The 55,847-nt window shown below is 54.6% G+C and carries 60 protein-coding genes (2 of these 60 running past the window's edge); 31 read left to right on the forward strand and 29 right to left on the reverse strand.

Features of this window, described 5'->3' with window-relative positions:
- Both IB226_RS11185 and IB226_RS11190 read left to right on the forward strand, forming a co-directional pair.
- On the forward strand, positions 1-94 hold the end of the coding sequence (locus IB226_RS11185; RefSeq protein WP_110867038.1) for an AzlC family ABC transporter permease. Its footprint begins 581 nt before the window's first position; only the last 94 of its 675 coding nucleotides appear in the window; the start codon falls outside the window, past its left edge; the stop codon is at positions 92-94.
- Positions 84-404 carry an AzlD domain-containing protein gene (locus tag IB226_RS11190; RefSeq protein ID WP_008109204.1) on the forward strand — a complete coding sequence of 107 codons (321 nt, stop codon included), beginning with the start codon at positions 84-86 and terminating at the stop codon, positions 402-404. Before IB226_RS11185 ends, IB226_RS11190 begins: the two co-directional genes overlap by 11 nt.
- Here IB226_RS11190 and IB226_RS11195 read toward each other — a convergent pair.
- Positions 386-928, reverse strand: a complete 543-nt coding sequence (locus tag IB226_RS11195; protein WP_192235428.1) for a GNAT family N-acetyltransferase — start codon at positions 926-928, stop codon at positions 386-388. The genes IB226_RS11190 and IB226_RS11195 overlap by 19 nt on opposite strands.
- Positions 929-1,021: 93 nt before the next feature.
- Here IB226_RS11195 and IB226_RS11200 point away from each other — a divergent pair, with 93 nt between their 5' ends.
- The 3 genes from IB226_RS11200 to IB226_RS11210 are packed head-to-tail and all read left to right on the forward strand — an operon-like array spanning position 1,022 to position 3,243.
- Entirely contained in the window at positions 1,022-1,492 is a 471-nt protein-coding gene (locus IB226_RS11200) for a GNAT family N-acetyltransferase (RefSeq protein ID WP_192235429.1), read from the forward strand.
- A gap of 43 nt (positions 1,493-1,535) precedes the next feature.
- Positions 1,536-2,504, forward strand: coding sequence for a magnesium/cobalt transporter CorA (gene corA, locus IB226_RS11205; protein ID WP_101761767.1), 969 nt, complete (start codon positions 1,536-1,538; stop codon positions 2,502-2,504).
- A 49-nt stretch (positions 2,505-2,553) separates the two neighbouring features.
- Positions 2,554-3,243, forward strand: a complete 690-nt coding sequence (locus IB226_RS11210; protein ID WP_192235430.1) for a DJ-1/PfpI family protein — start codon at positions 2,554-2,556, stop codon at positions 3,241-3,243.
- 42 nt (positions 3,244-3,285) lie between these two features.
- On the opposite strand, the gene IB226_RS11215 is transcribed toward IB226_RS11210, so the two are convergent.
- The gene (locus IB226_RS11215; protein WP_192235431.1) at positions 3,286-4,017 is read right to left on the reverse strand and encodes an SDR family oxidoreductase; all 732 of its coding nucleotides are present in this window, start codon (positions 4,015-4,017) and stop codon (positions 3,286-3,288) included.
- Between the two features lie 159 nt (positions 4,018-4,176).
- Here IB226_RS11215 and IB226_RS11220 point away from each other — a divergent pair, with 159 nt between their 5' ends.
- The gene (locus IB226_RS11220) at positions 4,177-5,109 is read left to right on the forward strand and encodes an AraC family transcriptional regulator (RefSeq protein WP_192235433.1); all 933 of its coding nucleotides are present in this window, start codon (positions 4,177-4,179) and stop codon (positions 5,107-5,109) included.
- 1 nt (position 5,110) lies between these two features.
- Here IB226_RS11220 and IB226_RS23340 read toward each other — a convergent pair whose 3' ends face one another.
- A complete protein-coding gene (locus IB226_RS23340) occupies positions 5,111-5,242 on the reverse strand; it encodes a hypothetical protein (protein WP_255421535.1) in 132 nt (43 codons plus the stop codon).
- Between the two features lie 204 nt (positions 5,243-5,446).
- Positions 5,447-6,151, reverse strand: coding sequence for an SDR family oxidoreductase (locus tag IB226_RS11225; protein WP_110867237.1), 705 nt, complete (start codon positions 6,149-6,151; stop codon positions 5,447-5,449).
- A 105-nt stretch (positions 6,152-6,256) separates the two neighbouring features.
- Between IB226_RS11225 and IB226_RS11230 the strand changes: the two genes are divergently transcribed.
- From IB226_RS11230 to IB226_RS11270, 9 genes are all read left to right on the forward strand, one after another.
- Positions 6,257-7,147 (forward strand): LysR substrate-binding domain-containing protein, encoded by an 891-nt coding sequence (locus IB226_RS11230; RefSeq protein WP_192235435.1) that lies wholly within the window; start codon positions 6,257-6,259, stop codon positions 7,145-7,147.
- A gap of 249 nt (positions 7,148-7,396) precedes the next feature.
- Positions 7,397-8,587: a M20 family metallopeptidase gene (locus tag IB226_RS11235; RefSeq protein ID WP_192235437.1), complete on the forward strand. Its 1,191-nt coding sequence runs from the start codon at positions 7,397-7,399 to the stop codon at positions 8,585-8,587.
- A gap of 16 nt (positions 8,588-8,603) precedes the next feature.
- A complete protein-coding gene (locus IB226_RS11240; protein WP_176970607.1) occupies positions 8,604-9,452 on the forward strand; it encodes a transporter substrate-binding domain-containing protein in 849 nt (282 codons plus the stop codon).
- Between the two features lie 12 nt (positions 9,453-9,464).
- Positions 9,465-10,184, forward strand: a complete 720-nt coding sequence (locus IB226_RS11245) for an ABC transporter permease (protein ID WP_192235439.1) — start codon at positions 9,465-9,467, stop codon at positions 10,182-10,184.
- A gap of 9 nt (positions 10,185-10,193) precedes the next feature.
- Positions 10,194-10,880, forward strand: coding sequence for an ABC transporter permease (locus IB226_RS11250; protein WP_061719022.1), 687 nt, complete (start codon positions 10,194-10,196; stop codon positions 10,878-10,880).
- Positions 10,877-11,653 carry an ABC transporter ATP-binding protein gene (locus tag IB226_RS11255; RefSeq protein ID WP_192235441.1) on the forward strand — a complete coding sequence of 259 codons (777 nt, stop codon included), beginning with the start codon at positions 10,877-10,879 and terminating at the stop codon, positions 11,651-11,653. The genes IB226_RS11250 and IB226_RS11255 overlap by 4 nt, the downstream gene beginning before the upstream one ends.
- A 295-nt stretch (positions 11,654-11,948) precedes the next feature.
- Positions 11,949-13,256: a sensor histidine kinase gene (locus IB226_RS11260; protein ID WP_225608261.1), complete on the forward strand. Its 1,308-nt coding sequence runs from the start codon at positions 11,949-11,951 to the stop codon at positions 13,254-13,256.
- A 4-nt stretch (positions 13,257-13,260) separates the two neighbouring features.
- A complete protein-coding gene (locus IB226_RS11265) occupies positions 13,261-13,872 on the forward strand; it encodes a response regulator transcription factor (protein ID WP_101761139.1) in 612 nt (203 codons plus the stop codon).
- 86 nt (positions 13,873-13,958) lie between these two features.
- The gene (locus IB226_RS11270) at positions 13,959-14,432 is read left to right on the forward strand and encodes a heme-binding protein (protein WP_101761138.1); all 474 of its coding nucleotides are present in this window, start codon (positions 13,959-13,961) and stop codon (positions 14,430-14,432) included.
- Between the two features lie 231 nt (positions 14,433-14,663).
- Here IB226_RS11270 and IB226_RS11275 read toward each other — a convergent pair whose 3' ends face one another.
- Positions 14,664-15,224, reverse strand: coding sequence for a thioredoxin (locus IB226_RS11275; protein ID WP_192235446.1), 561 nt, complete (start codon positions 15,222-15,224; stop codon positions 14,664-14,666).
- A gap of 280 nt (positions 15,225-15,504) precedes the next feature.
- Between IB226_RS11275 and IB226_RS11280 the strand changes: the two genes are divergently transcribed.
- The gene (locus tag IB226_RS11280) at positions 15,505-15,774 is read left to right on the forward strand and encodes a hypothetical protein (protein WP_192235448.1); all 270 of its coding nucleotides are present in this window, start codon (positions 15,505-15,507) and stop codon (positions 15,772-15,774) included.
- A 122-nt stretch (positions 15,775-15,896) separates the two neighbouring features.
- Positions 15,897-16,913 (forward strand): NAD(P)-dependent alcohol dehydrogenase, encoded by a 1,017-nt coding sequence (locus tag IB226_RS11285; RefSeq protein ID WP_008108001.1) that lies wholly within the window; start codon positions 15,897-15,899, stop codon positions 16,911-16,913.
- Positions 16,914-16,993: 80 nt separating this feature from the next.
- On the opposite strand, the gene IB226_RS11290 is transcribed toward IB226_RS11285, so the two are convergent.
- From IB226_RS11290 to glsB, 3 genes are all read right to left on the reverse strand, one after another.
- A complete protein-coding gene (locus IB226_RS11290; RefSeq protein ID WP_192235450.1) occupies positions 16,994-18,730 on the reverse strand; it encodes a DUF2534 family protein in 1,737 nt (578 codons plus the stop codon).
- A 72-nt stretch (positions 18,731-18,802) separates the two neighbouring features.
- The gene (locus IB226_RS11295) at positions 18,803-19,219 is read right to left on the reverse strand and encodes a DUF2946 domain-containing protein (RefSeq protein WP_192235452.1); all 417 of its coding nucleotides are present in this window, start codon (positions 19,217-19,219) and stop codon (positions 18,803-18,805) included.
- A gap of 366 nt (positions 19,220-19,585) precedes the next feature.
- Positions 19,586-20,509, reverse strand: coding sequence for a glutaminase B (gene glsB / locus IB226_RS11300; protein WP_192235454.1), 924 nt, complete (start codon positions 20,507-20,509; stop codon positions 19,586-19,588).
- 145 nt (positions 20,510-20,654) lie between these two features.
- On the opposite strand from glsB, the gene IB226_RS11305 reads away from it, so the two are divergent.
- Entirely contained in the window at positions 20,655-21,005 is a 351-nt protein-coding gene (locus IB226_RS11305; RefSeq protein WP_192235456.1) for a cupin domain-containing protein, read from the forward strand.
- 82 nt (positions 21,006-21,087) lie between these two features.
- Positions 21,088-21,552, forward strand: coding sequence for a heme-degrading domain-containing protein (locus IB226_RS11310; protein WP_192235458.1), 465 nt, complete (start codon positions 21,088-21,090; stop codon positions 21,550-21,552).
- A gap of 56 nt (positions 21,553-21,608) precedes the next feature.
- Here the strand turns inward: IB226_RS11310 and IB226_RS11315 are convergent, their stop codons facing one another.
- From IB226_RS11315 to IB226_RS11345, 7 genes are all read right to left on the reverse strand, one after another.
- Positions 21,609-21,887, reverse strand: a complete 279-nt coding sequence (locus IB226_RS11315) for a helix-turn-helix transcriptional regulator (protein ID WP_176972028.1) — start codon at positions 21,885-21,887, stop codon at positions 21,609-21,611.
- Entirely contained in the window at positions 21,877-22,197 is a 321-nt protein-coding gene (locus tag IB226_RS11320) for a type II toxin-antitoxin system RelE/ParE family toxin (RefSeq protein ID WP_192235460.1), read from the reverse strand. Before IB226_RS11320 ends, IB226_RS11315 begins: the two co-directional genes overlap by 11 nt.
- A gap of 170 nt (positions 22,198-22,367) precedes the next feature.
- A complete protein-coding gene (locus tag IB226_RS11325) occupies positions 22,368-23,681 on the reverse strand; it encodes a cytochrome c (protein ID WP_192235462.1) in 1,314 nt (437 codons plus the stop codon).
- Positions 23,682-23,683: 2 nt separating this feature from the next.
- Positions 23,684-25,453, reverse strand: a complete 1,770-nt coding sequence (locus tag IB226_RS11330) for a GMC family oxidoreductase (RefSeq protein WP_192235464.1) — start codon at positions 25,451-25,453, stop codon at positions 23,684-23,686.
- A gap of 18 nt (positions 25,454-25,471) precedes the next feature.
- A complete protein-coding gene (locus IB226_RS11335; protein WP_137387185.1) occupies positions 25,472-26,200 on the reverse strand; it encodes a gluconate 2-dehydrogenase subunit 3 family protein in 729 nt (242 codons plus the stop codon).
- Positions 26,201-26,408: 208 nt separating this feature from the next.
- On the reverse strand, positions 26,409-27,233 hold the full coding sequence (locus IB226_RS11340; RefSeq protein WP_192235466.1) for a sugar phosphate isomerase/epimerase: 825 nt from the start codon (positions 27,231-27,233) through the stop codon (positions 26,409-26,411).
- Between the two features lie 17 nt (positions 27,234-27,250).
- The gene (locus IB226_RS11345; protein WP_110867234.1) at positions 27,251-28,264 is read right to left on the reverse strand and encodes a LacI family DNA-binding transcriptional regulator; all 1,014 of its coding nucleotides are present in this window, start codon (positions 28,262-28,264) and stop codon (positions 27,251-27,253) included.
- A gap of 405 nt (positions 28,265-28,669) precedes the next feature.
- Between IB226_RS11345 and IB226_RS11350 the strand changes: the two genes are divergently transcribed.
- The 3 genes from IB226_RS11350 (at position 28,670) to IB226_RS11360 (ending at position 31,239) form a co-directional block, all read left to right on the forward strand.
- Positions 28,670-29,848 (forward strand): Gfo/Idh/MocA family protein, encoded by a 1,179-nt coding sequence (locus tag IB226_RS11350; RefSeq protein ID WP_110867019.1) that lies wholly within the window; start codon positions 28,670-28,672, stop codon positions 29,846-29,848.
- Positions 29,849-29,856: 8 nt separating this feature from the next.
- Positions 29,857-30,798, forward strand: coding sequence for a sugar phosphate isomerase/epimerase (locus IB226_RS11355; RefSeq protein WP_101761122.1), 942 nt, complete (start codon positions 29,857-29,859; stop codon positions 30,796-30,798).
- 96 nt (positions 30,799-30,894) lie between these two features.
- Positions 30,895-31,239 (forward strand): helix-turn-helix transcriptional regulator, encoded by a 345-nt coding sequence (locus IB226_RS11360; RefSeq protein ID WP_101761121.1) that lies wholly within the window; start codon positions 30,895-30,897, stop codon positions 31,237-31,239.
- Here the strand turns inward: IB226_RS11360 and IB226_RS11365 are convergent.
- The 3 genes from IB226_RS11365 to IB226_RS11375 form a co-directional block, all read right to left on the reverse strand.
- A complete protein-coding gene (locus IB226_RS11365) occupies positions 31,232-32,422 on the reverse strand; it encodes an MFS transporter (protein WP_192235468.1) in 1,191 nt (396 codons plus the stop codon). The genes IB226_RS11360 and IB226_RS11365 overlap by 8 nt on opposite strands.
- 131 nt (positions 32,423-32,553) lie before the next feature.
- Positions 32,554-32,862 (reverse strand): CcdB family protein, encoded by a 309-nt coding sequence (locus IB226_RS11370; RefSeq protein WP_192235470.1) that lies wholly within the window; start codon positions 32,860-32,862, stop codon positions 32,554-32,556.
- Between the two features lie 2 nt (positions 32,863-32,864).
- Positions 32,865-33,104 (reverse strand): type II toxin-antitoxin system CcdA family antitoxin, encoded by a 240-nt coding sequence (locus tag IB226_RS11375; RefSeq protein ID WP_137387190.1) that lies wholly within the window; start codon positions 33,102-33,104, stop codon positions 32,865-32,867.
- 184 nt (positions 33,105-33,288) lie between these two features.
- Between IB226_RS11375 and IB226_RS11380 the strand changes: the two genes are divergently transcribed.
- Positions 33,289-33,822: a sterol desaturase family protein gene (locus IB226_RS11380; RefSeq protein WP_101761117.1), complete on the forward strand. Its 534-nt coding sequence runs from the start codon at positions 33,289-33,291 to the stop codon at positions 33,820-33,822.
- Here IB226_RS11380 and crtB read toward each other — a convergent pair.
- From crtB to IB226_RS11405, 5 genes are read right to left on the reverse strand one after another with little or no spacing between them, the layout of a single operon-like run.
- A complete protein-coding gene (crtB, locus tag IB226_RS11385; protein WP_192235472.1) occupies positions 33,761-34,690 on the reverse strand; it encodes a 15-cis-phytoene synthase CrtB in 930 nt (309 codons plus the stop codon). The two genes, IB226_RS11380 and crtB, sit on opposite strands and share 62 nt — an antisense overlap.
- Positions 34,687-36,168: a phytoene desaturase gene (locus tag IB226_RS11390; RefSeq protein ID WP_137387192.1), complete on the reverse strand. Its 1,482-nt coding sequence runs from the start codon at positions 36,166-36,168 to the stop codon at positions 34,687-34,689. Before IB226_RS11390 ends, crtB begins: the two co-directional genes overlap by 4 nt.
- The gene (crtY, locus tag IB226_RS11395; protein ID WP_192235474.1) at positions 36,165-37,331 is read right to left on the reverse strand and encodes a lycopene beta-cyclase CrtY; all 1,167 of its coding nucleotides are present in this window, start codon (positions 37,329-37,331) and stop codon (positions 36,165-36,167) included. Before crtY ends, IB226_RS11390 begins: the two co-directional genes overlap by 4 nt.
- Positions 37,331-38,608, reverse strand: coding sequence for a glycosyltransferase (locus IB226_RS11400; protein ID WP_192235476.1), 1,278 nt, complete (start codon positions 38,606-38,608; stop codon positions 37,331-37,333). Before IB226_RS11400 ends, crtY begins: the two co-directional genes overlap by 1 nt.
- 14 nt (positions 38,609-38,622) lie before the next feature.
- Positions 38,623-39,528 carry a polyprenyl synthetase family protein gene (locus IB226_RS11405; protein WP_192235478.1) on the reverse strand — a complete coding sequence of 302 codons (906 nt, stop codon included), beginning with the start codon at positions 39,526-39,528 and terminating at the stop codon, positions 38,623-38,625.
- Positions 39,529-39,784: 256 nt separating this feature from the next.
- Between IB226_RS11405 and IB226_RS11410 the strand changes: the two genes are divergently transcribed.
- From IB226_RS11410 to IB226_RS11425, 4 genes are all read left to right on the forward strand, one after another.
- The gene (locus IB226_RS11410) at positions 39,785-40,246 is read left to right on the forward strand and encodes a helix-turn-helix domain-containing protein (RefSeq protein ID WP_192235480.1); all 462 of its coding nucleotides are present in this window, start codon (positions 39,785-39,787) and stop codon (positions 40,244-40,246) included.
- 106 nt (positions 40,247-40,352) lie between these two features.
- Positions 40,353-40,820 carry a PIN domain-containing protein gene (locus IB226_RS11415; RefSeq protein WP_225608263.1) on the forward strand — a complete coding sequence of 156 codons (468 nt, stop codon included), beginning with the start codon at positions 40,353-40,355 and terminating at the stop codon, positions 40,818-40,820.
- A gap of 141 nt (positions 40,821-40,961) precedes the next feature.
- The gene (locus tag IB226_RS11420) at positions 40,962-41,903 is read left to right on the forward strand and encodes a 2-hydroxyacid dehydrogenase (protein WP_192235483.1); all 942 of its coding nucleotides are present in this window, start codon (positions 40,962-40,964) and stop codon (positions 41,901-41,903) included.
- 118 nt (positions 41,904-42,021) lie between these two features.
- Entirely contained in the window at positions 42,022-43,203 is a 1,182-nt protein-coding gene (locus tag IB226_RS11425; RefSeq protein WP_192235485.1) for an FAD-binding oxidoreductase, read from the forward strand.
- A gap of 40 nt (positions 43,204-43,243) precedes the next feature.
- Here IB226_RS11425 and IB226_RS11430 read toward each other — a convergent pair whose 3' ends face one another.
- Positions 43,244-44,671, reverse strand: coding sequence for a trehalose-6-phosphate synthase (locus tag IB226_RS11430; RefSeq protein WP_225608264.1), 1,428 nt, complete (start codon positions 44,669-44,671; stop codon positions 43,244-43,246).
- A gap of 441 nt (positions 44,672-45,112) precedes the next feature.
- Here IB226_RS11430 and IB226_RS11435 point away from each other — a divergent pair, with 441 nt between their 5' ends.
- Positions 45,113-45,604, forward strand: a complete 492-nt coding sequence (locus IB226_RS11435; RefSeq protein WP_192235487.1) for a GNAT family N-acetyltransferase — start codon at positions 45,113-45,115, stop codon at positions 45,602-45,604.
- A gap of 102 nt (positions 45,605-45,706) precedes the next feature.
- Here the strand turns inward: IB226_RS11435 and IB226_RS11440 are convergent, their stop codons facing one another.
- On the reverse strand, positions 45,707-46,414 hold the full coding sequence (locus IB226_RS11440) for a phage antirepressor KilAC domain-containing protein (protein ID WP_192235489.1): 708 nt from the start codon (positions 46,412-46,414) through the stop codon (positions 45,707-45,709).
- A 337-nt stretch (positions 46,415-46,751) separates the two neighbouring features.
- On the opposite strand from IB226_RS11440, the gene IB226_RS11445 reads away from it, so the two are divergent.
- Positions 46,752-47,744, forward strand: a complete 993-nt coding sequence (locus IB226_RS11445) for a glycosyltransferase family 32 protein (RefSeq protein ID WP_192235491.1) — start codon at positions 46,752-46,754, stop codon at positions 47,742-47,744.
- A gap of 4 nt (positions 47,745-47,748) precedes the next feature.
- Here the strand turns inward: IB226_RS11445 and IB226_RS11450 are convergent, their stop codons facing one another.
- Positions 47,749-48,603, reverse strand: coding sequence for a helix-turn-helix transcriptional regulator (locus tag IB226_RS11450; protein ID WP_110867004.1), 855 nt, complete (start codon positions 48,601-48,603; stop codon positions 47,749-47,751).
- A 115-nt stretch (positions 48,604-48,718) separates the two neighbouring features.
- Here IB226_RS11450 and IB226_RS11455 point away from each other — a divergent pair, with 115 nt between their 5' ends.
- Both IB226_RS11455 and bamA read left to right on the forward strand, forming a co-directional pair.
- A complete protein-coding gene (locus IB226_RS11455) occupies positions 48,719-50,128 on the forward strand; it encodes an MFS transporter (RefSeq protein ID WP_192235493.1) in 1,410 nt (469 codons plus the stop codon).
- 214 nt (positions 50,129-50,342) lie between these two features.
- The gene (bamA, locus tag IB226_RS11460) at positions 50,343-52,775 is read left to right on the forward strand and encodes an outer membrane protein assembly factor BamA (RefSeq protein ID WP_192235495.1); all 2,433 of its coding nucleotides are present in this window, start codon (positions 50,343-50,345) and stop codon (positions 52,773-52,775) included.
- A 205-nt stretch (positions 52,776-52,980) separates the two neighbouring features.
- Here the strand turns inward: bamA and IB226_RS11465 are convergent, their stop codons facing one another.
- From IB226_RS11465 to IB226_RS11475, 3 genes are all read right to left on the reverse strand, one after another.
- Entirely contained in the window at positions 52,981-54,057 is a 1,077-nt protein-coding gene (locus tag IB226_RS11465) for a glycosyltransferase family 9 protein (RefSeq protein WP_192235497.1), read from the reverse strand.
- 255 nt (positions 54,058-54,312) lie between these two features.
- Positions 54,313-55,398 (reverse strand): ABC transporter ATP-binding protein, encoded by a 1,086-nt coding sequence (locus IB226_RS11470; protein WP_192235499.1) that lies wholly within the window; start codon positions 55,396-55,398, stop codon positions 54,313-54,315.
- A gap of 3 nt (positions 55,399-55,401) precedes the next feature.
- Positions 55,402-55,847: the 3' end of a carbohydrate kinase family protein gene (locus IB226_RS11475; protein WP_101761764.1), read on the reverse strand. Its footprint extends 499 nt past the window's final position; 446 of the gene's 945 nt are visible here — the last part of the coding sequence; the start codon falls outside the window, past its right edge; it ends in the stop codon at positions 55,402-55,404.

The raw sequence follows: 55,847 nt of genomic DNA on the forward strand, positions 1-55,847 counted from the left end.
TGTGCTGGCGACACCGTTTGTGCCAGCGGGCATGCCGGTGCTGTTTTCACTGCTGGGATTACTGAGCTGGCGGGAGCGTAAAAATGCAAAATAATCTGATCATTGGCGGCATCGCGCTGCTGGCGGTAGGCACTTATGCGATTCGTTTCGCCGGTTATCGTCTGGGCAGCCGCATGCAGATGTCGGATCGCGCACGCAATATGCTATCCGATGCTGCCACCGTTTTGCTGCTGGCGGTGGCCGTTACCACCGCGCTGTTTGAAGGCACGCATTTTGCCGGCGTGGCGCGCATCGCCGGCGTGCTGTTTGCGGTGTTTTTGGCCTGGCGCCGCACACCGCTAATACTGGTGATTATCGGTGCCGCGCTAATGACCGCGTTGCTACGTTACTTCGGCGTGCCCTGATCGCGCCAGGTTTGCGCACGTAATTCATATACCAAACTGGCGGGCGCGCCCGGAACATCGTGAACCTGGCCGTAACAGCGCAGTCCCGCCTTTTCCAGTACCTGCTGTGATGCTATATGATCCTGACGCACCGCCGCATCAATAACCGGAAGCTGGCATTCATCGAAGCCATAAGCGATAACCCTTCGTGCAAACTCGGTGGCGAAACCTTTTCCCCACGCCTCTTTCGCCAGACGATAGCCAAGATTGTTTACCGGCTTGCCAGCAAACTCGCGCACCGATAAACCACCAAATCCGATAACCTCATCCGGCTGTTCCCGCAGGCAAATTGCCCAGTTACCAAAGGAAAAGGATTGCCAGTGCGCCAGCCAGCGATTTAACACCTCCTCTGCAAAGGCTAAATCGGGAAACGGACCCGCCGGATTGAACATATTGGTAGCGGGATCGCCATAGATGGCAAACAGGCGCTGAACATCGGTGGGTTCAACCGGACGAAGAAACAAACGTGATGAAGTGAGTTGCATTGTCGTAACCTTTTGTAGCCGGAACCGGCGTTATCTTCCTGATGAGTTTTGTTACTGTGATACTCCACGGATTACTAGCATAGAGGAAAACGTATGAAACCGCGTTTAGCCCGCTGTGATGAAACGGCCACGTTGTGGCGCATCCGCAACCTTGCCATTCGCCACGGTTGCCGAGGTGTTTATCCCGCTGATGTTATCAGCGCATGGACACCCGATGCGTTACCGTCCGGCTATTTCGAGGCGGTCAGAAGCCATCCGTTTTATGTGGTTGAGGATGCTGAATATGGCGTGGCCGCGACCGGATTTCTTGACTTGCACAACGGCAGCGTTGAAGCGATCTTCACGCTGCCCGCCTGCAACGGCAAAGGTTATGCCAGCGTCATCATGCAGGCAATCATCGATGAAGCGCGGCAGCGGGGTTTTGATAAACTGACGCTCGCCGCCACGCCCAACGCGAGCGGCTTTTATCTGCGCCACGGTTTTCGTGTGGTGCGTGAGACGCTTTATCCCTCGGCGCTGGCACAAGCCAATCTTCCCTGCGTCGAAATGGTACGCGAGCTTTAAGGCTAAAATGAAAAAAAGTGAAAACAACAAGGACGGCGCGAATATGGTCATTAATTGCGTAGCGTATCGCCACGGTAAGCGTGAAGAGCATGTCGACATCGCTGATATTAGTGAAGTATTAAAAGAAGAGAAATCCTTCGTCTGGATGGGTTTGTACCAACCAGAACCGGCTTTTATGCAGACGCTGCAGCAGGAGTTCAGCCTGCACGAACTGGCGATTGAAGATGCGCTGGTGGCGCATCAGCGACCAAAGATTGAGCAGTACGGCGATTCGGTATTTATTGTGGTAAAAACCGCGCACATGGACGATTTGCAGCGCATCACTTTCGGCGAAACCCACTTCTTCCTTGGCAAAAACTTCCTGATCACCGTGCGTCACGGTTCATCGGAAGGTTATGCTGACATCCGCACCAAAGCCGAAAAGAACCACGCATTACTGTGTGAAGGTCCGGGTTATGCGCTCTATTGCATCCTCGATTTCATCGTCGATAACTACAGCAAAATCACCGAATCACTTAACGATCGCATTGGCGGGCTGGAACAGGGCATGTTTACTACGCGTTTTGACAGCGACGCGTTGCAAAACGTTTATCACCTGCGCCGTGAACTGCTGGCGCTACGCAATGCGGCGCTGCCGGTGACGGAAATCTGCCAGCAGCTGGTGCGCTTCCACGAAGATATCATCCCGAAAAATCTGCGCGCCTATCTGCGTGACGTACAGGACCACGCGCATCACGTGATGATCGATGCGGAAGACATGCGCGAAATGCTCACCAGCGCGATGCAGGTGAATCTGGCGCTGGTGTCGGTGCAGCAAAGCGAAGTAAACAAAAAGCTCGCCGGTTGGGGGGCGATCCTGATTGTACCCACCATCATTTTCAGTATGTACGGTATGAACTTCCCCGATATGCCGGAGTTGCACACGCACTTTGGCTATCCCGCCGTGGTGGGCATTACTGTTGTTATCTGCTGCGTGATGTGGTGGCGGCTGAAAAAGGCCGGTTGGCTTTAACCGCTGAATGCCTGCATTTTTTACAACTTCCTGCGATCTGGAGCGAAAGATGTCCTTTAATATTGGTCTGCTGCTGTTCCCCAACCTCACGCAGCTCGATCTCACCGGTCCGTGGGAAGTGTTTGCCCGCATGCCCAACGCTAACAATTATCTGATTTGGAAAGATCGCCAGCCGGTGATGTCAGATCGAGGTCTGGCGATCGTACCCACCGTGACCTTTACCGATTGCCCGCAACTCGACTTGATCTGCATTCCCGGCGGTCCCGGACAAATTGCGCTGATGGACGATGACGAAACGCTGGATTTTGTCCGTCGTATGGCGGAGAACGCCAAGTGGGTAACTTCGGTGTGTACTGGTTCGTTGGTGTTAGGTGCTGCGGGATTGTTGCAGGGATATCGCGCGACGTCGCATTGGGGTTCGCTTGATCAGCTTAGCCTGCTCGGTGCCACGCCGGTAGCCGAACGCGTTGTGCGCGATCGCAACCGCATCACTGGCGCGGGCGTCACCTCGGGTATTGATTTTGCGTTAACCGTAGCGGAAGAGCTGCTTGGACGTGAAATCGCAGAAAATATCCAGCTGCAGATGGAGTACGATCCGGCGCCGCCATTCCATTCAGGTTCACCGCGCAGCGCCTCGCCGCAACGTTTGGCCGAGGCAAAAAGCCAGATGCAGGATTTTATTGCTCGTCGACGTGCGGCGACAGAAAGTGCCGCTGCGCGGCTCTACCACGAGGAGTGAAAGCTGGCGATTTCAGCCTGAAATCGCCACGGTTGTTACTGCTTAATGTGCGCTGGCAGTAGGGCGCACGGTGATTTCACTGATATCCACCTCGCCAGGCTGTTCAATGGCCCAACTCACCGCTTTGGCAATCGCTGCTGGCTTGAGCGCGATCTGGCGATAGCTTTTCATCGCTTCACGCGCGGTGCTATCGGTGATGCTATCCGCCAGTTCAGATTCAACTACGCCGGGATTGATCACTGTAACCCGCAGATGTTGCGACTCCTGACGCAGGCCATCGGAAATCGCGCGTACGGCGAATTTAGTCGCGCAGTAAACGGCGGCGGTCGGCGAAACGGTTAGCGCGCCAACCGAGGCGATATTAATAATGTGACCAAACTGCTGCGCTTGCATGGTCGGCAGCACCGCCGCAATGCCATACAGCACGCCGCGAACATTGACGTCGAGCATCAAGTCCCATTCATCGACTTTCATTGAACTCATGGGTGACAGCGGCATGACGCCGGCATTGTTGATCATCACATCAATACGGCCATATTTTTCCCGTGCAAAATCGGCCAGCTGCTGGATATCAGCGCGTTGGGTGACGTCGGTGGCGAGATAATCCACGTTCGCGCCGCCAAAACGCAGCGCTTCACTTAACGCTTGCAGACGATCGGTGCGGCGCGCGCCAAGCACCAGTTGATGGCCTTGCTGCGCCAGATGACGTGCAATGCCTTCGCCTATGCCGCTGCTGGCACCTGTCAAAATAATCACTTTCTTCGCTGTGTTCATGATGCATTCCTCGTTGAATTGACGAGGCTATTGTTGATAAATCACGCAATGCGCAACAGACCGGATTGTGGCGCATCTTTGCCTGATCCTCTCGCGTGCATTGTGCAAACAGCAGCTTGATGGCTATGCTTTGCCTGAATATCTCAGTGGAAATTATTTATGTCGCAATCCGTGCAACAGCGCACCTGCGCTTTACTCAGCCAGCTGGCGCGTCAGGAAGGCTATACCGAATCACTGCTTGATAGCGTGCGCTTTATGCGGGCCGATCGGCAGTGGGCGCGCACGCCGGTACTGTATGAGCCGAGCATCATTATTATTTGCCAGGGATCAAAACGAGCTTTCCTCGCCGACAAGATGTATCGCTATGATGCGCAGCACTATCTGGTGTTGTCAGTGCCGCTGCCGTTTTCTGCCGAGACGGAAGCCACGTCAGAAGAGCCGCTGCTGGGCATCGCGATTCGTCTGGATGTTGCCATGGTGGCGCGGCTGGTGGCGCAGCTGGCCAGCAGTGAATTGGCGGTAACCGCTGCGCCGGCGGGCATCATCTCTACACCAATCAATGAAACCCTGGCGCAGAGCACACTGCGTTTACTGGAAGCGTTGAGCGATCCGCTTGAAGCCAAAGTGTTGGGGCCCGCGCGGGTCGAGGAGATCTGTTTTCGCGTATTAATGGGCGATCAGGGTGGCGCAGTGCGTGCAGCGTTAACTTATCAAGGCCATTTTGGTCGTATCGCACGGGCTTTGCAGCGCATACATGCCGACTGGCGTCAGCCGCTGGATGTGCCGCATCTGGCGAATGAAGCCGGGATGAGCGTGCCGCGCTTCCATCTGCATTTCAAAACGGTGACGCAAACCTCGCCGATTCAATATCTAAAATCGCTGCGATTGCATCAGGCGCGTCTGATGATGATCCGCGACAATCTTACCGCCGCAGGTGCCGCAGCGCGCGTCGGCTATGAAAGTGATTCGCAGTTTAATCGTGAGTTCAAGAGGCTGTTTGGTCGCAGTCCGGCAGAAGAGGCGCGGGAGATGAGGCGGGCGTTTGAGTTGTTACCGCCGGAGCAGCTGTCCGGCCGATTACAGGCGCATTAGCTTAGCGAATGCTCATGATGGCGACGACCATCAAAATCCAGAATACCGCGCAGCCGGTAAACATCATTTGCCAAACTACACGGCGTTCAACTGTCAGAAAAGAAGAGAAACGTGAACGTAAAATCGATTGCATTGCGACCTCAAATCAGAATTTAAGAAGAAAGTTCGTTGGCTGAAGTAAGAAATCCCTGTCAGCGAATCAGATTATTCTGTCTTTTATGAGGTAATGAAATCGACGAGACCAGTCTTGTTTTTGGTCTGGAATGTAAACCATAAATAAAAGAAAAGCCGCGCAGGGCGCTGATCCCTGAGCGGCTGAACACTACGCATTTACTCGCTAAACGTTGCGCGTCACGCCACCATCAACACGAATATTCTGAGCGGTAATATAGGCCGCGCCAGGTGAAGCCAGGAAGGCGATGGTCGCCGCCACTTCTTCAGACGTACCGTAACGCTGCAATGGCACGCTATCCCGACGTTCATCGGTTTTCGGCAAGCTGTCGATCCAACCGGGCAGCACATTGTTGATGCGGATGTTATCGGCCGCGTAGGCATCAGCAAAGATTTTGGTGAAGGATGCCAGGCCGGCGCGGAACACCGCTGAGGTCGGGAACATATCGGTTGGCTCAAACGTCCACGCGGAGGAGATGTTGATAATGCTGCCGCCGCCTTGTTTCTGCATAATTGGCGTGACCAGACGCGTGGCGCGTACCACATTTAAAAAATAGGTTTCCATGCCAAGCTGCCACTGCTCATCGGTTAACGCCAAAATCGGCGCGCGCGGACCATGACCGGCGCTGTTCACCAGCACATCTATTCGGCCCCAGCGCGCCAGCGTTTGATCCACCAGCTTCTGCAAATCCGCTACCGACTGATTAGAACCGGTCACGCCCAAACCGCCCAGACGCTCCGCCAGCGCTTCACCTTTGCCGGAGGAGGAGAGGATTGCCACTTTATAGCCATCGCTTGCCAGTTTCTCGGCTGCTGCTGCACCCATGCCGCTGCCACCGGCGACGATTATTGCAACTTTTTCTACTGTCATCATTAATCTTCCTGTTAATTAAAAATCGATTAAAACCAGTATAAAAGGTAATTTTGGCAGCAGAGAGTCAGTCTGTTTGCCAATTGACGATAGGAAAACTACAGGATGAGTCAGGGATTCAGCGAACTACCGCCGCTCAATGCGTTGAAAGTCTTTGAAGCGGTGACGCGCCATCTTAACTTTCGCCTGGCGGCGGAAGAGTTAGGCGTCACACAGGGCGCGGTGGCGCAGCAAATTCGTGCTCTGGAAGCCAGCCTTGGACTGAAATTGTTTGATCGATTGCCGCGCACGCTGGCGCTGACCGGCGCGGGTGCGGGCTATGCGGTCAGCATTCGTCAGGCATTTGAATTGATCGATGAAGCCACGCGCACGCTGCGACCAGAACCGAATCGCTTAACGCTGAGCGTTACACCCACCTTTGCCAGTCGCTGGATGTTGCCGCGTTTACCGGGCTTTACCACCGCATGGCCGGATATCGATCTGCGCGTGTTGGCTTCTGAGCGGCTGGTGCAGTTTCATCATGAAGGCGTCGATCTAGCGGTGCGTTATGGCAGGCCACCGTTTGGCGCGGGTCTTGATGCCACTTTGCTGTTTAGCCAAACGGTATTAGCGGTGGTGAGTCCTGCGCTGTTAGCCGAGCTTGGCGATCCGGCAGCAAGCGACAACTTTCAGCGCTACGCCTTGTTGCACGATGGTCACCATCTGTGGCCTGCATTTCTCGCGTTTACCTTCCCGAATTTATCGCTGCATCATCAGCATCACCTGCGTTTCAATCAAACCGCGCTGGCGCTGGAAGCGGCGATCAGCGGGCAGGGCATTGCGCTCACCAGCCCGCATTTCGTGCAGAACGATCTCACCAGCGGACGGTTGGTGCCCGCGTTTACGCAGCAAATGACCCTGGATGCCGGTTGGTATCTGGTGTGGCCGCGCCGTCCGCGCCAGCAGGCGTCGGTGATGGCGGTGCGCGATTGGCTTTTAGCGCAGGTTAGCGGCTGATATTTGTTCAATAACGAAATCAGTAAAACTGATGATCCACGCAGAATCATGAATGTTATAACTGCTTAATGATGCAGACATGGGGTTTTATCCTGTCAAGGCAGTGAATTAGCAAAATATCGCGAAAATTCAGCAAGTAAAGCAACGGATTGCGCGTTGCATTCTGCCGGGGGCTGTGAATAAATACGGAGTCAATTTTAATAAAAATGCCATAAAGGCCAGGTTTACGCCTGAAAAAGATCTTTGCATATGACCGATTATAAAGATGTTTTAGCCAGGGACATCAGCGCCAAAAGTGAAAGCATGCAGGCGCATCTCATCGCCATCCGCCGTGATATACACGCGCATCCGGAGCTGGGTTTCGACACCGTCCGCACTGCACACATCGTTGAGCAGGAACTGCTGCGCCTGGGTCTGACGCCGCAAACCGGCGTTGGCAGAAGTGGCGTGATGGTTGATATTGTCGGCGCGCATCCCGGTAAAACCGTGCTGTTACGCGCGGATATGGATGCGTTGCCAATCCACGAACAAACCGGCTTACCTTTCAGCAGCCACTATCCCGGCAAAATGCACGCCTGCGGCCACGATATTCACACCGCGACGATGCTCGGCGTGGCGGCGATAGTGCCGCACTATCGCGCGCAGCTGCATGGCACGTTACGTTTGATTTTCCAGCCAGCAGAAGAGACGCCCAATAGCGGGGCCGAAGCGATGATCGCTGATGGCGCCGCAGATGGCGTCGATCTGGCCGTCACGCTGCACAACAAACCGGAACTGGCCGCCGGTGAAATCGGCCTAACGCGCGGCGCCAGCACCGCTTCCAGCGATGAGTTTGATGTGGTAGTGCACGGTAAATCAACGCACGCGGCCCGTCCGCACATGGGAACCGATCCGATCATTGCTGCCGTCAATCTGGTGAGCCAGCTGCAAACCATTATTTCGCGCGAACTCGATCCCGCCAATTCAGCGGTGCTGACCATCGGCCATATTCATGGCGGCACCACTCACAATATTATTTCCGATAGCTGCCTGATTCAGGGCACAGTGCGCGCCAAATCACCGGCGGCGCGTGCGCACATTGAAGAGGCGTTCAAACGTATCTGCGCGGGCGTCGCGCTGTCGCTGAATGTGCGCGTTGAGGTCAATTATCAGCGCGGTGTACCGCCGTTGATGAACGACGATGCGTTGATTGATGTGCTGGAACCGATTTTGTCGCATCAGTTTGGTAAAGCGATTATCGCCAAACCGAGCGCCAGCTTTGGTGCCGAAGATTTCTCGCTGTTTACCGAGCGCGCGCCAGGTTGCCAAATCCACATTGGATCCGGTGCACCGGGACGCGACGACCATCTGCATAATTCGGATTACCAACCCGACGAGCGCAGTATCCATGCCGGCACGCAGGCATTAGCCCGTTTAGCCATTGATTTACTCTCAAAATAACGAACTTCGAGGTTTTATGATGATGCGTAAAGGACTGTTTACCGCTTCCGTGGGCATGCTGCTGCTTGCCTCTTCCGCTCTGGTGCAGGCAAAAGATTTTGGCACGCTGAAATTCGCCACCGAAGCCGCTTATCCGCCATTCAACCAATCTACGCCGAACGGCAAAATCGTCGGTTATGAGCCGGATATGGTGGCTGAAATCGCTAAACGAGCCGGTTTCAAATACGAAATCGTGGCACAGAAATGGTCCGGTATGATTCCGGGTTTAGTCGACGGCAAATATGACGCGGTAATCGATGCCGTGACCGTCACGCCGAAGCGTGAAGAAGTGGTAGATTTCTCCCGCCAGTACACCGTCAGTGTTTCAGGTTTCGTCACCCTGAAGGGCAGCGCGGTTGATACCTTGCCAGGCAATGGCGAAGTGGTGCTGGCGGATGACGAAGCCGCGATGACCAAATCTATCGATGCGCTGAAAGCCAAATTCAAAGGCAAAACCATTGCGGTGCAGGTTGCTACCATTCAGGCGGACTTCCTCAACAAATATCTGGCGGATGTGGCGACGATTCGCACGTATCAGGCCGGCCCGGAAACCTTCGCCGATCTGCTGAATGGCCGCGTTGATGCGGTCATGGCATCACGCACTAACCTGAATGCCTATGTGAAAAAGCATGCGGATACGGTGAACAGCACTGGTTACGGTTTCTCGGGCGGCGTGTTGGGCCAGGGTTCAGCTATCGCGATTCAGAAAAACAATCCGGAGCTGAAAGCGGCGCTGGATTCGGCGTTAAATTCCATGATCAAAGATGGCACGCTGAAGCAGCTGTCTGAAAAATGGTTCGGCGAAAACGTCGCACCTAAAGAGTAATTCCAGGCGCTTATGGCTATTGATTGGCAAATCTTAGGTTTTGGTGACGAAGGTTGGGGCGGCGTGTTGCTTAACGCCGCCACGGTAACCGTCACCGTTTCATTGTGTGCATGGCTGCTGGGCGCAATCCTTGGCAGCCTGCTGTGTTGGATGCAGATTGCTGGCGGGCGCTGGCAGCAGCGGCTCGCCAACGGCTACATCACGCTGTTACGTGGTGTGCCGGAGTTACTAGTGATCTACCTGTTCTATTTTGGTGGACGTCAGGTGGTGTCGTTTATCGGGGAAAGTCTCGGCTTGCAAGGTCCGTTCGACGTGAACGGCTTTGTCGCCGGCGCGATTGCCATTGGCCTGATCTCCGGCGCATATCAAAGTAGCGTGTTCCGCGGTGCATTTTACGCGATCCCGAAAGGGACGCTGGAAGCCGCAACGGTTACGGGCATGGGCCGTTTGATGCTGTTCCGCCGCATGATCGTGCCGCAGGCGCTGAAAACCGCGCTGCCGGGCATGGGCAATCAGTGGCAATCGGTGATCAAGGAGTCGGCGCTGGTTTCGGTCACCGGTTTGGTGGAAACCATGAACCAGATCTCCACCGCCTCCAACTCGACGCAAATGCCGTTCTTCTTCTACAGCGTTGGCGCGGTGATCTATTTGATCATCACCACCTGTTCCGATTTTGTTTTCCGCTATGTGGAAAAAGTGGCCATGCGCGGGCAACAACGCGCGCGGTTGTAAGGAGCCACGATGGATGTCACTTTCCTGCAGCACACCTTAGCTGCACTGCTGCGCGGCCTGCCGCTGACGCTGAATCTGGCGCTGCTGTCACTGTTGGGCGGCGGCGTATTGGCGCTGCTGCTCAATCTACTGCGGCAGAACCGCTTTGGTAGCTACGTTACGCGCTTTTATGTCTGGGTGTTTCGCGGCACGCCGCTGCTGATTCAGATCTTCATGATCTATTACGGCCTTGGTAGCTTGCCGGCGGTGCGCGAAAGCGTGCTGTGGCCGCTGCTGCGCGATCCTTACTGGTGCGGTTTGATTGCATTAATCCTTAACGATGCGGCTTACACCTCGGAGATTCTGCGCGGCGGGTTAAACGCAGTGAGCGTGCAGTCGCTGGAAGCTGCCAAAGTGAGCGGTATGTCGCGCTTCACCACGCTGCGCCGCATTACGCTGCCGCTGGCGGTACGTCAGGCATTACCGGCTTACAGCAATGAAATTATCTCGATGATCAAATCGACCTCGCTGGTCAGCACCATCAGTTTGATGGAGATGACCGGCATCGCTGATTCAATCGTCTCTGAGACCTTCCGCGCGCTGGAGGTGTTTATTAGCGCGGCGATTATCTATCTGCTACTGACCGTGCTGGTGAGTAAAGCGGTGGCGCTGCTGGAGCGCCGTTTGTCCCCTTATCACGTTGGAGCACGTCCATGAGTAAACCCACTATTGCCCTGAGTCATCTCAGAAAAAGTTATAGCGGGCACGAAGTGCTGCACGATATTAGCCTGACGGCCCAGGATGGCGACGTGATTTCGCTGATTGGTGCCAGCGGCTCTGGCAAGAGTACCTTATTGCGCTGCATTCCATTTTTAGAAGTGCCGCAGGGCGGGGAAATCGCGGTGGGTGACGAAGTGGTCACTATCGATAATCCCGATGAGAAGCTGAGCCGCGAGCAGCAGCGCCGTATCAAGCTGATGCGTATGCAGCTCGGTTTTGTCTTCCAGAGCTTCAACCTGTGGCCGCACAAAACCGTGCTGCAGAACATCATCGAAGCGCCAATTCATGTGCAGAAGCGCAGCAGTAAAGAGGCGATTGAAGAGGCCGAAGCGCTGCTGCAAAAAGTGGGATTGTACGAGAAGCGTAACGCGTGGCCATCGCAGCTTTCGGGTGGTCAGCAACAGCGCGTGGCGATTGCCCGTGCGCTGGCGCAGCAGCCGAAAGCCATTCTGTTTGATGAGCCAACCTCCGCGCTTGATCCTGAGCTGGTAGGCGAAGTGTTGCGCGTGATTCGTAGCCTGGCGGAAGAGGGGCGCACCATGATCATCGTCACACACGAAATGGGCTTTGCACGCGATGTCTCGAACAAAGCGGTGTTCCTGCATCAGGGCAAGATTGAGGAAGCCGGTTCGCCGCAGCAGGTGTTCAGCGATCCCCTCTCCGCGCGCTGTCGCGCATTTGTGAGTAGCCACTTACAGCGCAATAGTTAACAACAGTTTCATTTCCCTTCGCACCAGCAACGAGAGTGAGCTGGTGCATTTCTTCTGCGTCTCATGTTTTACCTAAATTTCTTCCTAATTGAAGCCATTGCTCTAGCAACGGGTGGTCCGGATAGCAGCAACCACGCGCCAGGCACACTTCTGAAAACACGCGACGACCGGGAAAAGTCGTTGAATCCCTCTACGGCGCGGGTTAAAACGTTTGACTTTAGTCAGGCCTCCTTTACTGGAGTACTTCTTTACTGCATAACCACGGAACTCTATGCCGCACACTTACCGACCATGGATGAAAAGGTATTGGCTGGTCTGGCTGCTGTTAACGCTGATCACCTTGATAGCGTTATTTACCGATCAAATTTTGCAGCAGCAGCGTGTCGGCAAGGCGCAATTTAATCAGCAGTTTAACCGTCTCGCCGCCTATCAAACGCAGAATGAAACGCTGTTGCCGCTGCTGAATGGCGATGAGGAACTCGCCTCTTTGCAGAGCAAATTCCCCCAGCTTGTCCTGTTGGAACACACCGTAAATCGTCCGTTAACCGCGCCGCGTTTTGAAGAAGTAAGCGGTGGTCGCTATTGGCTCTACAATCCTTACCGCCAGATTCGCATGCTGATCGATTTGCATTTTGCCCTGCAAACCTCGGATGTGGCGCTGGCGCTGGCTTTTCATATCCACGCACCGCCCGCCATGCAAACGGTGAACTATTCGGACACCGCGCGCTGGCAATGGCAGCGGCCGTTCATCAATCACTATCAGCCATTCTTGCTGAAAGGCAGCGCCAATCCCGACTGGCGTGCGCTGCATGCGCTGCCATTTATGCTGGCGCTGCTGGCATGGCTGGTAATTGGCGGTTTAGGCTGGTGGCTGCTGCGTCACTGGCGTCAGCACGTGGAGATGCGCCTGCGCGCGGACTATTTCCAGCGGACGCGACGTGAAGCATTGGGCGAGTTTACCGCTGGCATCATTCATGAAATTAATCAGCCGCTGACAGCCATCAACACCTGGCTGCACAGCAGTGAGCTGCTGCTGAAACAGGGCAAGTACGAGAATCTGCCGCAGGCGCTCAACGCGATGAACCTGCAAACCGAGCGCCTCGCGGCGTTGCTGCAACGCTTTCGCGACATCGTGAGCGAACGTCCGGTGGCGATGACCGCCGTGAATCCGGAAGCCATCTGGCGGCGCGTGACGGTGCTGCTGCAACAGGAACTGGATGACGGCGATGTCACGCTGCGTCAGCAGTGGCAGCACGGTCAGGCAAAAGTATTGAGCGATCCCCAATGGCTGGAACAGGTGTTCCATAACCTGTTGCAGAACGCCATTCACATGCAGCAAGGACGTCCCGATGCATGGGTGAACATGGCATCTGAACCTATTCCTCACGGCATCAAAATCATCATTAGCGATAATGGTCCCGGCTTCTCGGCGGAAGGATTAGCGCAGGCTTGCATGCCGTTTTACAGCTCGCGCGCCAATAGCATGGGATTAGGCATGACGCTGGTCGAGAGCTTGATGTTACGCATGAACGGCCAGCTGCGGCTGGCAAATCGCGCTGCAGGCGGCGCGGAGATTACCTTAATTTTCCAACTGGCGGAGTAACGGAATGGTCGCAAAGGTTTGGTTAGTGGATGATGATTTATCCGTGCGTGAATCGCTCGGTTTTCTGCTTAAAACGCTGGATTACGACGTGGTCGATTTTGCCGATTTGGCCACATTTGAAGCGGCTACGCAGGCGCAACAACCGCTGCGCGGCTGTTTGCTGTTGGATGTGCGCATGCCGGGCATTAGCGGTCTGAGTTGGCTGGCGGAGCAGGGCGATCGCCATCCGCTGCTGCCGGTGATCATCATGACCGGTCACGGCACCATTGATGCCTGTCGTCGCGCATTTCGTCAGGGCGCATTTGAGTTTTACACCAAGCCGCTGGAGATAGAACCGCTGTTGGAGACCATTCATCTGGCATTCAGCGAAAGTGAGCAGCGTGCCGATCGCTGGCAGTCGCAGCAGGGTTTGCAGGCGCGGTTTGCGCTGTTATCGGCGCGTGAAAGTGAAGTGATGCAGTTGATGATTGCCGGGCAAACCAGCAAAGAGATCGCGCGTGATTTATCGCTATCACCGCGCACCGTGGAAGCGCATCGCGCGGCGGTGTTTGCCAAGCTGGAACTCAATAATCTCGCACAGTTGATTCACGCCTGGCAGCAGTTGAACCAGGTATAACTACCTGGCCGAACGGGTAATCGCCCGAATATTTCTTTTGCCCGCCGCGCTTTACAGTGTCACTCACTATCAAACAGGAGTGACACATGAACATCCGCCTTTCTCTGATTGCCGCTGCGGCGGCCCTGGTATCCTTCGGCAGCCACGCTGCATTAACCGAATCCAACCTGTCCCTTGCTGACGCACAGAAGCTGGCGAGCGCCGCGGTTCAATCGTGTGCGGCGAAAAACTACAACGTCACGGTTACCGTGGTGGATCGTGCTGGTTTGGTGAAAGCGGTGCAGCGCATGGATAACGCCGGTCCGCACACCGTTGAAGCCAGCCAGATGAAAGCCTACACCGCGCTGAGCACCAAAAACCCAAGCGGTAAAGTGATGGAAGCCGCACAGAATAATGCTGGTGCGCAGAACATGCGTGATATTCCAGGCTTCCTGCTGCTGGCGGGCGGTGTGCCGGTGAAAAGCGGCGACCAGGTGATTGGCGCAATCGGCATCGGCGGCGCACCGGGCGGCCATTTGGATGAAGCCTGCGCGGTGGATGCGTTGAAAGTCATTCAGTAATACGCACCAGGTCGTCATTGATGGCGACCTGGTTAGTTACGGCGCGACAGTGCAAAACAGATTAGCGGCATCGGCGAGTTAACAGCAGCAGTTCGACAAGCAACCGTGCCCGATCGCGTGCCTGTGACAGCATAATTAGAGAGATAGCGATTGTCGGAGTTAAGGCAAGCAGTGCAAGCGAAAATCTATCGCGAAATCATACTAAAGGCCCGCCGCAACGGGCCAATGGCGTTAAGCGAGGATGCGTTTAGCCCAGGATTCAATCTCGTCGCCGCTGCCGATATCCAGCTGCACCAAACCGTTGGTGATGAAGGTTGGTGAAACGTGGATACCGTTTTGCCGCGAGTATTTGCTGTGCCATTTGATCTCATTCTGCAGCTCGGCACGCAGAAAAGGTTCGCGCGCGTTAACGCCGCTGTATTGCTCCAGACGATCGAGAATCTGATTCGGCGTGGCATCCATATTCGGGCCGTGGCTATGATCGGTAAACTCGAACTCTTCACGATGATCCGCCACCGCCTGCAGCACCTTTTTGGCGGCTGCTTTGCCCTCCGGCAAGGTTGAGGCGGCAAGGATGTAGCGCACAATCACGCCGGAATACATATGCCACGGCTGTGATTGCAAACGAATTTTTAATGTCATCTTCTCTTCGCCCACCCGTTGCAGCAACGCGTCCAGCTTGTTGAATGCGCGCACGGAGAACGGGCAGGTGGGTTCCAGAAATACTTCGAACACTTTCGGGCCGTGGCCCCAAACCAGCGGATCGGCGTGTAATGCGATGGATTGGCTCATGGTCATTCCCTGTTGTAGCGATAAAAGTTGTCTTACTTTGGCAAAGCGCGGCGCGAACAGCCAGCATGGGCTTGTGCTTTTTTGTTACAAAGCCATTCGATTGCTGCAAATGTGGCGAAAGAAAAATCGTATTATAGATCCGCGAGCTACAAGAAACTCAGCCTGCAACCGCCTTGCACAGAAAATAAGCGGCTATAGTTAATCCTGTTTCAATCTTCTTACTTGTAGCATTTTTGATTCATTTGCCTGGAGCCAAACGTTAAGAGCATCGAGGTTCAATGTGTTTGCCGATCTCTCCTGGAAAATCATTCATCAGATTCTTAATGAAACCATTGCCGAGTTAATGGATGAACACCAAACGCTGGACGTTCCCACTTTGCGCGAGCGGCTGCTGGAGATGGCGGAAAGCGAATCCGATGAACTTATGGTGTTGTGTTACTGGCAAGCGAGCAAAGTGCTGACGCGCTTGCCGCCCACGGTGACCGCCAGCCAACTGATTGAAGAGGCGCGCGTCGCGTACCGCACGCCGCTTAATCACGATCCGCTTTAACCCTTGATGCTTTTCAGCGGTTTAATCGCGCTATAGCGACTAAGTGACGGATTTATGGTCAAGAGCGTGAAACACGCTCTGCTAGACTTGCCCTGTCAAAAACATGGATACAGAGGACAGTAATGAAAATCAAAAGTTATGCCGCCTTGAATGCGGGTGAAGCGCTAGTGCCTCATGAGTATGAAGCCGGTGAACTGGCTGCTGAAGAGGTGCAGGTTGAGGTCGATTACTGCGGTGTTTGTCACTCAGATTTGTCGATGATTGATAACGAGTGGGGCATCTCCTCGTTCCCGGTGATTGCCGGCCACGAAGTGATTGGTCGCATCAGTGCGTTAGGCGATGCGGCGCAGAATAAAGGCTTGAAAGTGGGCCAGCGTGTGGGCATCGGCTGGACGGCAAAAAGCTGCCAGCACTGTAATGCCTGTATCAATGGCGAGCACGTCAACTGTGAGAACGGTTCGGTGCCAACCATCATGAATAAGGGCGGTTTTGCCAGCCATCTGCGCGCCGACTGGCAATGGGTGATCCCGCTGCCGGAAGCGATGGATTACACCTCGGCGGGTCCGCTGCTGTGTGGCGGCATCACCGTGTTTAAACCGCTGTTGATGCATCATGTCACCGCCACCAGCCGCGTCGGCGTGATCGGCATCGGCGGCCTGGGCCACATGGCGATTAAATTGCTGCGTGCGATGGGTGCAGAAGTGACGGCATTCAGCTCCAACGCCAGCAAAACCGAATCAATCAAAGCGATGGGTGCGGACCGCGTGGTTAACAGCCGCGACCCGCAGGCCCTGAATGCGCTGGCCGGTCAGTTTGATTTGATCATCAGCACAGTGGCGGTGGATCTTGACTGGGCACCGTACTTCCAGGCGCTGGCTCCGCACGGTAAATTCCACACCGTCGGCGCAGTGATGAAGCCGTTTGAAGTGCCGGCGTTCAGCTTGATTATGGGCGATCGCGCGGTGACCGGTTCCTCTACCGGTTCGCCAGGCCAGCTGCGTTCACTGATGAAACTGGCATCGCGTGCGGATATCGCGCCGCAGGTGGAAGAGTTCCCGATGTCTAAAATCAATGAAGCGCTGGATCACGTACGCGCGGGTAAAGCCAATTACCGCGTAGTGTTGAAAGCCGATTTTTAAATCTCAATGACCAGGTCGCCATGAATGGCGACCCTAGGTCGTACGGTGCGCATTCATGCGCACCGTTAAATTCCACGCACTTATCCCCGATCATCCTTTTCGCCGAGGAAGAAATACCACAGCGGAATCGACGTCAGCGCGGTAAATACCGTGGTATACAACGCAATCATAAAGCCCTGCGTGATGTACATGGTCAGCGACCAATGGCTGAACGGAATGCCATATTGATCGATAACGCCGCCGATAATCGCATTGCTCATCACCGTGCCGACAATCAGCGCCAGAATAAGCAAACCGCGCAGGAAGTAGCGCATCTCTTTACGCTTCACGGCAAATCGCGCGCGAATAATGCCCAGCGGAGATTGCTGTGAGGCCAGCAGCGCGGCTTCATCCAGCGGTGCGCGTTGCTGTTTGCGCCAGCGCAGGATGTCCAGCAGCAGGAACGCCAGCAAACTCGCGCCCATCACCGGCAGCGCATAACCCAGCGCCAGCGCCAACATTAACCAGGCGCCTTTGATGTAATGCGGCAGCGCCATCCAGGTTTCGGTCAGGGTTTGTGCCGGATTCGCTTCGACATCTTTTGGCCGACGAATCCACCACATGCGATAACCGAACACGATCATGCTGCATAAGCCGAGGCCAAAGAACGCCAGCAGCAGCTGATTAGGCAAACCAAACAGCACGCCCATATGCGCATCCACGCCCCAGCGCGTCAGCTTCGCCACCAGCGGGAAACTGGCAAAGTAGACGTGATCCAACACGCTAAAATTCTGCGGATTCACCGATACCGCATCGACTCGCGTTGGCCAGCTGCGATCGATCTCCGTCACCGCCCACGCTTTATCTGCGCTTTTCGGCTGACGCAGTTCGAGCTTCGCCGCGCTCAATCCATCCTGACGCGCCGCATTTAGCACGCGATCCCAGTCGGCATCAGCGGCGTTATTGCGCGCCGGTTTGGCGGGCGCTGCCACCGGTTTGGTCATCGACGACATCGGCATACTCATGCCCGACATATCCATATCCGGCATGTGATCGGCGTGCGGATCGGCCGGTGCCGCAGGCGCATCGCTGTTGAGCGAAGTATTCACCTGTGGCGTCAGCCAGTTCAGTTCGGTACGCATGCGATCGATATTGCCGCCCGCCCACTGCGACCACGTCAGGCCGGTTACGGAGAAGAACACCAAACCGATTGCCAGCGTCAGACCGAGCGTAATGTGCCAGTGGCGGCTGAAAGCAAAACCGCTGCGCGGCTGTTTCAGCTTACGTTTCGGACGCGTTCCCAGCCACAGCACCACGCCACCGAGAGCGGCCACCCATAGCCAGGACGCCGCCAGTTCACTGTAGTTACGACCGAAATCGCCAAGCAGCAGGCTGCTGTGCAGTAAGTCGATGGTGGTGCGCAGCGGCAACACGCCGCTGGTGCCGTAGACCGGCATATCGCCTTTTACTTTCAGGTTGTAGGGATCGATAAACACCGCGCGCGACAGTGATGCACCGAGCGTGGCGTCGCTGAACTGCACGCGCGTGGTATCCGTTGCGCCCGGCGCAGGACGCACCGCATAGATGTGCTGGTTTTCGCCCGCATAGGCGCGTGCCGCACTGATTTGTGCGGACAGCGGCTGCGCGTTGCCTTGAGGTTCAGCGGTTAGCGCATCGGCATAAATCAGGTTTTCCAGCTGGGGCGTCAACACATAAAGCGTGCCGCTGAGCGCCGCAACAAAGATGAACGGGGCGACAAACAGACCAATATAAAAATGTAAGCGACGTAGCAAATTAAGCACCGCGCCGCGCGGTGCTGCAGAGTGAGCAGCAGACAAAGCCGTCTTCCTTCCAAAAAGAAATTGTCTTAGCACAGCGCTCAAGCTGAGCGTGCGCTGCAATAAATGAGGTCAGCAGGAAAGCGGTGCAGGCGGGGCGCGCGGACGATGAATGCTGCTAATGCGACGCACAATCGGCGCAACCACGTGGGGCAGCGGCGGCGCGCGCGAGATCACCATGATCAGCCAGATAAACGGAATAAACACCCACATCAAGAGCGGGACATGCACCAGCAGATCACAGTAGCCGCAGGCAAACTCGCCGTCGTCCATCATGTGATGGCTCATGCCGGGCATCGGCATATCCGCCATCATCATTTCATGATGGCTCATTGAGCTATCCATCATGCTGTGCTGCGGCATCGCCAGTAGCTGGCTTTGACGCTCCATCAACGTTTTCGACACAATCGGCGCGACGAACAGCAGCAGCACCGCCACAATGGCGACGCAGGCAGTCAAACGCTGGCGGAAGTGATGTGTAAACGTCATGGTTGCTAGTGGATGATTCCGTAAATGAGGCGGAAGTGTAACGCGATTGACGTTGATGGGTTAAAAAAATAGAGGCTATTTAAGAAAAAATTCGCACCTTTTGAAAATAGTCACTTAAAGAGATGCTGCTGTTAACGTTAATGCAACCTGATAAAAACAGAGCGGAAACATAAGGGCTGGCCGTGTATGAATGGCGCTTATTATTTGATGCAGGTTGACCTGGTCGGTCGTCATGCATGGCGACCATGCGGGTACTTAGCGAGTTTTCGTAGGGTGCGCATCCTTGTGCCGTTGAATATATCTATTGTGCGATAAATCGCGCCCTTACGGCTTGTGCGGTGATGGATTCCGTAGTCTCCGAGCGCTTTAGAAAATCGATCTTCCCAATCGCTCGGTAAGTTTCTCCAGCAGTGCGGTGCCCGCTAAAGAGTTGCCCGAATGATCCAGCGCCGGCGACCAGACGGCGATACTCATGTCACCGGGGATCACCGCGACAATGCCGCCGCCGACGCCCGACTTCGCCGGCATGCCCACGCGCCAGGCGAATTCCCCGGCACCATCGTACATGCCGCTGGTCATCATCAGCGCGTTGACCTGACGTGCCTGGCGCGGTGAGATCACCGCCGATTCATCATCCTGCGTGCGGCCATGATTGGCGAGATAGAGGAAGGTGCGCGCCAGTTCTTCGCAACTCATCGCCAGCGAGCAGTAATGAAAATAGGTTTCCATCACTTTGCTGACATCGTTATGGAAGTTGCCAAAGGATTTCATCAGCCAGGCAATGGCGGCATTGCGTGCCGAATGTTCGTATTCAGAGCGTGCGACGACGCGGTCGTAATTGATGTCGTTTTGCTGCGCCAGACGACGCACAATTTCCAGCATGCGCTGACGCGGCGCGGTCAGGCGGCTTTCCAGCAGATCGCACATCACCAGCGCACCGGCATTGATAAACGGATTACGTGGTTTGCCCTGTTCCAGCTCCAGCTGCACCAGCGAGTTAAACGCCTGGCCGGACGGCTCTTTGCCGACGCGCTGCCAGATTTCGCCCTCTTCATACAAGGTGAGCGCCACGCTGAGCGACAGCACTTTGGAGATCGACTGGATGGAGAAGCGCGTCGCGGCATCGCCCGCCTGAAAACAGCGTCCGTCGGGCGTGCAAATGGCGATGCCGAGCTGATCGGCATCCACGCCGGCCAGCGCCGGAATATAATCCGCCACTTTTCCCTGCTGGGTGAGCGGACGAACTTCGCTGACAATCTCTTCTAGCAATGCATTACAGAGTTCCGACACCTTCACACTCCGTGTAACCAATATTGGCCAGGATGATGGTGATTTGCGCGCAGCGCGTCAATCGGCGGCGCGAAATTCTGTGAGCCTTCTGGGTGAAGCCTGCGTTACAGTGCGGGCTGATTTCATTAAATGTCGAGCCCGCGCGATGATAACTAACCTGTTTCGCGATTTCCCCGCCGCAGCACAGAACGGCAACGCAGAGACGTTTGAAGCGCTGCTGACGCAGCCCAATCTGCATATCGAACGCATCGTTTCATCTGGACAAGCCAGTCCACCCGATTTCTGGTACTGCCAGACGCAAGGTGAATGGGTGATTGTGTTACAAGGATCGGCAGGATTGCAGCTGGAAGGGGAAGCGCAAGAGCGTCATTTGCAGGTCGGCGATTTTGTCGAGATTCCGGCTGGCTGCCGCCATCGCGTCAACTGGACGGACAGCCGCGGCCCAACGGTATGGCTTGCGGTGCATTATGGCGCGATTCCGGTTAGCGAAATCTGAAGTGAGAACCTCATCACATGCGAAAAATATGTTCCATGATATAAAATATGGAAAATTTATTTCAAATTGAGAGGATTCTATCATGTCATCGCTGCCGTCCTTAGAAACCCTGCAGCAGCAGGAAGCCGAGCATCGTTTACCGCAGTTTGACTTCGATTTAGCCTGGCAATTCGGCCAAAGCATCCAGCAGCGCGCGCGTGAAGACAATGCGCCTGTGGCTATCGAAGTCTATGCGTTTGGTCAGGTGCTGTTTCTGGCGGCGTTGCCAGGATCCGCCCCAGAAAACCTGGAATGGATGCGTCGTAAGCGTAATACCGTGTTGCTGACCGGCCACTCTTCAATGTATGTGGGACTTTTGAATGAACAGAAGGGCGAGCGTATGGCGCAGCAGGGTAATATCCGCCAGGAAGATTACACCGATCACGGTGGTTCTTTCCCGCTGCTCACTTCTCAGGGCGCGATCATCGGTGCAGTGACTATCAGCGGTTTACCGTCTGAAGACGATCATGCGTTAGCGCTGTGGGGGATTGCTCAGCTGCTGCGTTGAGTTTGTTAGAAGAAAGAATGCCGGAGATTGAAAAACGGCCTCCGGCATTTTAATTCTCAAAATAACAGCGTTGCTGAACCAACGCCGCAGGCTTTGGCGTATCGCGCGATAGTATCCAGGCTGGCAGAGGTAATATTTTTTTCCATACGCGAAACGGTGGGCGGTTTTACTCCCATTCGCTCTGCTACCTGAGCACTGGTTAAACCCGCATTCTGGCGCCACTCTTTGAGTAGCGATTGCATTCGCGATTTACGCTCCTCAGCTTCCCATGCAGCACGGTATTCGGGGTCTTGCAGCATCTCTTCATGAATTTGATTGTGAGTTTTATATTTCATTCTGCATTTCCTCCAGCCTTCGCAGGGCTTTCTCTATTTCTGATGATGGTATTTTTTGACTCTTCTTAATAAAAATACGCAGCATGTAAATTTTCTGTCCTCGCTGGTACACCCAAAGTCCGCGTGAGATATCGGTACCAGAGGTTCTAATCTCATACAGCCCATTTCCCAGCGGTTTGGTATGAGGCTCACGGAGACTACAAGGATCGGTTTGTAAACGATTGACCAGTTTTACAAATTTCACGCGGATGATGGGTGGTAATGATCTAAGTTCATCTTCAGCGGCGTCATGGTAGATAACCTCGAACACTGGCTGGCCTCCGTGCGATAATTCTAACGATGATTTTGTATTAGCTCAACAGCTAATATTAGCCTGTGGGCTAATGCTCCAGACTTAACCAAACGGAAGTTTAAAAGTATTGAAAAAACAAAAACGCCCGATGTGATCAACACATCGGGCGTTTTATTGCACAACAAACGCTATTTCATCGCCGGGACTTTCAGCTTATCGCCTGCGCCGGTGGTTTTACGCAGATCGGCGACCTGGCTGGCTTTCACTTCCGCAGCCTGATTACCCCACGAATTCCTCACGTAGTTCAGCACATCGGCCATTTCCTGATCGTTAAGCTTCCAGGAGAATGCCGGCATGCCCGCGGACGTTGGGCGGTCTGCGGTGTGCGGCGCGCGAGCACCGTCCAGCAGCGCGTGGATCATGTTGGTGGGATCGTTCTGCATCGCGCCATTGCCGGCAAAGGCGGGCACCATGCCGGTGATACCTTCTCCCGACAAACCGTGACACGCCGAGCAATCCACTTCATAACGCAGTGCGGCCTGATCGTGACGCGTTTTATCCATCACGAATCCGGCGGCTTGCGGCGTGGAAGAGGCCGGTAAGCTACGCAGATAAGTGGCGATAGCGTGCAGATCGCGATCGCTGAAATACTGCGTTGAATGCTCAACCGCTTCCGCCATCGGGCCCGCCGCCACGCTTGCACCGTTCGAGCCGGTTTTCAGGTAATCAGCGATCTGCTCATCGCTCCATTTGCCAATGCCAGCGTGAGGATTTGGCGTGATATCCGGCGCGTACCAGCTTCCCAGATTGCCACCTTGCAGATATTGGCTGCTGATTTCGCCGCCCAGCGCGTTGCGCGCGGTGTGGCAGACGCTACAGTGCGCCGGACCATCAACAATGTACTTACCGCGATTCCACTCATCATTCTGCGCGGTTTGCGGCTTGAACGCGTTGTTATCGAAGAACAACAGGTTCCAGCCGGCCATTGCCAGACGAATGTTGTACGGGAAATTCATGCCCGCATTTTCATCGATGGCGTTGTGCACCGGTTTTTGCGCCGAGAAGTAGGCCCAAAGATCGTGCATATCACCATCGCTCATCTGGGTATAAGCGGTGTACGGCATCGCCGGATAGAGGAAGCCGTGTTCACCGCGTCCCTGACGCACCGCGTTGAAGAAATCGCGTTCGGTCATGTTGCCGATGCCGGTTTCACGATCCGGCGAAATGTTCGAGGTCTGCAACGCGCCAAAAGGCGTATCGATTTTGTAGCCGCCGGAGAAGTCCGCATTGTGACAGGCGGCGCAGTCGGCGAGGCGCATCACGTATTCACCGCGTTTGATGGCGGCATCATCGTTGCTGTGGAAATCGGCCAGCTGCACTTTGTCGTCGGCAACGTTGGAGCGCGCGCTGTCTAACACCACCCACAAACGGCCCGACGCCGCGATGCCCGCCATCACCGCCAGTGCGGCAAGCGTGTAGGTAATTTTCTTTGCTTTCGCCATGATTACGCCCCCACCAGCGGTGCCGGATTATGGATGTACTTCTGGTGGATTGCCTGCGCAGCGCGCACCGCCAGTGCACCAATGGTAATTGTGGGGTTGTAACCGCCGTTGTTCGGGAAGGCGGAGGCGCCGACCACAAACAGGTTGTGCGCATCCCAGCTTTGCAGATACGGATTGAGTGCGGAGGTGCTGGGATCGGCGCCCATCACCGCGCCACCAATGGTGTGCGAGCTGTGCTGCTGGTACGGATTCCAGCTCTTCTCCGCCTGGTTATCCACCACGATATGCTGGCCGCCGGTCTCTTTCATGATGTTGATGGCGCGATCGGTGATGTATTTCGCCATGCGCACATCGTTCTGGTTCCAGTCGAACGTGGTGCGGATCAGCGGCTGGCCATGACGATCTTTGTAGTTGGGATCGAGATCGAGATAGGCTTCGCGCATCGGCATTGAGGTGCCCTGACAGAAGATGGTACCGGCGGTTTGGTAGTCGCGCTTGTAGCCCGCTTTCCACTCGCTGCCCCAGCGTTTGGTGCCGGGACGCAGGCCGTTCATGTTCTGAATTGGACGACCGTTGGTGGAGAAGCCCATGATGCCCGCGCCGCCGATGAAATCGAGATCGCTGTGGTCGAAGTTATCGCCGTTGAAGTCATCAATCTGCACCGCCAATGCGCCGCCGCCGATGAACGGGTTCATGTATTCGTTATCGAAGAAGCCGGTGACGCTGGAGCAGGTTTGATAGTTGTAGTTACGGCCAATGGTGCCGCGACCGGTCAGCGGATCGTATTGTTCACCCACGCCGGAAAGCAGCATCAGACGCACGTTATCCATCTGATAAGCGGTGATGCAGACGATGTCCGCCGGCTGAAAGCCTTCGACGCCATCCTGGGTGATAAATTTCACGCCTTTTACCGTTTTACCGTCGTCATGCTTTACGGCGTGCAACACCTCGGTTTCGGTCAGCAGCGTGAAATTTGGACGGCGCATCAGCACCGGCAAAATGCACGCTTGTGGCGATGACTTGGAGAAGTTGCCGCAGCCGTGGAAGTCGCAGAAGCCGCAATAGGTGCACGGACCCATGCTGACGCCGAGCGGATTGACATAAGCTTGCGACAGATTACCGGCCGGCACCGTGAACGGGTGATACCCCATGCTTTCGGTGGTTTTGCGATACTTGCTCATCCAGTGCGTATCTTTCAGCGGCGGGGTTGGATAGTCGCGTGAACGCGGGCCTTCGAAGATATTGCCGCCTTTTTGCGGCTGGCCATTAAGATTGCCCGCGATACCGGAAGTGCCCGCAATACGCTCGAAGCGATCGTAGAATGGCGCCATTTCGTCGTAGGTCACGCCCCAATCCTGCAGCTGCAAACCCTGCATCTTCTTCGCGCCGTAACGTTCGCGGGTTTGCTTCGCCACTTCAAAATCCCACGGCGTAAAGCGCCATGACATGCCGGCCCAGTGCGTGCCTGCACCGCCAACGTTCCAGCCAAACTGAAACGCTGACCAGTTACGTACCGGCGCTGCCAGCTGATCGCTGCGGTTGCGGAAGGTGGTGGTTTCCACGCTCATCGGCTGCAGGATTTTGCGACGCGTGTGGAAACGCAGTTCATCGGCATCAATGGCGACCGGGAAATCGGTCGAGGTATCGCGCCAGGCACCGCGTTCAATGGCGACCACGTTAAGTCCCGCGCGGGTGAGCTCTTCCGCCATCACCGAACCGGCCCAACCTAAGCCGACGATGACCACGTCAGCTTTATTTCTTACTAATGACATTGACTCAGCTCCGGCTATTTAATCGTTAGGAATGAGGCTGACGGGAATAAGCGCCAGATTTTCGTTGCGGCGTTCGATATAAGGGCGATAGTCATAGCGTGCGCCGGGAAAACCGATCATCTTCCAACCCACCATATTTTTATTTCCGCCATAAATCGGATCCGCTAAATAGCTTTCGCGCGCGTTTTGCAGCATTAATTCAAACAGCGCCTGGCTATTCACGTCTTTTCCTAAATCGATCTTGCCGTCTTCCATTGCTGTCAGGAATGTATCGATCTGTTCAGCTGATAAGGTATGTAATGAAGCCTGATGCTGTTGCTGCGCCCACTTTTCCAGCGCGGCTAAACCGGTTAAGTAGCGCGCTTTTGGCGGGGTAAGAAATTGCGGGCTGCCCATCAATGCCGCTTCATTTTCCGGATGCAGCGGCGCCTGCAAATAGAGCGCCGCGCCAGAGCCATAATCACCGGCTAACTGGTTATCGAGGAACTCAATCGCGCCCGCTTCACTGGCGGACGGGCCAAGGTCATCGGCGGGGATCAGGCGGTCAAAGATGGCTGCCAGATTCTGGCGATCCAGCGGATTGGTGAGCACCTGATAACCATCTTGCCATGCCGGTTGCGGCAGGTGATCGGTGCTGAGTTGGGTTTCCAGCGGGACATTGTGCAGCTCTTTCGCCCGCAGCTGCGGCGCGACGGCGAGGGATGCCACAATTCCACTGAGCGAAAAGAGCGCTTCTCTTCGGTTCATACTTTTTATCCCTTAAACTTCAACAGATGAATATTGACAGAGCACGACGTTCAGATATTTCAGACGCAATGACCGTGCGCAAATAGCGCGCAGGCGCTAGCGACGAATCTGCGTTCGTAATTGTTTTTTTCAGAGGTAGGGTAAATATACGGTCGCCATTTATGGTGACCGTATTTACGGGAAACCCGTTTATCGGGCTCCCTTTATGTTAATGAATATATTTATTCATATCTTCATAGCAGTGACGGGAAATATCCCACAAATCGTCTTCCCAGTTTTGCGGGCTTAATAGTTCCGGTGACCAAACGCCGTCGTAGCCGGTAGCTTTTACCGCCGCCACCCAGGCGGCAATATCCACATCGCCCTGGCCTGGTGCGTAGTCGCGCTGTACCCACTCATCCCAGGCTTCACCCGGCTTGGCCGCGCGGCCATCGCAGAAATGCACGCCGTAAATCAGATCTTTATCCATGCGCGCCACTTCAGCAGGCGTGGTGCCGCCGCCGGCATGCAGGTGCCAGAAATCTACCACCACGCCAAGATTGTCTTTGCCGCTCTGTTTAATCAGATCCAGCGCGTGTTGCAGCGAATTGAACGCGGTAAAGGCGACGACTTCAATCTGGAATTTGATGCCGTGCGGTGCGCCGATATCGGCGATGGCGGAGATATTCTTCAGCAGGATGGCATCACGCTCGGCGGCGGAAAGGTGATCGAGTTCGGTCAGCGCCATGATTTGCACCACCGGACAACGCAGTTCCACCGCGGCCTGGCAGATTTTTTCCGCTTCGCGCAGCAGCTCAGCTCGCGCTTCCGGCTCATGGCGGCCAATACGTTTCAGCGCATTGATGCAGGTAATATCGACGCTGTATTTCGCCATCAGATCGCGGTAGGCAGCATAGCTGCCACCGTTATCCAGATAGCGATACAGATGTTCTGGCAGGATCTCCAGCCCGCTAAAGCCAGTCTCATGGGCGATGCGTAACTGAGTGACGGCATTGCTGTACCAAACAGACACGCCATGCAACGACAACTTCATCTCTCCTCCTTGTTACCTCACGGCTTCAGGTGAGAGCGTCGAATACGCAATTCTCCCTGAGACCAAACGCCACCCGGAGTGGCACGTTCATCAATCAGCCGGTTCAGGGCTTCAGTGATGATCAAATCAATACGCTGGCTGAAGGTGGTGAGCTGCCAGCTGGGCAAGCTGGCTTCATCGATGTCATCGAAACCCACCACCGCCATGAATTTGTTGCCTGCACCTTCGCGTAAGGCCGCCAGCGCGCCGAGCGCCAGCACATCGTTTTCGCAAAACAGCGCTTCAACCCGCTGATCGGGCGCGTGCGCGTTGAGATACTCAGTCAACGCCGCGTAACTGCGTTCGCGGGCGTATTCACCGGCGGTGAGCAGCACTTCCAGCGCCAGGCCAGCTTGGTTCAGCGCAAGTTGCAGACCTTCCAAACGCAGCGTGTGATGGCTGCTGGTGGCCGGGCCCATCATGTACCCGATGCGCGTATAACCTTGCGCCAGCAGCAGTTCGCCCAGCTGTTTGCCCGCCTGCAAGCCGTCGATATTGACCACTTCAATATCCGGCTCGTCATTGTTACGGCACACCTGCACCAGCGGAATGTGGTGCATTTCACGCGCCACGGCGACCAGCTCATCACTCAGCACCGTGCCGAGAAACAGCATGCCATCGACCTGCAGCTGATCGGCCAGCGACAGCACCGCGCGGTAGTTTTCACCGCTACCAATATTCAGCAGCAGCGCCATGTAGCCGCGCTGCTGTAGCTGGCGGGTGACGGTGTCGAGCATCAGCATCGAGTGCGGATTTTTCAGCTCGTCGATCACCACGCCAATAATCTGTGTCTTCTTCTGCGACAGGCTGCGGGCCAGCAGGTTAGGGCGATAACCCAGCTCGGTGGCAATCGCGATTACGCGTTCGCGCGCTTTCTCGGAAATTGACGCGCCGGGCGTAAAGGCACGCGATACCGTCCATTTCGAGACGCCAGCCAGTCTTGCCACATCGCTGGCGGTGGCTTTGTGAGATTTTGCGGTTGGTTTACTCATAGCACCTGCATAGGGGAAAAAGCGGAGACCCCCAGCATTGAACGTGAAACCCAACGGAAAATAAACACCTGAGCGCACGCAATTGGCGTAAAGCGCGACAAATAACCCTATTTTTAGGATGTTGCGATTATGTTTGATCTTTGCACCCGATTGCAACGTTTTTTGCAATCGGGTGCATTTCATTAACTTTTTGTGATCGATTTCGCTGATTTGCACTTTGCCAGATTGACTAAAAAGTCGTCTTAGCTGACATTTTGCTCACCACTACAAAGCAAATCTCATTTTTATCTAACGTGTGTCGCTTAATTTGCACCCGGTAGCAAATAGTAAAACAGCTAAAATTTAATCTCTGACCTCTTACCTCAAACCATTTTGCACCCGAGTGCAAAATAAACAGGAGTTGTTATGCTCATCGGTGAAAAGAGTATTCCACGCCCACTGCGCTGGGCCATGATCGGTGGCGGCCGTCTCAGCCAGGTGGGTTATAAACACCGTTGCGGTGCGCTGCGTGATAACACGGCGTATCAGATGGTGGCCAGCGCCTTTGATATCGATGCCGAGCGTGGCCGCGATTTCGGTGTCAACTTAGGGCTCGATGCGGATCGCTGCTACGCCACTTATCAGCAGCTGCTGGCCGAAGAGGCGAAGCGTGAAGATGGCGTTGAAGTGGTGTCCATCGCCACGCCAAACGGCACCCATTTTGAGATCACCAAAGCGGCATTGAATGCCGGTATTCACGTCATTTGTGAAAAGCCGCTGTTCTTCACTACCGCCGAAGCGCTGGAAATTAAAGCATTAGCGGCGGAAAAAGGGCTGATCGTTGGCGTGACCTACGGTTTCTCCGGCCATCCGCTGCTGATGCAGATGCGGGCGATGATCGCCAACGGCGAAATTGGTGATGTGCGCATGGTGGAGCTGCAATACACCCACGGCTTCAGCGCTAATGACAGCGCCGACAAATTTAGCGAAGCGCAAAAATGGCGCGTCGATCCGAAGATTGCCGGTCCGTCTTTTGTGCTCGGCGATATCTCCACGCACACCTTCTACATCTCCCAGCTGGTGTTGCCAGAACTGAAAGTGAAATCGCTGCTGTGCGATCGCCAAAGCTTCATTCCCTCGCGCGCGCCGTTGGAAGATAACGCCATGGTGCTGATGCATTACGACAACGGCGCGGTAGGGCGCATGTGGGCCTCATCGATTAATGCCGGTTCGATGGACAGCCAAAGTATTCGTGTGATTGGTTCGCGTGCAAGCCTGGAGTGGAGCGACTACAACCCAGGCGAGCTGAAATATGAAGTGCAGGGCCAGCCGAATCAGATTATGCATCACGGCATGCCGTACCTGCATGAAAGCGCCCTGGCCGATGAACGCCTGGGCGCGCTGCACACTGAAGGCCTGGCGGAATCCTGGGCCAATATCTATCTGAAATTTGCTATCGCCATCCACGCCACCCAACAGGGCGACCAAACCACGCTTGATAACCTGATCTATCCCGATATTAACGCCGGAATTGAAGGTGTGCGCTGGATTGAAAACTGCGTGCGTTCTGCGGACAACGGCGCGAGCTGGGTTAACTACGAATAAGGATTGCCATGAAACTTTCGTTTTGTACCGATAGCCTGGGTCATCTGCCGTTTGAACAGATGCTGGATAAGTTGCTGGAGCTAGGTGTTTACGGCGTTGAGATGACGACCGGCGGCTGGTCACCAGCGCCGCATCTGCGTACCGAAGCGTTGCTTGGCAGCGCCACGCAGCGTCAACAGTTGTTGCAGGCGCTGGAGAGCCGCGGCATGTCGATTGCGGCGCTGAATGTGTCGGGTAATCCGCTCGATCCAGGCGAATTAGGCAACAAACATAAGCGCGATACGGAAAACGCGCTGGCGCTGGCCGGAGAACTGGGGGTGAAGAAAATCGTCATGATGAGCGGCTTGCCGCCCGCCAGCCCGCACGACACCATTCCAAACTGGATCACTTACACCGTAAGCTGGCCGCCGACGCTGAAAAACTGCCTCGATTATCAGTGGAATGAAGTGGCAATCCCTTACTGGCTAGGGCTGGTGCAACGCGCTAAAGAGAGCGGTGTGGAGAAATTCGCGCTGGAGAATTTCAGTTCGATGCTGGTGTGGAATCCGGAAACCTTGTTCCGTCTGCGCGACGCGGTGGGTGAGATGGTGGGACTCAACCTCGATCCCAGCCATCTGCTGTGGATGGGCGCGGACCCGATTGCAGCAGCACGCGCGCTCGGCCCGGCAATTCATCACTGTCACGGCAAAGATGTGCGTCTGGAGCGCGGGCTGGTGGATATCAATGGTCTGTTGGAAACCAAACCGGTAGAAGATGTCGCCAATCGCGCCTGGAACTATGTTGCCGTTGGTTGCGGCCAGGATCTGCAGTGGTGGAAAGAGTTCTTCTCGGTGGTACGCATGATGGGCTACAACGACTGGGTATCGCTGGAAATGGAAGATCTCACCATGTCGGTGGAAGCGGGCGTAACCTCCTCAATTGCGGCACTCAAGCAAACCCTTAGCCAGTAATGTCAAATTCACGGCGGGCAACCGCTCGCCGTGTTCTGTACATCGAGCCTTGCCTGCCTGATAATCCGTGGTTCACCCACTATTAAGAGGCACGCCATGCTGGAAAACCATCCACAGCGCGACGAAATTAGGCTGGAGAATGTGCTGGCGGCGTTGGGCAACCCGATGCGCATGACGGTAATCAGCATTCTGGCGGACGGCGGCGAACATACTTGCGGATCGCTGCTGAAAGGCGTCTCCAAATCCACGTTGACCCATCACTGGCGCGTACTGCGCGAGGGCGGCATTATCTGGCAGAAACCCTCTGGACGTGAAAACCTGCTGTCGTTGCGACGCGACGATCTCGATGCCCGTTTTCCGGGTCTGCTCGATTCGCTGTTAAGCGCCACCCAGCAAGATCCCCTGACCCGCACCACGCTGGATGATTTCCAGATTAAATAACCCGCGCACGCCCAGCCAGCGTAGCCACAATCATCTGCAACCCCGCAATCACCAACAGCAGCATCAGCGGCCACTGCCAGTTGCCGCTGACATCATGCAGCAGGCCAAAACAGAGCGGGCCCAGCGCCGCTAATCCGTAACCGACGCACTGTGCCATGCCTGACAATTTCGACGCCTGCAAATGATCATGGGTGCGCAGATTAAACAGCGACAGGCAAATCACCATTGATGCACCGGCGCCCAGTCCCGCCAGAATCAGCCACAGCAGCGCGTATTGTGATGCCATTAACAGTCCCGCGACGGCGATAAAAATCGATAGCGATGCGAGAAAACCAATCGTCCGCTGATCGTGCATTTTTTTCAGTGCGCTCATGCAAGCCAGGTTCGAAACGATGGCCACAATTTGATAGACAAACAGCATGCCACCCGCTTCCAGCTGGCTAATGCCGCTGTCTTGCGCAAAAGGCGTAAACCAACCAATTAGGGTGTAGAACAGCAGCGACTGGCAGGCCATAAACAGCGAAACCTGCCAGCCTAAGGCCGCGCGCCACGGTGAGCGCGTTGATGTGCCGTTGGCGCTGTTTTTGGTCTGAGACGCAGGTTTTTTCAGGTACGGCAGCCAGGCTAACAGCGCGATAATCGCCGGAATCAGCCACACCGCTAATGAGAGTCGCCAACCCGCGCGACTCAGCTCTGCCAGCGGCACCACCACGCCCGATGCAATGCTGGCGGTGATCGCCATGGTCATCGCGTACAGGCCAACATATCGCGCGGTGTGTTCAGTGAAATCACGCTTAATCAGCGGCGGCAGCAGCACGTTGGCCGCCGCAATCCCCGAGCTCAGGATGATCGTTCCCACCCACAACGCATTTTCACTGCCGCTGATACGCAGAATCGATCCCAGCGCGATGAGCAGCAATGCGCCCCATAAACTGCGCTCAAGACCAAAACGGTTGCCGAACCATGCTGCGGGTGGCGCTAAGGTAGCGAACATCAATAGCGGCAAGAAGTTGATCACGCCCGCCGCACTGGCGCTCAAGCCAAACGTCATACGGATGTTTTCCAGCACCGGGCCAACCGCGGTAATAGGCGTGCGCAAGTTGGCCGCTGTCAGCAGCAGTAAGAACAGGAAAAAACCAGAACGACGCAGAGCAGGATTCGCAGATAAAACGGTATGGGTCATATTTTCGCACCATAGCAATGAGGCAGAGCGAGTCTGCTTATGGTGCGTTGGTTGACGTTAACGCTTACGCAGCGGCGATTAACTGCTGAAAGGAGGGCAATACTAACGAGGGGCTTTTAGGATGTAAAGTATCAAAACCCATCAAAGATAAAATCAACCGAGTCTTTAATCCACTGGCGATACACACGTGCATCCATCACCTGATCGCCTAGAAGCGACACGCGCACACTGGCCATTTCATGAGTCATGACCAGAAATTCCTCGCCTTCAACCTTGATTACCGGATTAAGTCGTTCAACTTGCTTTTTTTTAAACTGGTTTAGAGGGTAGAGCGGGATAACGATTCGTGACGCCAGTTCGCCGATAATCTCACTTTGAACGTCTACCAGATAAGGGTACTCGCTGTTCCTATTGGTATTGCGATAAATAAAATATTGCATGTCTAAAACGTCCTGTATTCATCCGACAATAAACCGTGTTCTTCGGTTATGCGATTGAGTTCCTGCAAACCTTCACTGTTTTCACGCTTCCATCTTTCCGCTTCGGTTGTGCGAATTTCATAATGTAAAGCTTTAGATAGGATGGCGGATAAATTGAGCCCTGCTTCTCTAGCCTGCTCGAGTAATGCAGGTTCAAGTGTCACGCTGACAGTTTTTTTTTGTCTTACGGCTGTAGAAGGCATAAATCCCCCGTGTAGTTAACACGTGTATAAATCAGTGTGGTGAGTATGGGTGAAATCTGCGCTTTCTGCAATGCAGCTTTCTAACGTGTTGTGGACTTTTAAAATTTCTAAACATGGTAAACCTTGCGCCATCGCTCATCCGCGTCCACCTTTAGTATTTCCCTTTTCCACAAATGGACGAACAATGATCTGGTTATGGAACGTGCTTATCTTGCTGGCAACCGTGGTGGTGATGGAAATCGTCGCGGCGCTGTCGCATAAATACATCATGCACGGTTGGGGTTGGGGCTGGCATTTGTCGCACCACGAACCGCACAGCGGCAAGTTTGAACTTAACGATCTGTATGCGGTGGTGTTTGCGGTGCTGGCGATCGTGCTGATCTATGTCGGCGTGCAAGGCATGTGGCCGCTGCAGTGGATTGGTGCCGGGATGACGACCTACGGCGCGCTTTACTTCATGGTGCACGATGGCCTGGTGCATCAACGCTGGCCGTTTCGCTATATCCCGCGCAAAGGCTATCTCAAGCGCTTATACATGGCGCACCGCATGCATCATGCAGTGCGCGGGCGTGAAGGCTGCGTGTCGTTTGGTTTCCTCTACGCGCCACCGCTCAATAAGCTGCAAGCCACGCTGCGTCAGCGCCACGGGAGAAAAATCAACGAGGACGCTGCCACAGACCAGCCGGACGTGGCGCCGGACGAGCCACACGCGAAGTGATCGCCAGGCTGGCCCCTTTCACCAGCAGCGCCAGTTTTTCGCTGCGGCTGGTGCGCTGTCGTGAATCCCAGGCGTGAACACCGGCGTGCTGAACTTTCACCCCGATTTCGCGATAAACACCGCGTGCCGTCGCGATGGCCCACGCCGAGCGCAGCGGCAAACCCGGCAAGCCGAACCGCGCCGAGTGATAATAGGGTTCCGCTTCCGTCACTAAACGCGCAGCCAGCGTGGCCAGCGCCGCACGATGTTGCGGTGCTGTCAGCGTATCGGCGCGTAATCCCGCCTGATCGAGCCAGGCTTGCGGCAGATAGCAGCGACCATTTTCGGCATCTTCGACGATATCGCGCGCAATGTTAGTAAGCTGGAACGCCAGCCCTAAATCGCAGGCGTGATCGAGCACCGCTTCGTCGCGCACGCCCATTACGCGCGCCATCATCAAACCGACTACGCCCGCGACGTGATAGCAGTAACGCAGCGTGTCGTCGAAACTCGTATAGTGTTCGTCGCGCGCATCCATGGCGAAGCCTTCCAGATGATCAAACGCCAGCTGTTGCGGCAGTTGATGAATAAGCGCCACTTCCTGAAACGCCCTAAACGCCGGTTCATCCATGTGCGCGCCGCTGTAGGCGCGGCGGGTTTCAATCTGCAGATGCTGCATGCGTGCCTGTGCATCTTCGACCGCATGCTGCGTGCCGCCTTCGCCCAGCGTTTGCCCATCAATCACATCGTCACAATGACGACACCATGCATACAGCATCAGCGTGCTGCGGCGTGTCGGTGCATCAAACAGCCTGGCGGCGGTGGCGAAACTCTTCGAGCCCACCGCCATGGTTTGTGTCACTTGCTCGAGTAAAGGCTGTCGATTCATTCAGCGCGATCCTCCAGCATCAGCTGAGCGGTGGCCTTGGCGGAACCAATTACGCCGGGCACGCCCGCGCCCGGATGCGTACCCGCACCCACCAGATAGAGATTGCTGATATCGGCATCGCGGTTATGCGGTCGGAACCAGGCGCTTTGCGTCAAAATTGGCTCCAGCGAAAATGCCGAGCCGTGATGAGCATGCAGCGTGTCGCGAAAATCAAACGGCGTAAACATTCTGTGTGTCACTAATTGCTGACGTAATCCCGGCATGTAGTGCTGCTCCAGATAAGCAAAAATTCGATCGCGCAAGCGCGGTCCTTCCTGTTGCCAGTCGATGTCAGCGGTGCCGAGATGCGGCACCGGCGCTAACACATAAAAGCTGCCGCAGCCGGGTGGTGCCAGTGACGGATCGCTGCTGCAGGGCGCGTGCAGGTAGAGTGAAAAATCCTCTGCCAGTTGGCTGCTATTAAAAATCTCATCAATCAATTCGCGATAGCGCGGACCAAAACAGACGGTGTGATGCGCGAGCTGTTCATGCGGCTGATTGAGGCCAAAATAGAGCACAAACAGCGAGTTGCTCATGCGCTTACGCTTGAGCGATGTCGCACGTTTCTTAGCCTTCGGATGATGGCGTAGCAGCTTGTCGTAGGTATGCACCACGTCGGCATTGGAGGCTACGGCTGCGGCATCGAAGCGTCGTCCATCCTTTAACTGGACGCCGCTAATACGATTTTCATTGGTTTCCAGCTGGCTCACTTCGGCATTCAGTAACAGCTCGCCACCCAGATCCTCAAACAGTCGCGCCATGCCCTTCACCAGCGCGCCGGTGCCGCCGCGCGGAAACCACACGCCCCATTCACGTTCCAGCGCATGAATTAAGGTATAGATTGATGACGTTGCAAAAGGATTACCGCCCACCAGCAATGAGTGGAAGGAAAACGCCTGCCGCAGGTGATCGTCCTGAATAAATTTCGCCACCATGCTGTAGACGCTGCGCCACGCCTGCAAACGTCCCAGCTGCGGTGCAACACGTAGCATGTCACGCACCTGCAGAAACGGCACCGTGCCGAGTTTCAGATAACCCTCTTTGAATACTTCGCGCGAATAGGCGAGGAACTGACGATAACCGGCGACATCCTGCGGATTGAAGGTAGCGATCTGCTGCTCCAGCAGCGGCTGATTGTTGTCGTAGTCGAGCTGTTTGCCATCTTCCCAACACAGGCGATAGAAGGGCGTGACCGGCATCAGCTCGACGTAATCGCTTAGCGATTTTCCCGCCAGCGTGAACAACTCTTCGATAGCGCTGGGATCGGTGATCACCGTGGGCCCGGCATCAAAGGTAAAACCGCTATCTTCAAACACATAGGCGCGTCCGCCCGGTTTATCGCGCTGCTCGAGTAAGGTTGTTGGTATGCCCGCCGCTTGCAGGCGAATCGCCAGCGCCAGGCCGCCAAAGCCTGCGCCAATCACATAAGTGCGTTTCATTTTTTCTTCCCTGGTTCGACAGAATTCAACAGCGCGTGCAGCGCTTCACCGATGGGCACCGGCGGCTTGCCGCACAGAATCCGAGCTTTATCATGCAGACGAAGTCGTCCGGCGTAAAAACGGCTAATTAACCCGGCATTGAGCCGGTAAAAACGTTGCATTACACGCCAGCGCTGCTGCGGCTTACCGGCCAAAAACAGCATGCGGTTCAGCAGGCGGAAAAATCGCTGCTCGCGCCACTGCTGACGGGCAAAGCGTTCGATGTGTTGACTGAGCGTGCGGGCATCGGTGGGCAACAGCGTGGCTACCAACTCCGCCAGCGCCACGGCGGACGGTAAAGAATAACCGGTTGTCGCGTGAAACAGTCCGGCGCGCAGGCCGCTGCATGGCTGGCCGCGCTGCTGTTGCCAGAATCGATCAATATCGCCGCTCAGGGTAATCGGCAATATGCCATGCTCTTCACGCAGCAGCGTGCCAGGCCGCCAACCTTGCTGTTTGGCGTAGTCAGCGATGTGCTGACGAGCGGAGTTCTCCGCCAGCGTAGGTTGATTAACGTAATGCGTATCTTCAATCAGTAACCGATCGGCGCTGAGCGGCAGCGTGTAAACAAAACGATAGCCCGCTTGCTGATCGACGGTGGCATCCATCAGGATCGGCTGCTGCAGGCCGTGCGGCTGCGCCAGCTGCCACTCTTGTCCAAGAAACACCTGATAACCCAGTTGCAGATGCGGCGTTGGCTGCAGGCCGCGGCCATCAATCACCACCTGCGCATCAAGTTCACGGCCATCCGCCAGCGTCACCTGTGTGGGTTTTACCTGTTTAACGGCAGCATTTGTCCACAGATCGTCACCCATCGCCGCGAGTAGATGCCGGGCAAAATCGCCTGACGCGATGGAACAATAATCCCCGTCCAGGTTGCGGCGCAACGCGGGAAAACGCACCTGATAGCCAGGCCAACGCGCCGTGATCAGCGGTTGCAGCCAGCTCAGTTGATCGGCGCTAAGATCGCTCTGATGAAATGACCAGGTATGATTGCCTGCCGGATGTGCGTCGCTCTCCAGCAACAGGCATTTGAGCTGCGGCTGCAGTTGGCGCAGACGCAGCGCAATCAAACCGTTTGCCAGTCCGGCACCGACCAGAATCACATCGTAGTGCGCACGCATCAGGTGGCCTCCGCCAGCACAACTTGTTGCTGGCACAGCGCTTGTTCGACGATGTCGGCCGCACGCTGGCAACCGCCTGCGCGCTGCAACTGTGCCTGTATCGCTGACATCCGTAACGCGTAGCGATCGTCGGTAAGTAATTGTCGCAGATGCTGCTCCAGTTGATGAACGCGGTTAAAGCGCGATGCGCGCCGTCCAACGCCATGCCACTCAATGCGCGCGGCCACGCCGGGTTGATCAAAGGCAATTGGCAGCGCCAGCATTGGCGTACCGCATTCCAGTGCTTCCAGCGCGCTGTTTAATCCGGCATGAGTAATAAAAAGCTGCGCGTGTTGCAGGGCGGCACGTTGATCGACAAAATCCGTCACCCACGCTGCACCAGCCAGTTGCAACTTGTGCACCTGATCGGCGTTCAATCCCCCACAATGAGCGATCACCAGCGAAAGTTGCTGGCGGCGGCACGCCTGTGCCAGATGCAAAAACAGGCGGAAGCGATGGCCTTGCAGCGTACCCAGCGAGGCGTAAACCACCGGCTGGCGCAGCGCCGGCCAGGGCGCATTGAGCGGCGCTGCCGCAACCGGCGGGCGCAGTTGTCCGACGGCGTGATAGCAGGCCGGCAGTTGCTGACGCGGAAAATCAAAGGCGGGCACCATCTGGCTGATTTGTGCCAGCGGCGAAAGGCACTGATGCAATCCGCGCCGCTCCGTCAAATTGAACGCCCGCGCGTGTTTGAGGATGACGTCGCCGTGGCGACGCATGATGCGATCATAGATATCGCTGCTGGCCTGAAAACGTTTCAGCGCTTTTTCATCCTGAGCGTAACGGAAGGACATCACCGCCAGCGGAATGCCGGCTTCACGGTTGACCGGTAGGGCGCAGGCCACCGAAACAAACGGCAGATGCAGCGCTTCAGCGACTAATCCGCCTGCTGCTTCCATTTCATCAGCGATCACACCATCAATGTTCAACGATTTCAGTACCGCTGGTAGTTCTCGGCACAGCATATCGGTGCAGGAGGCGAGATCGTTGATTACGCGGAACAGCGACAGGCCGCCCGGCGAAGCCAGCCGATGCAGCACGGGCGCCAGCGAACCGGCCGGATGCGTTTGCTGGCCTACTGCAACGAAATTAATGCGTTCGTCGCTGAGCAAAGTGCGGGCGTCGGCTTGCTGGATGAAGGTGATGCGATGGCCACGCGCCAGCAGCGTTTGTGCTAACGCCTGCAACGCGTGAAAGTGGCTATAGAGCGGCGGCGCGATCACCGCAAAGTGGCCCAACGGCTTAGCCGCGCTCAGTTGAACATCGCTAGCTGTTGATTAAACAGCGCGTGCATGTATTGGCGAGTGGCGATGCCGCGATGGCAGGCGCAGGCAAGGTGTGCATCGGCACTGCGCAGATGATCGCGCAGACGACGTTCTGCGCCGTCAGCCCCGAGCATCTGTACCAGCGTGGATTTACCCTGATCCTGATGCACATCTTTGCCGGTGTGTTTGCAGCCGTCGGCGAGGTCGTCGAGTAGCTGAAACGCCTGCCCCAGATCCTGAGCAAAGAAGCTAAGACGTTGCCGCACCTGCGGTGAAGCGTCAGCGGCAATCGCCGCCATTTGCAGCGTGGCGCGAAACAGCACGCTGGTTTTCAGTTCATTGGTCAAGGCGATCGCTTCCGGACTGCGGCTCTGGGTGCCGTCGTGCAGATCCTGAAACTGCCCTTGCACTAATCCCTGCAGGCCCACGGCGGTGGAGAGTTCGGCAATCGCTTCAGATTTGTGCACCGCAGGCAAATCGGGTGCGATGGCAATCACTTCAAATGCGCGGCTCAGCAGCGCGACGGCGGCGAGAATCGCCACGTTTTCACCAAACTCACGATGCACGGTAGGGCGACCACGGCGCATCTGCGCATTATCCATTGATGGGATGTCATCCAGAATCAGCGATGCCGCGTGCACCATTTCCACGGCACAGGCGAGATCGAGAATGCCATTTTGCGTCAGCTCGCAACCCATATCGCGCGCTGCCAGCATCAGTAATAAAGGACGGATGCGCTTGCCCTGCGCCAGCGTACCGGCACGCATCGCGGCACGCACGCGATCGCTTTGCTGTCCTGCAGGCAGTAAATGTTCGAGATGCGCCTGTAAAATTTGCTGCAGCTGAAGCAGTTCGCTTGTCTGATGCGCTGTGCTATCGACATGGGTGGTCATAATGGCTATCCATGGTTGATGAAATTATTATGCTTTTTGATTAACCGTAGACTGCGTAAGGTAAGTTTGCCAGCGAGGGCAGCGTGGTTAAACCATTCCAAACCCGATAATGGATGAGAATTACGTAGAGAAGTAATGCTCAAGCGTCGGCTAAAGAGAGATCATTTCGTTTATTTCGAATATTGATTGTTTCGTTTATTGCGATTATCATTCGGTGACTGCAATTTGAAACCACAAACTATCAATTGGAAAACGCATGAAACACTCAATTCTGGATAGCTTGAGCCTTCCGGCTCCGAAGGAGATTGAGGCCGCTTCGCGCGGGCAGAGGGAGCTCGCAACTTATCTATCCACCAAGCAGGAAACGCAAAAAATATCGATTCAGGATGCGCACAACGAAACGCATCAGATTGAGCTGCCAACGTCTGCCCTGACACTACTCATGGCTGTTTTGGGCGAGTTGGCGGTGGGAAATGCGGTTCAGGTTGTGCCTGTACACGCTGAATTAACTACGCAGGAAGCGGCAAATATTTTAAACGTTTCACGCCCACATTTGGTGAAACTGTTAGAGCAAGGTCAGCTTCCGTACCATAAAACAGGTCGCCATCGTCGCGTGCTTTTTGCGGATCTTATGCAGTTTAAAGACAAGCGTGCGCAAGAGAGCAATGATGCAATGCAGGAATTGGCAGACCAGGGACAGGATCTCAATTTCTACTGATGAACCATTCACCCTATGCCGTGGTACTGGATGCATGTGTGTTGTATCCATCCATACTGCGCGATGTACTGCTTCGCCTCGGTCTGACGGGGCTCTACCAGCCAAAATGACGGCCACCATTCAGGATGAATGGAAGCGTAATTTACGCACTAACAGACCAGATATTGCTGAAGATCAGTTGGCGCGCACGCAGACATTGATGAATAAAGCGCTTCCAGATGCAATGGTATCGGGATTTGAACCGCTAATTTGTGGCATTACATTACCTGATTCCAATGACTGCCATGTTGTCGCTGCCGCTATACGGTGTAAAGCTGAAGTGATTGTCACAATGAATCTGAAGGATTTCCCGAGAAACCTCATGGCTGAATTCGAAATTGAAGCTCTTCATCCTGACGAATTCATCATGGATCTGTTCGACTTAAATCAGGCGCTGGTTTTGAAGGCAGTGAATGCGCAACGCGCGAGTTTTAGACAACCAGCAATGGGCGTTACGGTTTATCTGGATTCGTTATTACGCCAGGGTTTACCGATGACAGTAAGCGCATTAGATAAGTTTCGTTTTCTCATTTAGCAACGATTAAATCATTACGCTGCTGCACGGCATGCCATCTATTTCCGCGTGATCTTATCAGCGAAAAAAGTAACAGCAACGCCGTAACATAAATAACTCCGTTAGGCTGGTGGTCAATAAATACCGCTAATGGAACATAAAATGACGAATACCAAACCTGCCGTGCTGATTATTCAGCCGCTAATGCCGCAGTTAGATGAAAAGCTCACGCAACATTTCCATTGCCATCGTTTATATGAGCAGCATGACGCAATGCTATTTATCCAGCAGCATGGTAAAGCGATCAACGCCATTGTTACGCGCGGCGATGTCGGGGTGGAAACGGCACTGCTGGAGCAACTGCCGGAGTGTAAAGTCATTGCTGTATTCGGTGTCGGCACCGATCGTATTGACCTGAAATACACTGCCGAAAACGATATTCAGGTCAGCATCACCCGCGACATTTTGACTGACGATGTTGCCGATTTGGCAATGACAATGACGCTGGCGTTCTCGCGTAATTTGGTCGCTTACCATCAGTTTGCGAAATCCGGGGCATGGGAAAATAACGGCGTCGAACTCTCCAGCCGCGCCCGCGGAAAAAGAATTGGCATCGCCGGGTTAGGCGCGATTGGCTTAGCCATCGCGCGCCGTGCCGAAGCCTTTGGTATGGAAGTGGCGTATACCGCGCGTTCGGCGAAAGACGTCAGCTATAAGCGCTGCGATACGATCGAACAGCTCGCCGCCTTTAGCGATTTTCTGGTGCTGGCACTGCCGGGCAGCAAAGAGAATGTGCAACTGGTCAACGCGAAGGTGCTGGCGGCGCTCGGCCAAGAGGGCGTGGTGATCAACATTGCGCGTGGCACAGTAATCAATGAACCCGACTTGATCGCTGCACTGCAGCAGGGAATCATTAAAGGGGCGGCGCTGGATGTGTATCCGGATGAGCCAAAAATTAATCCCGCGCTGCGTGAACTAAATAATGTGCTGTTAACGCCGCATATTGCCAGCGCAACTCACGAAACGCGTGCGCAAATGACCAATAATGTGCTGGAGAATTTACGGGCCTATTTTGCCGATGGGAAGATTCTGACATCGGTATAATTTAAGCATCCGGATTAAGACGAAATTCTTATATCCTGCGTAATAATCCCTATTTAGCGATAGCAATTTTCGTTCAGCCAGGCTGTTATGATATCGGCACTTAATTCAGGAGCCCATTATGACAGCACAGAAAATTGCAATTATTGGCGGCGGCGTTATCGGATTAGCGGTGGCGCGCGCCTTAGCGTTGCAGGGCGTTGAAGTCACCGTTTTCGAACAACAGCACATTGGCGCGGGCACCAGCAGCACGACGTTTGCCTGGGTAAACTCCAATGGCAAACAGCCGCGCAGTTATCACCTGCTTAATGCGCTCTCGATGGAAGAGCACCTCAAACTGCAGCAAGCGCAGCCGAACGGATTGCGCTGGCTGGAAACTGGCGGTACATGGGAGTGGGCCGCCGAGGGCGATGCGCAGCAACGTTTGCTGCAGCGTGCCACGTCGCTGCAATCAGCAGGTTATGCGGCGCGTGAAGTGTCGCCAGCAGATGTGCTGCGCGATATTCCGGAGCTGCGGGCGCAGGCCATCAGCGGCAGTGTGTGGCATTTCCCGACAGAATCGGTGCTGCATCCGGCGCTCTATCTGGCGCGCTTATGGTCAGAAGCCAAAGCGCGCGGTGCGGTGCTGTACCAGCATCAGCGCATCAATAGCATCAGTGAAAGTGCCGATCGGGTTACGCTGCAGCTGGAAAATGGCGAGCAGTGGCAGGGCGATCGTATTGTGTTAGCCACCGGACGCTGGGCCAATCAGCTGCTAAATTCACTGGGACTCAATCTGGCGTTGCTGGATACCAGCAAACCGAACGCGGTGGCTTGTAGTTTCCTGGTGCGCACCGCGCCGCAGCCGTTATCGCTCAATGCCAATCTCATCTCTCCGCAACTTAACGTACGCCCGGACGGCGGCGGACGTTTGCTGCTGCAAGCCTTAGAGTTGGATCACCTGGCCGATTCTGCTGCGCCACCCTCAATCACCAGCGATATCGCCGCGCAGTTCCGCGAGCGTTATCACGCGCTGTTTGCGGATGCGGGCGAGTTGCAGATTGAACAGATTGTGGTGGGGCAACGCGCACGACCTGCCGATGGTTTACCGGCGCTGGGCTATGTCACCGCGCATCATCGCGTGTATGTGGCGGTGACACACAGCGGTATCACCCTTTCGCCATTGATTGGCAAGCTGGTGGCTGAAGAGCTGATCGGTGATGTGGCAAGTGAGCTGCTGAGCGATTTCCGTCCGCAGCGTCTGCTGGGGAAAAGCGTGGAAGCGTTTGCGCCCATCAAGCGTAATTTCCCGGCGGCGCAATAACGCGATGATTGCCGTTCGCAGGCGGCCTCATCCATTTGCATCAATAACGCAGTCGCCCACTGAAACCATTCGAAATTATCGCACCTGATTTCAGGGTTAAATCGCATTCCTGTTCTCGCGGCTGCAGCGCGTTAATGAAGCTATCGGCCCATTTGTGGCAATCATGCAGATGCAGGTTTTTTAGCAGGCTGGCGTGACGTTCGCGACGCACCGAAAGCGGCATGATAAGCGCGGTATGAATGGCATCGGCGATGGCATCGGGATCGTAGGGATTGACCAACAGTGCGCCCTGCATCTGTTCGGCGGCGCCGGCAAACTGCGACAGAATCAGCACGCCGGGATTAGCGTGATCCTGCACCGCCACATAGGTTTTCGCCATCAAACTCATCCCGGCTATCAGCGGTGTGACCAACGCCACACGCGCTGCACGGTAAAATCCGCACAGTTCTTCATGTGAATAATGGTTGCTCAAATAACGCACCGGATACCAGTTCAGCTCGCCATGCACGCCGTTCATTTCGCCACAGCGGGTTTCCAAATCGCGCGATAACTCTTTAATGCGATGGCTGTAACCTGACGCCGCTGAAGCCAGCTGCACCATGGAAAACTTGTGGTGATACTCCTCGTGTTGACGCAGTAAAACTTCTATGGCGCTGATGCGGTAGGGCGTGCCGGTGCTGTCGTCAAAATGGCCACCGCTGAGGATCAGATTCTCCGGTAAGGTTGCGCGACATTGCTGCTCCATATACTGGCAGCTGTTGCTTTCAGCTAGCGCGCTGGTTTCCACGGTATCAATACCTACCGGGAATACGCCTACGCGAATCTGACGGCCGTGGATACGCAGCGTGTAAGGCGTTAGACGCTCGCAACGGAAGCGGGATTCAATCCAGGCGGTGAAATTGTTCATGTCTTGGGTGGTCTGAAAGCCAATTAAGTCGGCGCACAATAATGCATCGGCCAGATAGCGCCAGTTCGGCACCGATTCAAAAGATTGTCCTGCTGGGAAAGGCTGATGGAAAAAGAAGCCGATACGATTTATCAGGCCGGCATCGCGCAGCATTTTAATGCTGGGAATCAGGTGATAATCCTGCAACCAAATATCATCATCGGGCATGGCATATTCACTGATGGCGCGCGTATAGGTTTCATTCAGTTTCATATAACCGATTTGGCTGCTGGTGGAAAAACGCGCCATGTCGGGGCGCTGATGAAATACCGGCCACAATCCCTGATGAATATATTGATGATAACCTTCTTCATATTCTGCTTTGGTTAAGCGAAATGTCAGCGTGTCGAATGCTTTGCCGCTAGTAAAATTCAGCTCACGATGAGGTTCAGTGGTAAATGATTCAAACTCGCCACTCCATTTCACCCACATGCCACCGCGACGCGTCAATATGCTTTCATAAATGTTAGAAAGCGTTGAGTGATTATTTTGATTGTGTGATACCAAAATCAAGCCTGACATAGTTTTGACCCGTTGCTTAATCTGCCCATGAATCATTGGCAGAGAATTTAAAAAAGGTTGGCGCAGTATAAATTGCAGCATGCCGCTCATGATTTACGCTCACAGGCGTTAATGGACCGGTGCGTGTTGACCGCTGACGTTATGCGGATGAACCGCTATTAGTGAGTTCGATACTTTTCATCTCGCGCTACCTCTCCGAATCCTTCAGGGCTGTCGATGAAATTAATCTAACCGACCAACCCGTAAAAATGTCGTAAAAAAGACGCTGAGAGTTATAAAAATTTAATAGATTTTATTTACAACCAGGATAAATGTTGGCGTTAATTTTTTTGATCACTTTAGATGGCGACTTTAATGGTTTGAGGGGAGTACTTATGCGCAAAGACACATTCGGCCTGTTAGAATGACCGCCGTTCATAGAGGAATCTAAGAGGTTTAATCGTGTCAACGTTAGTATTTAGAGAAGCCAGGCTGGCAGATGTGGATCGCTGTTACGCGATTGAAATTGAGGCTTACGAAGGTGATGAAGCCGCCACGCGTGAAAAAATTGCTACCCGCATTGCGCAGTATCCACAGGGATTTTTATGTATGGAAACCGATGGCAAGGTGATTGGTTTTATCAACGCCGGTTGTGCGTGGGAGGTGGTGATGTCGGATGAAGCGTTCAAAGAGTTAATCGGCCACGATCCGGCAGCACCCAACGCCGTGATTATGTCGGTGGTGCTTGATCCCGCTTATCAGGGCAAAGGTTATGCGTCGCTGCTGATGCGCCAGTTTATCGAGCTGATGAAGAAAATGGACAAGCGAACCATTCATCTGATGTGCAAAACCCAGCACGTTGAGCTGTATAAAAAATGGGGCTATCAGTACATCAAACCGTCTGAGTCAGACCACGGTGGCATGGCGTGGCATGAGATGCTGATGAAACTGTAATTCAACAGGTAAATATAACGCTAAGCATTCAATGATCGCACATTCCCTGGCGGCGCGATTTATCGCGCAATAAATTACGCCGCTACGACACCTGCGCACACTTTATGCAGCCACACCTTTCGGCTGAGCCGACAGATGTCCCGCCCATAAACTGGCCACCCATTTCACGCCTTTGGCGGTGAAACGCGCTTGGGAGAAAGCATGCTGATTCTCGCCACGTCCGGAGCGCAGGGTGAAATATCCCGCCTGTATATGGTGCTGCTGCGGTGCCAGCGTGCCTTTTTCGCGATACATAATGTTGCGTTCTAACAAAAACTCACGAAATTCAGTTTCCTTTACCTTCAACATCTTGCACAGCTGACGAAAGCCGAGCGAATCTTCGATCTCGACAAAGCGATCAAAAAATTCAGCCTTAGGGGCCGACAACGCAAGTTGCTGCTCAGCCGCACGGCGCTGCTCAAATTGCTCCGCCCAGGCGCGGGCCGCTTCCGCCGGATTGGTGAAATCAGGCAGATGGGTAAACTGTTCACGCTGCTGCCAGAGATCGAGTAATTCCGCAGTGAAGCCAGGCGAAAGCCGGGCAACGGCGAGTAATGAATCGCGCTTGTTAAGATGAAACTCCTGACGCACTTCACCCTGATGCTCATAGAGATTCACCGTCAAAGGCTGGGAAAGACGCTGTGCGGTTTCCAGGCTTTTCACCAGGCGCTTCACTTCGCCGTGCGTAATGCCCGTGACATGGGCAATTTCGCGGCTGCTCATCATCATTGATGCATTCAAAGCAGACAGACTTTCCGTTGAGATCATCATCACTATCACCTCTTGCAGACTTACTCAGCCTTGTGGCTGTTGAATAAGTATACGCAACACTGTTTATATATCCAGTATTATTTTTAACCGTTCACCTAAGATGTTCGGCTTTGCGTAACGTTTCACAAAGCCAGATTTCGCAAACCCGGCGTTCTACGTATTCTCTTAAAGTGAGGTTTTAGCGGTTTATTAAATTGTCGCGCTGAGTGCTGTTTGATAATTTTGAGCCAATTTTCCGGGCTTTTGTCGGCTTTCTGCAGCATTAGGTGCAGGGCTGATGTGTGCCTTTTTTAACAGCAATAAGTAGTTAACTGGCGGCTGTGCTGCTGGAGAAACGATGAAAAAGAATAAATTTAAAACCCATTTGGTTTCACTAGGTTTACTGGCGGAAAAAAAGCTGACCAAACGCAGAACGCTGCCCGATTACAATCCTGCCGCAGAGCAGGATATCAATTTAGTTGCACGCCATACCGCGCCCGCTGCCATTCCGCGTCAGATTTGGATGTACTGGGAAAGTGAAACGCTACCGGAAGAAATCCAGATTTTTGTCGATAAAATCGTGCGCGAAAACCCCGGCTATCAGGTAACCGTCATCAATAACCTGAATATTCAGCACTATCTGCCCGATCTGCACTTCGTGCATCAGGATATGCGCCCTTCACATAAAAGTGACGTAATCCGGCTGGAACTGCTGCATCGCTATGGCGGAATCTGGATGGATGCCACCATCATTCTCAACCGCACGATGGACGAATTGTTGGCGGTGAATGTTGACGATGGTTATGACCTGATCGCCTTTTATCGCGACAGTTCGACGCTGGATAAAGACTATCCGGTGATTGAATCCTGGTTCCTGGCCGCGCCGAAAAATAATGCCTTTATTGCGCGCTGGCTGCACTTTTTCCGCCCGATTGTTGAAGTGGGCGCCGACGAGTTTTTCCGTCGTTTGCTCGCGCTGCCCAATTACGAAACCATTGTTCAGGGCATCACGCCACCGGATTATTTGGTGGTGTATATCGCGCAGCAGCAGGCGCTGCGTGAGAACAATCAGTACAACTTCTATCTGCGTAAATGCGAAGCCAGCGCGTTGCTGTATCAAAGCCTGGTGGAGTGGCGTCCGGTGAAGCTGAGCCGCATGCTGATGGTCGATCGTCTGCCGGCCGTCTTGCCGCCGCTGACCAAACTGACGGGATTTGATCGTAAATATCTCGACACCAACCTGAAATATGGCGTGGTGAATAAAGACAGCTTATTGGGTCAGATTCTGTTAAACAGCCAGAAGGGCGCCCGCCCGCAGACACCGGTTCCGGCAATGACGGGCAAGGCATAACGCATCACGGATTGATCAACTGCTGGAGTGCCGCGGCGCTGATTTCATCGTCCGGTACATACACCAGCAGGCGATCGCCGTTGCGTGACGCCGACCACCAGTTATTTTGCCGCAGCGTCATTTCACCCACTTCGTCGCGGTAAAATCGTTTTACGCGATTTTCCACCTGGCCCAATTCATAGCGCTGCCAGGTGTGAGCAAACTCATCTGAACTGTTCAGCAAGCGAGCAAGAAAGCTTTCCCAGTGCGGATCGCCAAGGTGCTCGCCCATCTGCCCGCGAAACATCGCCACCATCTGCGGCATCACTTCATCCCAGTCATTCAGCGCTTTGCGCCAGGTTGGGTGGTTGAAGGCCAGCCAGATGCAGTTGCGATCTTCAGGCGCGATTTCGGCTAAATCCACGCCCATCAAGGCACACCACGCGGCGTTGTAACCGATAATATCAAAGCGCGGCGTCTCAATAATCGCCGGTAACTGGATCGCATCGAGCATCTGCTGATTGTGCGCGGCAATTTTGCAGCAGGCGGCCACCACGCGCACCGAGGGCAATGCGTGCCCGGCGAGCGAAAACAGGTGCTGCGTTTCCACATCGTTGCACTGCAACGCGCTAGCGATCGCCGTCAGGGTTTTCGGCGAGGCTTTGATATCGCGTCCCTGTTCCAGCCACGTATACCAGGTCACGCCAACATCCGCTAACTGCGCGACTTCTTCGCGGCGTAAACCCGGCGTGCGGCGATGGCGCATGCGGGGTAAACCGAGTCGATTGGGATCGAGATTTTCCCGGCGCGTGCGCAGAAAGGTGCCGAGTAATTTACGGTTGTTTTGTTCGGTGGTAACAGGCGCGGATGCCAGGCTCATAAGCAGATCCTTCGACAAGACGGGTAGTATTTATACCATGATAATTAAGAACTGGTACCCGTTTAATGGTTAGGTGATGCTATGCCGTACTGACAGCAAAAACAAGGTAAAACCGATGCAGACATCGCAACTTCAACGCACAGGATTGATGGTCCTGCTTGCCGGGCAGCTGCTGCCCATGATTGATTTTTCTATCGTTAACGTAGCGTTAGACGCGATGGCCCACACGCTGCAGGCCACGGCGATTGAGCTGGCGCTGATCGTCGCGGTCTACGGCATTGCCTTTGCCATCTGCCTGGCGATGGGCGGAAGGCTCGGGGATAACTACGGTCGCCGTCGCGTGTTCCTTGCAGGAGTAGGGATCTTCGGTATTGCATCTTTATTATGCGGCATCGCCAATAGCGTTGGCCTGTTGATGTTTGCCCGCGCGCTGCAAGGCGTGGGCGCGGCCTTTATCGTGCCGCAAATCCTCGCCACGCTGCACATCACGCTGAAGGGCAGAGCGCATGCGCGCGCCATCGGTTTGTATGGCGGCATTGGCGGGCTGGCCTTTATCATCGGTCAGGTGTTGGGCGGATTTCTCATCAAAGCGGATATCGGCGGCTACGGCTGGCGCAGCGTTTTCCTGATTAACCTGCCAATTTGCCTGTTTGTGCTGATCACCGCGCGCCGCTTTGTGCCGGAGACGCAGAACACGCAGCGCGTACCGGTGGATATTAGCGGAACCTTGCTGCTGGCGGGCGCGATTGGTTGCCTGATGCTGGCACTGGCGCTCGGTCCGCTGCTGCATTGGTCGTGGCCGTGCATCTTGCGGCTGGTGCTGTTCCCGCTGTTTCTGCATCGTCTGCGCCAGAGTTCGCTGCGTCTGGAAGCGGCCAACGGCGCGCCGCTGCTGCCGCCTTCACTGCTGCGTCTGCCGAGCGTGCGTTTTGGCCTGACGCTGGCGGTGCTGTTCTTCTCCTGCTGGAGCGGCTTTATGTTTTCCGTCGCGCTGACGCTGCAGGCCGGTTTAGGGCTGACCGCGTTTCAGTCCGGGAACGCGTTTATCGCGCTTGGCGTGGCCTATTTTATCGGGGCGATGCAATCCACGCGCATCGTCGAGCGTTTAGGTAAGCGCGGCGCCTTACTGATGGGCTGCGGCATTCAAATGGTTGGGTTGCTGGCCCTGATCGCCACGCTGCAACTCGCCTGGCCGCAGGTCGGTATTTTCACCCTAATTCCTGCAACGGTGCTGATTGGCTTTGGTCAATCGTTTATCGTCAGCACCTTCTACCGCATTGGCATGAGCGGCGTGCCGCATCACCAGGCGGGCGCGGGCAGCGCGGTGCTGTCGACGGTGCAGCAATCGGCGTTAGGTTTAGGCCCGATGCTGCTGGGCGGTGTATTCATGCAGATCTATACGCACGGCAATCATCTGGCGGCAATCACCGGTACGCTCGGCGTTGAGCTGGTGATGATGGCATTACTGGTGATCTTCACCAGCCTCAATCGCCGTACGTTTCAGCCGGTAACGGCAGAAGGGTAATTCTTATGCGGAGATTTTGGCAGGAGCGATGCAGCTTATTGTAAAACAACCGAAAATCCGCGGGTCGCGCTGAATTTACCTTTGGCTCAGCGGTCTTTTTTCCGGAACATATCGCCGCAGTTAACGGGCTGAACCGCGTGTTCAGCCCGTTTTTATGTGGTGCGGAAGCAAGGCGCTTGAATCAGGCACAGGAAAAACGGCAGGCTCACAACAGATGAAGAAGATGTTAACCGGGTTACTTTTAATGGTAACCACCACTGCCTTTGGTGCAGATGATTTCACCCTAAAGGATATTCACTTTGCTGGGCTTCAGCGCGTCGCACCCGGCGCGGCGTTGCTGCATATGCCGCTGCGTGTTGGCGATCGCGTCAATGATGATGATATTCGCAACAGCATCCGCGCGCTTTTCGCCACCGGCAATTTTGACGATGTGCAGGTGCTGCGTGACGGGGATGCGCTGCTGATCAAAGTCAAAGAGCGCCCGGCGATTGCCAGCATCTCATTCTCTGGTAACAAAGCGATTAAAGAGGATCAGCTCAAGCAGAACCTTGATGCCTCGGGCGTGCGCGTGGGTGAAGCGCTGGACCGCACCACGCTATCGGATATGGAAAAAGGGCTGGAAGATTTCTACTACAGCGCCGGGAAATATACTGCCAGCGTCAAAGCGGTCGTCACGCCGTTGCCGCGCAACCGTGTCGATCTGAAGTTCATTTTCACCGAAGGCGTGTCGGCGAAAATTCAGCAGATCAACATTGTCGGCAACCACGCTTTTTCCGCTGATGAACTGATTTCGCATTTTCAACTGCGCGACGATGTGCCGTGGTGGAATTTGATCGCCGATCAGAAATACCAGAAACAGAAACTCTCGGGCGATTTAGAGACGCTACGCAGTTATTATCTCGATCGCGGTTACGCACGCTTTAACCTCGATTCCACACAAGTCAGTTTAACGCCGGATAAAAAGCATATTTACGTTACGATAAATATTCATGAAGGCGATGTTTATCATGTTAGCGGCGTAACGCTGAGCGGAAATATGGCCGGCTATTCCGCCGAAATTGAAAAACTGGCGCACGTGCCGGCGGGCAGCTTATACAGCGGGGCAAAAATCAACCAAAACGAAGAGGCGATTAAAAGCCTGCTCGGTCGTTACGGCTATGCGTTCCCGCAGGTAAATACGCAATCGGAAATAGACGACAGCGATAAAACCGTGCAGCTACACGTGAATGTCGATGCCGGGCGGCGCTTCTCGGTGCGACAGGTGCGTTTCTCGGGCAACGATACCTCTAAAGATGCGGTGCTGCGTCGTGAAATGCGCCAGATGGAAGGCGCGTGGCTGGCGAGCAATCAGGTGGAGCAGGGCAAGGCGCGCCTTAATCGTACCGGTTATTTCGAAAGCGTAGATGTAGATACGCAGCGCGTGCCGGGCAGCCCGGATCAGGTGGACGTGGTGTACAAAGTGAAGGAGCGCAATACCGGCACCTTCAACGTTGGACTGGGTTACGGCACCGACAGCGGCATCAGTTATCAGCTTGGTGTTAGCCAGGATAACTGGATGGGCACCGGCAATACTGTGAGTTTCAGCGGCACGAAAAACAGCTATCAAACCTATGTCGAAATCGCTGCCACCGATCCCTATTTCACCGTGGATGGCGTGAGTCTTGGCGGCAAACTGTTCTACAACGATTACAGCGCGGAAGATAACGATCTTTCCGAATACACGCTGAAAAGCTTCGGCGCGAGTAGCACGTTAAGCTTCCCAATCGGCGAAAACAGCAGCGTGAACAGTGGTCTGGATTACGTCTATAACCGCGTCAGCAATATGGCACCGCAGGTAGCAATGTGGCGCTATCTGGGTTCGCAGGGCATTCATCCGCATGTGATCACCAGCGATGACGACGATGACGATGCCACCGTGGCGGACAAATTTACTGCCAACGATTTCTTCTGGAACATTGGCTGGAGCTACAACTCGCTGGATCGCGGCTTCTTCCCCACCTCGGGCGTGAGCGCCGGTTTCAACACCAAAGTGACCATTCCAGGTTCCACCAACAGCTATTACAAAAGCACGCTGACCGCCAATGGCTACTTGCCGCTGAGCAGCGATCATCGCTGGGTGCTGATGGGTCGCAGTAAAGCCGGTTACGCCGACGGTTTAGGCGGCAAAGAAGTGCCGTTCTACGATAACTTCTATGCCGGCGGCTCCAGTTCGGTACGCGGATTCTCCTCCAACACCATCGGGCCAAAAGCCGCCTATTACCGCTGCAGCGGCAGCGAAAGCAGTTACGGTGCTTGCCCGGTGGAGAAATCGGATGATGCGGTGGGCGGTAATGCGATGGCGGTGGTGAGCGCGGAGCTGATTGTCCCTACGCCGTTTATCAGCGAGCGCTATGCCGATGCGCTGCGCACTTCATTGTTTGTTGATGCCGGCACCGTGTGGGATACCGGCTGGCAGAATACCGCAGCCACTAAAGCGGCGGGGATTCCCGATTATGGCGATCCCAGCCAGATTCGCGTGTCGAGTGGCGTGGCCTTGCAATGGCAGTCACCGCTGGGTCCGCTGGTGTTTTCGTATGCGGTGCCGATTAAAAAATATGAAGGCGATAAGTCGGAGCAGTTCCAGTTTAATATTGGTAAAACCTGGTAGATGTATTTAATTCGTTAAAGGTTGAGAGGAGTTTTACATTATCTTTAAACGGTGAAGACAGAATAAAATAGCCAGCAGGGTAAAATAGCCGTCGTGAAATGCTTAAGGAATGAGTGTTCGCCAATATCGTTGTTATGCATGTGATTAACTATATTTCGCCACCCAATGTTGGGTGGCTTTTTTTCATTAGAGATGATGAAAGTGTTTACGGGAGCTTAAGCATACTTGCTGCCCGGATTGCAGTCTCAACTGCCGGAAAAATTGTGTTGATTGAACAATGACTAATGTAATCATTTTCAACCACTATCTGATTACCCTGAGGATAATTTGGTGCCCAGGTTTTATAGCCGATCAAGCCGGTATCCTTGAGCTTCCTCTTATTATAAAGTGCCACTAGTGGACGATTTAGCGCGTTAGCAATGTGGACGATGGAAGTATCCGTACTCACTACCGCGTCAGAGATGCGGACAATTTCAACTGCGGTATTTATGGTACTTTCTGACATAATTAAAGCACCATGCGCACTGAATGAACGTACTTTGTTGCTCTGCCCGATTACCACAACTTTTATCTCCGGATTAATCGAGTGAATAAAGTAGATGAGAGAGATGACCTGTTCTTCGGAGAAATCTTTATCCGTGGCGCCAGAGAAAGGATTCACAGAAACGACAATATCGTTATTTGTAATGTTAAGGGCGTTTTTAACTCTATTTTGTTCTTTAGCACAGTACCCAAGTTTATAATGAAATGAGGTTTCGTGGATATCGAACAGTGCCAGCACCCGCTTATGGCGTTCAGTGATATGCTTCTCGGCATCAAGATAACGGATGGATGCATTATAAATACCCGGAAGATTTTTATTAAAGCCAACATGGTGGCTACGTCTCATCAGCCATGCCAGCTTCAGACGTTCATAATCCTGAACATCGTCAAAATCGATGACAACATCAAATTTCTGAGCGTGTAACAGGTCAAGTGACATCCGATTTTTATATTGAATAATCTGATCAAAATAGTCGCAGTTATGGAGCAGTTGCCCGCATACCGGACCAGTGAGCACTGAGACTCTGTAACCTTTTTCTGCGAGTTTAAATGCAGTCCCAGTCGTCACGACCATGTCACCAATTTTGTCGTCGAGACGAAGAATCAATATATTACGCGCTTTAACAGGTTCAAAAGCATCTCGGGTGCGTATAGTTCGGATAAGGCACAATAACACTGTTTTTTTTATTTTTCTAAGCAGGTTGTTTTTATTTCTATTAATCGTTTTCAGGAACCGCATAACAATACCCGCACATATGAAAAGGCCACATTGAAAATTTAAAAGATGAAACGATGCGGCAAGGATGATCATTGGATGCCTATGTTACCGTTTTCAGTGATTAAAAAAAATCTTTCTGACAGCTCACGAGAACATCCTATTCAGCGCAATGTACGCACTCCAATACGGAAACTAACGATTGGGCGAATAGGATGCTCATGCGCCCCCTAAACAGCAATGACAATCTTAAGGGCCTTTTCTGGCCTGAGCACCGACTTAAAGCGACTCAACCAACCTTAATCCCGTCTCCGCATCAAACAGATGAATCTTCTCGGCGTTGAAGCCCAGCATAATGCTCTCGCCGCTGACAGCCGCATGACGTCCGGCGATCTGCATATGCAGCGGCTGACCGTGCCATTCGAGATGCAACAAGGTGGATTCGCCGGTGATCTCCACCACTTTCACCAACGCTGCAGCGTTGCTGCTGGCTTCCAGCAGATCGTGCGGGCGCACGCCGAGCGTCACGGCTGCGCCAGCACGTTCGCGCGCCGCCGCTTGCCAACGCGCGGGCAACGGCTGCCACAGATCCTGGCACTGCACGCCGGGCACGCCATCGCGGGCAATCAGCTGTGCCGTTAACAGGTTCATCGGCGGTGAGCCGATAAAGCGTGCGACAAAGGTATCCGCCGGACGATCGTAAATCGCCAGCGGCGCGCCTTGCTGCACGATGCGGCCATCCTTCATCACCACAATTTGGTCGGCCAGCGTCATCGCCTCAACCTGATCGTGCGTCACATAAACCATGGTGGTTTTGAAACGCTGATGCAGCGATTTGATCTCGGCGCGTAGCTCCATACGCAGCTGCGCATCGAGGTTCGACAGCGGCTCATCGAACAGGAACACTTTGGGATTTCGCACCATCGCGCGGCCCATCGCCACGCGTTGACGCTGTCCGCCTGACAGTGCACGCGGATAGCGTTGCAGCAGCTTATCGATGCCAAGAATTCCGGCGATACGCGCAATTTTAGTGTGCTGCTCCTCGCGCTTCACCTTCTTCACCTGCATGTGGAACGCCAGATTCTCCGCCACGGTTAAGTGCGGATAGAGCGCATAGCTCTGAAACACCATGGCGATATCGCGATCGGCTGGATCGCGGTCGTTGATTTGCACTTTGTCCATCAGGATCGCGCCATCCGACAAGCTCTCCAACCCGGCCAGCAAGCGCAACAGCGTCGATTTTCCGCAGCCGGATGGGCCAACCAGCACGGTAAAACTGCCGTCAGGAATGGTGAGATCGAGCGGATGCAGCACCGACTGTTTTGCGTAGCGTTTGGCCACTTTTACGAGTTCAACACTGGCCATAATTTAAAACTCCTGGGAAAGTTGCAGTTGATGCCAGTCGGGATAACGACGCGGCAAGGTGCTAATAGCCAGTGACGCCACCGAAATCCCCCATTGCAAAGCCGTGGTGAGATCTTGCTGATGCAGCAGGGCGGTGAGAAATCCGGCGTTGAAACTGTCGCCCGCGCCGATGGTATCCACCACCGTGACAGGACGTGCAGGCTGACTTACTGAGTTATCTGCCTGCCAGCAGCGCGCGCCATGCGGGCCACATTTCACCACGCAGCCGCCGCGTCCGCTCAGCTGTTGCGCCAGCATTTGCGCGCTGGCGGGCAAGTCGTCTGACGCCGCCAATCCCAGCGTTTCCACTTCATTGAGCAGCAGCCAGTCGCACAGCGGCAGCCAATGCGTGATCTGCTGACGCACTTCGTTTGTCCAGCCCTGTGGCGGCCAGCCGGTATCGACGGCGG

It is taken from the genome of Pantoea sp. PNT03, assembly GCF_014852515.1.
In the GTDB taxonomy this organism is placed as follows: Bacteria; Pseudomonadota; Gammaproteobacteria; order Enterobacterales; family Enterobacteriaceae; genus Pantoea; species Pantoea leporis.

Bases quoted from the DNA above. Each gene is read 5' to 3' on its own strand.
- IB226_RS11190 (WP_008109204.1), top strand. From the start codon at position 84: ATGCAAAATAATCTGATCATTGGCGGCATCGCGCTGCTGGCGGTAGGC.
- IB226_RS11195 (WP_192235428.1), bottom strand. From the start codon at position 928: ATGCAACTCACTTCATCACGTTTGTTTCTTCGTCCGGTTGAACCCACC.
- IB226_RS11200 (WP_192235429.1), top strand. From the start codon at position 1,022: ATGAAACCGCGTTTAGCCCGCTGTGATGAAACGGCCACGTTGTGGCGC.
- corA (WP_101761767.1), top strand. From the start codon at position 1,536: ATGGTCATTAATTGCGTAGCGTATCGCCACGGTAAGCGTGAAGAGCAT.
- IB226_RS11210 (WP_192235430.1), top strand. From the start codon at position 2,554: ATGTCCTTTAATATTGGTCTGCTGCTGTTCCCCAACCTCACGCAGCTC.
- IB226_RS11215 (WP_192235431.1), bottom strand. From the start codon at position 4,017: ATGAACACAGCGAAGAAAGTGATTATTTTGACAGGTGCCAGCAGCGGC.
- IB226_RS11220 (WP_192235433.1), top strand. From the start codon at position 4,177: ATGTCGCAATCCGTGCAACAGCGCACCTGCGCTTTACTCAGCCAGCTG.
- IB226_RS23340 (WP_255421535.1), bottom strand. From the start codon at position 5,242: ATGCAATCGATTTTACGTTCACGTTTCTCTTCTTTTCTGACAGTTGAA.
- IB226_RS11225 (WP_110867237.1), bottom strand. From the start codon at position 6,151: ATGACAGTAGAAAAAGTTGCAATAATCGTCGCCGGTGGCAGCGGCATG.
- IB226_RS11230 (WP_192235435.1), top strand. From the start codon at position 6,257: ATGAGTCAGGGATTCAGCGAACTACCGCCGCTCAATGCGTTGAAAGTC.
- IB226_RS11235 (WP_192235437.1), top strand. From the start codon at position 7,397: ATGACCGATTATAAAGATGTTTTAGCCAGGGACATCAGCGCCAAAAGT.
- IB226_RS11240 (WP_176970607.1), top strand. From the start codon at position 8,604: ATGATGATGCGTAAAGGACTGTTTACCGCTTCCGTGGGCATGCTGCTG.
- IB226_RS11245 (WP_192235439.1), top strand. From the start codon at position 9,465: ATGGCTATTGATTGGCAAATCTTAGGTTTTGGTGACGAAGGTTGGGGC.
- IB226_RS11250 (WP_061719022.1), top strand. From the start codon at position 10,194: ATGGATGTCACTTTCCTGCAGCACACCTTAGCTGCACTGCTGCGCGGC.
- IB226_RS11255 (WP_192235441.1), top strand. From the start codon at position 10,877: ATGAGTAAACCCACTATTGCCCTGAGTCATCTCAGAAAAAGTTATAGC.
- IB226_RS11260 (WP_225608261.1), top strand. From the start codon at position 11,949: ATGAAAAGGTATTGGCTGGTCTGGCTGCTGTTAACGCTGATCACCTTG.
- IB226_RS11265 (WP_101761139.1), top strand. From the start codon at position 13,261: ATGGTCGCAAAGGTTTGGTTAGTGGATGATGATTTATCCGTGCGTGAA.
- IB226_RS11270 (WP_101761138.1), top strand. From the start codon at position 13,959: ATGAACATCCGCCTTTCTCTGATTGCCGCTGCGGCGGCCCTGGTATCC.
- IB226_RS11275 (WP_192235446.1), bottom strand. From the start codon at position 15,224: ATGAGCCAATCCATCGCATTACACGCCGATCCGCTGGTTTGGGGCCAC.
- IB226_RS11285 (WP_008108001.1), top strand. From the start codon at position 15,897: ATGAAAATCAAAAGTTATGCCGCCTTGAATGCGGGTGAAGCGCTAGTG.
- IB226_RS11295 (WP_192235452.1), bottom strand. From the start codon at position 19,219: ATGACGTTTACACATCACTTCCGCCAGCGTTTGACTGCCTGCGTCGCC.
- IB226_RS11305 (WP_192235456.1), top strand. From the start codon at position 20,655: ATGATAACTAACCTGTTTCGCGATTTCCCCGCCGCAGCACAGAACGGC.
- IB226_RS11310 (WP_192235458.1), top strand. From the start codon at position 21,088: ATGTCATCGCTGCCGTCCTTAGAAACCCTGCAGCAGCAGGAAGCCGAG.
- IB226_RS11315 (WP_176972028.1), bottom strand. From the start codon at position 21,887: ATGAAATATAAAACTCACAATCAAATTCATGAAGAGATGCTGCAAGAC.
- IB226_RS11325 (WP_192235462.1), bottom strand. From the start codon at position 23,681: ATGGCGAAAGCAAAGAAAATTACCTACACGCTTGCCGCACTGGCGGTG.
- IB226_RS11330 (WP_192235464.1), bottom strand. From the start codon at position 25,453: ATGTCATTAGTAAGAAATAAAGCTGACGTGGTCATCGTCGGCTTAGGT.
- IB226_RS11335 (WP_137387185.1), bottom strand. From the start codon at position 26,200: ATGAACCGAAGAGAAGCGCTCTTTTCGCTCAGTGGAATTGTGGCATCC.
- IB226_RS11340 (WP_192235466.1), bottom strand. From the start codon at position 27,233: ATGAAGTTGTCGTTGCATGGCGTGTCTGTTTGGTACAGCAATGCCGTC.
- IB226_RS11345 (WP_110867234.1), bottom strand. From the start codon at position 28,264: ATGAGTAAACCAACCGCAAAATCTCACAAAGCCACCGCCAGCGATGTG.
- IB226_RS11350 (WP_110867019.1), top strand. From the start codon at position 28,670: ATGCTCATCGGTGAAAAGAGTATTCCACGCCCACTGCGCTGGGCCATG.
- IB226_RS11355 (WP_101761122.1), top strand. From the start codon at position 29,857: ATGAAACTTTCGTTTTGTACCGATAGCCTGGGTCATCTGCCGTTTGAA.
- IB226_RS11360 (WP_101761121.1), top strand. From the start codon at position 30,895: ATGCTGGAAAACCATCCACAGCGCGACGAAATTAGGCTGGAGAATGTG.
- IB226_RS11365 (WP_192235468.1), bottom strand. From the start codon at position 32,422: ATGACCCATACCGTTTTATCTGCGAATCCTGCTCTGCGTCGTTCTGGT.
- IB226_RS11370 (WP_192235470.1), bottom strand. From the start codon at position 32,862: ATGCAATATTTTATTTATCGCAATACCAATAGGAACAGCGAGTACCCT.
- IB226_RS11375 (WP_137387190.1), bottom strand. From the start codon at position 33,104: ATGCCTTCTACAGCCGTAAGACAAAAAAAAACTGTCAGCGTGACACTT.
- IB226_RS11380 (WP_101761117.1), top strand. From the start codon at position 33,289: ATGATCTGGTTATGGAACGTGCTTATCTTGCTGGCAACCGTGGTGGTG.
- crtB (WP_192235472.1), bottom strand. From the start codon at position 34,690: ATGAATCGACAGCCTTTACTCGAGCAAGTGACACAAACCATGGCGGTG.
- IB226_RS11390 (WP_137387192.1), bottom strand. From the start codon at position 36,168: ATGAAACGCACTTATGTGATTGGCGCAGGCTTTGGCGGCCTGGCGCTG.
- crtY (WP_192235474.1), bottom strand. From the start codon at position 37,331: ATGCGTGCGCACTACGATGTGATTCTGGTCGGTGCCGGACTGGCAAAC.
- IB226_RS11405 (WP_192235478.1), bottom strand. From the start codon at position 39,528: ATGACCACCCATGTCGATAGCACAGCGCATCAGACAAGCGAACTGCTT.
- IB226_RS11410 (WP_192235480.1), top strand. From the start codon at position 39,785: ATGAAACACTCAATTCTGGATAGCTTGAGCCTTCCGGCTCCGAAGGAG.
- IB226_RS11415 (WP_225608263.1), top strand. From the start codon at position 40,353: ATGACGGCCACCATTCAGGATGAATGGAAGCGTAATTTACGCACTAAC.
- IB226_RS11420 (WP_192235483.1), top strand. From the start codon at position 40,962: ATGACGAATACCAAACCTGCCGTGCTGATTATTCAGCCGCTAATGCCG.
- IB226_RS11425 (WP_192235485.1), top strand. From the start codon at position 42,022: ATGACAGCACAGAAAATTGCAATTATTGGCGGCGGCGTTATCGGATTA.
- IB226_RS11430 (WP_225608264.1), bottom strand. From the start codon at position 44,671: ATGTCAGGCTTGATTTTGGTATCACACAATCAAAATAATCACTCAACG.
- IB226_RS11440 (WP_192235489.1), bottom strand. From the start codon at position 46,414: ATGATGATCTCAACGGAAAGTCTGTCTGCTTTGAATGCATCAATGATG.
- IB226_RS11445 (WP_192235491.1), top strand. From the start codon at position 46,752: ATGAAAAAGAATAAATTTAAAACCCATTTGGTTTCACTAGGTTTACTG.
- IB226_RS11450 (WP_110867004.1), bottom strand. From the start codon at position 48,603: ATGAGCCTGGCATCCGCGCCTGTTACCACCGAACAAAACAACCGTAAA.
- IB226_RS11455 (WP_192235493.1), top strand. From the start codon at position 48,719: ATGCAGACATCGCAACTTCAACGCACAGGATTGATGGTCCTGCTTGCC.
- bamA (WP_192235495.1), top strand. From the start codon at position 50,343: ATGAAGAAGATGTTAACCGGGTTACTTTTAATGGTAACCACCACTGCC.
- IB226_RS11465 (WP_192235497.1), bottom strand. From the start codon at position 54,057: ATGCGGTTCCTGAAAACGATTAATAGAAATAAAAACAACCTGCTTAGA.
- IB226_RS11470 (WP_192235499.1), bottom strand. From the start codon at position 55,398: ATGGCCAGTGTTGAACTCGTAAAAGTGGCCAAACGCTACGCAAAACAG.